Here is a 57671-nt window from a genome sequence, read left to right on the forward strand (position 1 = left end):
CAACTGTCAGAACAAGAGCAAAAGCAACAACAAATAATTTCCAACTTAGAAGTTACCATCGCTGACAAATTATCCTATATAAATGAAAAAAAGTAGAAGTTGAGAATCTACAAGCAGAAGTATCCCAAACGGAAGCAGACAAACAAAAAACTACAGAAGAAATTTCAATACAAAAAGAATTGATTGCAGCAAGAAGAGAACAATTAGAAGCTAGATTGGTTGCTCTACAAGTATCTCCATCAACTACTAATCGTGTTATGATGCTTTTTGACTCAGAAAACTTTACAGATTTTGTAGGACGTTTTGTAGCCCTTGCACAAATCCAGTCTGCTGATAAAGAACAAATTGTCTCAGCAATGGAAGAAGAAGAAAAATTAAAAGAATTAGAAGAAACGTTAGCAGAACAAGTGGTAACGATCAAAGAAAAAACAACTATAGTCGAAACAGAACTTGCAGAATTTGACAAAGAATTAGAAAGTCTACAAATTCTAATGGCAGATAATCAAGAAGGTTTAAATCAAATCTTAACTAAAAAAGAGAATGAGAAAGTTCGTTTGGAAGAAGTAGCCGCAGCCGAAAAAGTAGCAGCCGCTGAGCAAGCTGCTAAAGCAGAAACTGCAACAAAAGCATCTGAAACTACTCAGTCCACTCAAACCACTCAATCAAGTTCAGTATCAACACCGGTTGTTGAAAAACAAGAACAGCCTGCTGTTGAAGCACCTGCATCAACAAACGGAAGAACTCTTTCAGTGTCAGCAACTGCGTATTCTCGTCACGAAGCAGGGTTGTCCAATTTTACTGCAACAGGAATTGATTTACGTCGAAATTCAATGGTTATTGCCGTTGATCCAAATGTTATTCCTCTAGGTAGCCTGTTGGATGTACCTGGTTATGGAATTGCAATTGCTGGAGATACAGGTGGAGCTATTAAAGGAAACAAAATTGATTTACATATGGAAGATGTTGGTCGAATGAATGCTTTCGGAAGACAACAAATGACCATTACTATTTTAAATTAAAATAAACACTTCTTGAGGAGCGAACAATCGCTCACAAGAAGTGTTTTTTTGTATTGTATTTTGAAAAAATTATAGTACTTTATTCAAGAAATCTTTTGTTCTAGGATGTTGTGTATGTTGGAATACCTCTTCAGGAGTTCCTTCTTCTACGATATAGCCACCATCCATAAAAATAACACGATCGCCTACTTCACGAGCAAATCCCATTTCATGAGTTACGACAACCATTGTCATCCCATCTTTTGCAAGTCGTTTCATAACTTCAAGTACTTCTCCTACCATCTCTGGATCTAATGCAGAGGTGGGCTCGTCAAACAACATAATGTCAGGATTCATTGCTAAAGCACGTGCAATTGCTACTCGTTGCTTTTGACCACCTGATAATGAATTTGGATAAACAAGCTCTTTTTCAGATAAACCGACTACATCTAAGAGTTCCACTGCTTTTTTCTTTGCTTCTTCTTTAGCAAGTCGTTTTAACTCTGTGGGTGCTAGTGTAATATTTTGAGAAACAGTTAGATGAGGGAAAAGATTGAAATGTTGAAAAACCATCCCAATTTCTGCTCTAACTTTATTAATATCTGTTTTAGGGTTTGTAATGTCAACGTTATCGATAAGGACGTTTCCACCCGAAATTTCTTCCAGACCATTCAAGCAGCGAAGGAATGTACTTTTCCCGGATCCAGAAGGGCCAATAATACAAACTACTTCTCCTTCAGTAACTTCTAAGTCAATCCCTTTTAAAACCTCATTGCTTCCAAAACTCTTTTTGAGGTTCGATACTTTTACTTTAGCTTCTGCCATTTTATTTCTCCTCTCAACTACTTGTTGTGCACAACAAGAGTATGATTATTTTATCAAATTATATCCTTTTAAAAAAGAAAAAGATGAATCGGGACAGCAGGGTTCATAAAAAAACCAAGCTATCCCGAGTGAGTTAACCTTTATGGATGAGGGAATGAGTATTGCTAAGCTTCTCAATAGCACTTACTAAAGCATCCACTTTCTTTTCCATGCGATTTAGCAAGTATAAAGAAATAACGATGGGGAAGCCAGTGTTACTAATCGCCTCAATATAGGAAAAAACATTCGGATCCATTTGGAACTCCTCCTTTCTCTTGTTCTAATTAGAAAGGACGATTCATCTTGAAAAAGTGTTACCTTTTTCTGTTAAAGCTCTTCATTTATACAACGCAAAATTGCTTCAGCCACTCCGTGATCTGTATTTAGAGAAGTAAGATATGTAGCATGTTTTTTTACTCCTGGTTCTGCATTTTCCATTGCAAAACTGACTCCTGCTTTTTGAAGCATAGACACATCATTAAAATTATCACCAATAGCCATGATTCGATCTAAGGGGATATTTTTTGATTTGGCATAACGCTCTAAAGCAATTCCCTTTTGAGCTTGGTAATGGTTGATTTCTATATTATTATAGAAAGAAGAAGTTACAACAAGTTGATCATCTTTTTCTACTTCGTTTCTGAGTGGATTTAATTTAGGTTGACCACCATTACTAAACACTAGTACTTTTAATACTTGCGTTTGCTCATCAGCTAATAACTCTTGAAAATCTTCTACGTAATCTATATCCAATAATTCCATTCTGGCGAGAGCAAGTACTAAAGCCATCTTGAAAGTTGTATGAGCATTTGTTTTATGTAAAAGACTAGTCATCATTTCTACTCTTTGGATTTTATCTTCAGAAAAAACACCATGTGTCATAACAACTTCGGCGTATAAGCCTTGTTCTTTTACAAGATCTAGAATCTCTCTGGTTCTTTGCTTATCAATTCCTAGGTTCTGGTCTAGTTCACCATTTTCATCAAATATTTGCCCACCATTTACTGAAATAACAGGACAACTAATGCCAGCTTCTGTCAGTGCTGGAACTGCTTCTGTATATCCTCTTCCAGTTGCGACCATAAAATCAATTCCAGCTTTTTTTGCGGTATGAATTGCTTCACGGTTTACATCTGAAATAGCCAACTTATCATTCAGTAACGTACCATCCATATCTGATACAATTAATTGAATCACTTAAAATAACCCCCTGTTAGAATAAAACAATTTTCAATGAATAGTTTACCATGATTTCACCTAAAATGGGTAAGAACTCCTACGATTGCTAGGCTTGATTAATAGGCAGAATTATTTTTTTTGATACACTAGCGTGTAGACAGCTATTAGGAAAGGAAGGTTATATGAAAAAAATCATTCATAATGATTGGCAGGAAATCCTTGAAGATGAATTTAGCTCTCCTTCCTATCAACAACTAAGAGAATTCTTAAAAAAAGAATATCAAAGTGAAACGGTTTATCCCCCTATGAATCAAATTTGGGATGCATTCGAACTGACTCCTTATCATAAAGTAAAAGTAATAATTCTAGGGCAAGATCCTTATCATGGTCCCAATCAAGCTAATGGGTTGAGTTTTTCTGTTGCGCCAGGCATAAAGATTCCTCCCTCCCTACGAAATATCTATAAGGAAATGGAATCTGACTTAGGGGCGCCACCCGCAAAACATGGAGATCTGACGAATTGGGCTAAGCAAGGTGTATTTTTACTAAACAGTGTTTTAACGGTTCGTGGTGGACAAGCTTATTCTCATCGTGGAAAAGGGTGGGAATTATTAACAGATGCGGTGATTCGTGCCTTGAATGAACGAGAAGAACCCGTAATCTTCTTACTTTGGGGAAATGCATCTATTGCTAAAAAAGCATTCATCACTAACAAAAAACATGTTGTATTTACTGCGCCACATCCAAGTCCACTTTCAGCATATCGAGGTTTTTTTGATTCCAAACCCTTTTCAAAAGTGAATGAAGTATTGAAAGATTTAGGTGAAGAACTTATAGAGTGGCGTTTACCTGAACATCCAGAGAGAGGTAAAGAATAATGGAAGAACAGTACTTGCAAACAGATAAAGGCAATATTTTTTATCGAAAAGGTGGACAAGGGGAGGCTGTCCTGTTGTTACATGGAAATGGTGAAGATTCTACTATTTTTGAAAATCAATATTCTTTTTTACTAGATTCCTTTACCGTTTTTGCAATGGATACAAGAGGACATGGTCAATCAGACTTATTTGTTGAAATTCTTACCTTTCAAAGAATTGCAGAAGATATTGTAAGTTTATTGGAAAAACACAATCTTCATCAAGTGCATATCATTGGGTATAGTGATGGTGGAAATATTGGATTGTATATAGCGGCTCATTATCCAGAAAAGGTACGCTCCTTAATAACACTAGGTGCAAATTTTGAAGTAGATGGATTAATTGAAAGTGCTCTTCAAGAAATCATGTTAGAAAAGGAAACCATTCTTCAAATCTCAAATAAAAATGAAAAAATCAGAAGACTCTGTATTATAAATTTAATGGTAGATGAATTATCTTTAACATCAAAAGACTTAAGAGCAATAAAAGCACCCGTACTAGTACTAGCTGGTGAAAATGATTTGATTAAAAAAAGTCAAACTAAAAAGATAGCCGATCACATTTCAAAAGCAGTGTATAAATTTATTCCAGGCGGCGGACATGATTTTTTTATAACGGATCCAACTAGTTTTGAAGAAGCATCGAAAGAATTTTACAAGGAAATGGGAGAGTTAAAATGAAGATAAGTATTTTGGATCAAGTTCCAGTAATGAGTGGATCAACAGCACGTGAAGCATTAAATGATGCCGTAACTTTGGCACAACATGCAGAAAAATGGGGATATGAACGGATTTGGTTTTCTGAACATCACGGCGGAGAATCTTTAGCAAGTTCTGCTCCTGAAATCATTGTGGCCCAAGTTGCGGCTAAAACAGAAAAAATTCGTGTGGGAACGGGTGGAATCATGATGATGCATTATTCCCCATTGAAGATTTCTGAAACTTTTAAAACGTTAGAAGCTTTCCATCCGGGACGGATTGATTTAGGGTTAGGAAGAGCTCCTGGTGGCGATCGGAATGCCATTATGGCTTTATCACAAGGGAAGCTCCCACTATTGAACAATATGTACGAAAAGGCTGGTACCATTCAAAATCTTCTGCTGGATGAGACTCCTAAAGAGGATCTTTATTCAACAACCAAATCCATTCCTACTATAGAAGAGGTGCCGTCGATGTGGCTCTTAGGTTCGAGTGGAGATAGTGCACGTAATGCAGCACAAATGGGCATGGGATATTCGTATGCCCAATTCTTCAGTGGCAAAATGAATAGAGAAGCTTTTGATCAGTACAATGAAAACTTCGTGTCATCTTCATTTATGCAAAAGAAAAATATCAGTGTTGCATTTTATGCTTTAGCTTGTCCAACGGAAGCAGAAGCGCAGTATTATGCATTACCGTATATGATTTTCCAAATGAAACTAGCAAGAGGTCAGCGTCTTGGTAAATTTCTTACTCCACAAGAAGCAGCCGAATACCCATTGACAGAAATGGAAAAAATGATGATTGAAAAAATAAGTCAGGGTCATTTAATTGGTACACCCCAACAAATTCATGATCGTTTGAAAACGTTCCAAGATGAATTTCAATTTGATGAAGCCATGTTAGTAACGATTACCCATCCACAAGAAATACGGTTACGTTCTTATCAGTTACTAGCAAAAGAAATTTTATCAGTTTCCAATGAAAAATAAAAAAATAGTATTTTTCTTGAAAATTTGCTATAGTAGTATGTAATAATGACGTTGTCTCCCTTTTGGGAAGCAATGTCTTTCTTATTGGTTTTAATTAAGAAAATAAGAGTTAAATAGTATAGAGGTGAAATAAACAGTTGGAAAAAATAAAAGAAAATAAAATGGGAACGATGCCGATTAATCGTCTAATTTTGACAATGTCTCTCCCCATGATGGCATCTATGTTGATTCAGTCTCTTTATAATATCGTAGATAGTGTCTTCGTTGCTCAAATTAATGAGGACGCATTAACAGCTGTTTCACTAGCATTTCCAGTTCAAAACTTAATGATTGCGGTTATGATTGGTGCAGGAGTCGGTATGAATGCTTTATTGTCTAGACAACTAGGTGAAGGGAAAGAAAAAGAGTCAAGTGTTACCGCTGCAAATGGTGTGTTTTTGGGATTTGCTCATTACCTTGTTTTCTTAATATTAGGATTAACGATGGTAAACTTCTTTTTCAAAAGTCAAACATCAAATGTACAAATTTTAGGATATGGAAATGAATATTTAACGATTATTATGTGTTTATCGATTGGGCAATTTATTCAGATTACGTATGAACGTCTGTTGCAATCAACCGGACAAACCTTGTATACGATGTATACACAAGGTCTTGGTGCTATTATCAATATCATCTTGGACCCAATTATGATTTTTGGTTGGTTTGGTTTTCCTGCAATGGGAGTAGCTGGAGCAGCGTATGCAACGGTAATTGGTCAAGTTGTTGCTGCTGTATTAGCAATTTATTATCAAGAAAAGAAAAACAAAGAATTAATGATTGATTACAAAGGATTAAAACCATCTTGGAGTGTAATTAAAGAGATATATCGAGTAGGAGTACCATCGATGGTGATGACTTCAATTACTTCGGTTACAACATTTGCATTGAATATGATTCTTGCTGGTTTTTCATCTACAGCGATTGCTGTGTATGGAATATACTTTAAGCTACAAACGTTTGTATTTATGCCAGTATTCGGCTTATGTAATGGGATGATTCCTATTTTATCTTATAACTTTGGAGCACGTAAACGTGATCGAATGGTTAAAATAATTAAGTATACTATTTTATATGCAGTCGGAATCATGATGTTTGGATTGTTTTTATTCCAAACCTTCCCTTATCAACTTCTTGGAATGTTTAATGCTTCGGAAGAAATGATTGAAATTGGTATTCCTGCTTTGCGAATTATCAGTTTAAGTTTCATTTTTGCTGGATTTGGCATTATCAATGGAACAGTATTCCAAGCTTTTGGAAGAGGAATGATGAGTTTGTCTGTTTCAGTTTTGAGACAGTTGGTTGTTCTAATGCCAGTTGCTTACTTCTTATCGCTAACCGGTAAATTGAATATTATTTGGTGGGCGTTTCCAGTTTCAGAACTCTTCTCTGCGTTACTATGTGCAGTGTTTCTCCGTTATATATTTAAAAAATATATTAATATTCTTCCAATGGAAGAAGAATACAATTAAACAAAAAGGAGTAGAAACAGCAGTTTCTACTCCTTTTTTGCTTGCTAATTTAATGGGGAAGTCTAGGAATGTGGTTGTTCTATTCCTCATTCCGCCGTATACTTAAGTTATTCATTTCATAGTTTACTAATAAATATAGAATGAGGGGATTAATCATTGATAAGGAAGAAAGATAGTATGAACTTGAAAAAAATTCATGGCGGAAGTTTTGTAATGGGGAATTCAAAATCAAAAGGATTTTCTATTGATCATGAAGGACCGACCATTTTGATAAACGTTCTGCCATTTTATATAAGTGAAACGACCGTTACAAATAAACAATTTTCTATATTTGTAAATGAAACCGGTTTTAAGACGGAGGCAGAAAGGTTAGGGAAATCTTTTGTTTTTCAGGGGTTACTTCCTAAAAATACAGAAATAAAAGAACCTATAGAAGAACATGAAAAAGAGAATGACTGCTGTAAAACAGAGTTAGATTGGTGGGGAGATGTAGAAGGGGCTAATTGGAAGCACCCAGAAGGACCCCATTCTAGCATTGAAAATCGAATGGATCACCCAGTTGTTCATATCACATGGAATGATGCTCGAGCTTACTGTGAGTGGGTAGGAGGGCGATTACCAACGGAATCAGAATGGGAATATGCAGCCCGTGGAGGTCTTAAGGAAAAGGAATATGCTTGGGGTGATGAATTAACTCCAGAGGGTAAACATTACTGTAATATTTGGCAAGGAGAATTCCCAAATATAAATACAGAAGAAGACGGTTATTATGGAACCGCACCAGTAAAAACATATGAGCCAAATGGATATGGTCTATATCAAGTTGCAGGAAATGTTTGGGAATGGTGTTTGAATCCAGCACGAATTCCTTTAGAATTTTTCAAAAGGTATCCATTAAGTGTCTTTCTAGATGTTACACAAGGGTACCATGAAGAATATATGGCACAGAGAGGTGGAAGTTTTTTATGTCATCATAGCTATTGTAATCGCTATCGAGTGGCAGCTCGGAATGGAAATACCGGTAACTCGGCCTCTAGTAATTGTGGCTTTCGTTATGTAATAGATAACGAATAGAATTAAATGACTTATTGTGAAAGAAGGGAAAAAATGAAACATCTCTCTGTTTTAATTAAACCTGCTTCTTCATTATGTAATCTAAAATGTAAATATTGTTTTTATGCGAACATCAGTTCATTAAGAGAAGTTCGTTCTTATGGCAGAATGAAAGTCGATGTAATGGAACGAATGATTGATAATATTTATATAGATTTAGATGATGGAGATCAGATGACATTTGCTTTTCAAGGAGGCGAGCCAACTTTAGCAGGTTTATCCTACTTTGAGCGGTTCGCAGAATATGTAAATAAACAAACAAAGAAAGTTCAAGTTCATTATGCTATTCAAACGAATGGAACGCTATTGAATGAAAATTGGGCTATCTTTTTTAAGGAAAACAAGTTTTTAGTTGGTCTATCTATTGATGGAACCTCCCATTATCACAATTTAAATCGAGTGAATACAAGAAATAAAGGAACCTTTGATGTAGTTATTGAAGCAAAAAAATTATTGGATCAATACGAGATTGAATATAATATCTTATGTGTGCTAACAAATGACTTGGCATTAGAGCCAGATTCTGTATTTGATTTTATTAAAGAAAACCAAATTGATTATATTCAATTTATCCCTTGTATGGATGATTTGGATGCAGAAGAAACATCTGAATTTGCTTTAATTCCTGAACGATTTGCTTCCTTTTACAAAAGAATCTATGATTTATGGGAAACCGAATTTAGAAATGATCGCTACTATAGCATTAATTTGATTGATTCAATTATCCATTTAGTGAGTGGTCATGGTGCTTTTAATTGTGGAATGTTAGGAAATTGTAAGGTTCAATATGTGATTGAGGCAGATAGCAGTGTCTATCCTTGTGACTTCTATGTATTAGATGAAAATCGAATGGGATACTTAACTGAAAATACTTTATTTGAACTATTAGAGAGTAGTCAATTGAATCGTTTCTTATGTGAAAAAACAGAACCCTATGAATATTGTAAAACTTGTCCGTTTGTAAAGATGTGTCAAGGGGGTTGCAAACGAATGAAGCATGCAATGTATTTAAATAAAGAAGAAACCTATTGTGGCTATCAAGATTTTTTATCACATAAATTAGGACGTATGCAACATGTTTCTAAAATGCTTTATCAGTAAACTAAATAAAACCAAAAAGGATTCCTGCTTAGGGAATCTTTTTTTATTTTTTTATGAAAGCGCTTGACGACATAAAAAAAGATGGTATACTGACTACATTGAACAAAAAAGAACAAAGAAAAACAAATTAGAACAAATTAAGACAAAAAACCAAAAAATGGAGGGGTAAAATGATTAATATTATTTTAATCAGTCATGGATACTATGCTAGGGAAGCATTAGCAAGTGCAGAAATGATTGTAGGTAAACAAGAAGATTGTTATTCAATCTCTGTAACGGATGATAAAGGTTTAGATAGAGTGGAACAAGATCTTTTAAATATTTACAGTCAATTAGAAGACAAGAGAAAAGTTTTGATTCTTTGTGATATTTTTGGAGGAACACCTTCAAATACTGCAGTTCGTTTTTTAATGAATCATCCAGAAATCCAAGTGATTTCCGGTTTTAACTTACCTATGCTTTTAGATATTTTTCTGAGCAGAGATTCTTCCTTAAAAGATATCGCAAGTAGAATGAATACGGTTTATACAGATACAATGGTTGATATCAATAAATTATTAAGCAAACAAGAGGAAGAGGAATTAGTGATAGAAGAAAGTATAGAATTATAGGAGGAGAAAAAATGTCGATTAAGTTAGTAAGAATAGATGATCGTTTGATACATGGACAAGTTGCTACAACATGGATAAAAAATTACGGAGTGGAACAAGTCCTTATTATTGATGACAAAGCAAAAGCAGATCCAATGCAACAATCAGTAGCAAATTTCGCAGCTCCACAAGGTGTTAAAGTTATTATTTTTGGTGTAGAACAATTTATTAATATAATAAAGAAAAATGAAATTAAAAAAGCTACTTTATTACTATTTACAAATTCTATTGATGTTTTGAAAGTTGTTGATGCAGGTTTAGATATTCCAGAAGTGAATGCAGGTGGAATGAGATTTAATGAAACTAGAAAAAGAGTTACTAAAGCTATTTCTGTAACAGCAGAAGAGCACCAAGCTTTTCTTGATTTAATTAGTAAAGGGATTCATATTAATGTTCAAATGATTCCAAATGATCAAAAAGAAGATTATAAAACATTATCATATAATGTATAGAAGGGAAGGATTATATTGTTATTAAACGCTATTTTAATCGCTATTTGGTCAGGTTTTTGTGCTTTAGACCAATTTGGGCCTCATCTAGGATTTAGAAAACCTTTGTTAGCCGGAGTTATTGTAGGATTTATTTTAGGCGATCCTCTTCAAGGATTAATTATTGCAGGAACACTTGAATTGATGTGGCTAGGAACAAATAATATTGGTGCCTATCAGCCACCAGATGTTATTTCAGGATCAATTGTAGGTGTAGCCATTGGTATTTTATCCGGTGGAGGAGGAGAAGCCGGAGTTTCGGCAGGAGTTGCTGTTGCTATCCCTGTAGCTCTTCTTGTTCAACAATTAAGCATGGTTGTAATGACAATGAATGTTTCTTTAGTTCACAAAGCAGATTCTGTAGTAGAAAGTGGAAAATTCTATGAAATAGACAAATTACAGTATTTAGGTGGATTATCCTTTTTCATGAGTAGAGCGATTCCAGTATTTATTGCCGTATATTTAGGTGCACCTGCAGTTGAAGCTGTGTTAGATTTTATTCCAGCTTTTATTATGACAGGTTTAGCAATAGCATCAAAAATTATTCCTGCAGTTGGTTTAGCTATGCTTTTATCAATGATGATGAAAAAAGATATGTGGATTTTCCTAACATTAGGATTTACTTTAGCAACTTTTTTACAATTACCAACTATCGCAATCGCATCAATCGCAATTTGTTTTGCTGCTTTATACGATATGATTGTTAATCGTAATATTCAAGTAAATACTGATACAAATAGTGACTCGAGTCATGTAACAGTCAGTGATGATGAAGGGAGTTATGATTTATAATGGATAATAATAAATTAGAAAACAATAAACATTCAGCGATGGACGTTACAGGAGGAACAGGAGTTATTGCTGTTTCGACAGAAAAAATACAAAAATCTGATTTGAATAAGATGTTTTGGAGATCACAGATGATTCAATTTTCTCATAATTATGAGAGAATGCAGAGTTTAAGTACATTATATGCACTTACTCCTGTTTTAAATAGACTGTATGCAGATCAACCTATTGACTTACGAATTAATGCTCAGAAGAGACATTTAGAATTTTTCAATAGTCATCCTGTTTTGATTCCATTCATTTTGGGAATCACTGCTGCATTAGAAGAAAGTACAGATGAAGATGAAAAAGAATCTGTTATTGCTGTAAAAACAAGTCTCATGGGGCCTTTAGCAGGAATGGGAGATAGCTTACTAAACTTTACATGGTTTCCAATTGCTGGATCCATAGGTGGAGCAATGGCAATTGAAGGGAATTTTTTAGGACCAATCGTTATGTTTCTAATGATTAATGCCCTTTATATTCCGTTGAAATATTATGGGATTCATATGGGATTTAGTAAAGGCCGTGAATTATTAACCTCAGGAGCTGGAAAAAAAGTTTTAGATCGAATTAGTACAATGGCAAATGTATTAGGTGTCATGGTAGCTGGAGGATTAATTGCAACAGTAGTGAATGTAAAACTGGGATTGCAATTCGGTGAAGGAGAATCACCTATTGTTATTCAAGATATGCTCGATCGTGTAATGCCAAACTTATTACCATTACTCATTACTTTACTCTGTTTTTACTTAGTGAAAAAATGGAACGGTAAACATATTGTAGCTATTATCTTTAGTATAATTGCTATTTCTATTGTATTAGCTGCATTGGGTATTCTTATTTAAAAGTAATGAAAGGAGTTTATTATGAGAGCTATTTTAGTTTTAATGGATACGTTGAGAAAAGATGTCTTAACTTCATATAATGAAAAAAGTGAGATTATTACACCTAACTTGGATGCATTTTGTGATGATTCGTTAATCTTTGATAATCATTATATTGGATCGACACCATGTATGCCTGCCAGACGAGATCTTTTGACGGGACGATTAGGATTTTTAGAAAGATCCTGGGGGCCGATAGAACCATTCGATATTACATTTCCTAAACTACTTCAAGAACATGGTGTTTTTTCTCATATAACTACCGACCATTGTCATTATTTTCGTTTAGGCGGGGAAGGGTACATTAATCAATATAATACCTGGGATTATCATCGAGGTCAGGAAGGCGATCCTTGGATATCTAAGATAAAAGATCCAGAATGGATGCCTGAAGAGTACCACGGTAAGTTGAGAAAACAGTACCAGGCAAATCGTGAAAAGTGGTATGAAAACCCCGATGAATATCCTACACCTAAAACTTTTATGTCTGCATGTGAATGGCTAGAAGATAATAAAGGAGAAGAAGACTTTTTCTTACAAGTAGAAGTTTTTGATCCACATGAACCTTTTGATGTTCCTTCAAAATATATGGAACTTTATAATGATGAGTATGAAGGACCTTATTTTGAGACACCTGTCTATGGTGAAGTAGATGTACCTACCGAAGCAGTAGATTATATTCGAAACCGGTATTCAGCACTTTGTACGATGACGGATGAGTATTTCGGAAAATTAATTGACAAATTAAAAGAGTTAGGTATGTATGAGGATACATTAATTATTGCAACTTCTGATCATGGATATTTTTTAGGAGAAAGAAATCTTTTTGGTAAAAACTATATGCATGATTACAATGAATTAGCAGCTATCCCTTTAGTGGTCAAAGATCCAAAAGGTCGTAGAAAAGGTGAGCGAGAAGAAAAAATTACACAGAACATTGATGTAATGCCAACTGTCCTTGATTATTTTGATGTGGCTACTCCAGAGGAAGTACAAGGGAAATCTTGGTTTCCATTAATGAATCATAAAGATAATAATAAAAAATATGCCTTGTATGGAGCTCATGGAATAACGATCAACTATGCTGATGGGGAATATACATATTTTCGTGCACCAAATGAAAAAAATAGTCCTTTGTTCGAATATACTGCAATTCCAACAACAATTCGACACTATTTAGGAGAAAAAAATAAATCTGAAATCCAAATGGGACGATTTTTAAAGCGCACAGAGTATCCTGTATATAAATTCCCTATTTATTATCCTTCTATTTTAGATGGAATGGATAATATGTTGAAATACACACAAGAAAGTCTTTTGTTTAATATAAAAAAAGATCCAAAGCAAAAGTATCCTATTAAAAATGAACAAAAAGAAATGGAATTCAAGAATAAACTGAAAGAAGCTCTAATAGAAAATGAATGTCCGGAAGAACAATTTCAAAGATTGGATTTAGAGTAAAATAAATATACAAGAGAGTGGACTAAAAAATACTTTGGTTAGAACGGTAGATAACTGCCAAATCTAGGCGGAATCCTACCGTTTTTTCTAGGATAGCAAAAAAGTTATGAAGGAGAGGGCACAATTGCTTAAAGAAGAACGTTTAGAAACAATACAAGATATGATGACTGGACAGGGGATTGTGCGAGTTTCTGAATTAACTGATAAACTGCAGGTCACGGAAATGACTATACGTCGAGACTTAAAAGAACTCGAAGAAGCAGGAATGATTGAAAGGATACATGGTGGAGCTAAAGCAGTTGAGAAGCTTGTAGAGAGTGAACGATCTCACTATGAAAAACAAGAAATTAATATAGAAGAAAAAATAGAAATTGCAAAAAAGATTGCATCCATGCTCCATAAAAATGATACGGTTTTCCTGGGTACAGGAACTACATTAGAGTTAGTGTTTGATTACCTGGAAGTATTACCTTTACGTATTATTACGAACTCTTATCATACATTTGAAAAATTCAAGAAGAACAGTGCTTATGATTTAATATTAGTAGGTGGAAGTTATCGAGTAAGGACAGGTGCTTTTGTAGGCTCGATTGCTAACCAGACATTGTCTAAATTTAAAGTAAAAAAAGCATTTATAGGTGTAAATGCAATTAATGATAATGAAGTCTATACTTCAAATGAAGAAGAGGGAGTAACACAAGGGATCGTCTTGGATAATGCTAAAGAAAAATATATTGTAGCAGATTACAGTAAAATAGATAAAGAAGATTTTTATAGCTTTTATAATCTTGATGAAGTTACTGGAGTAGTTACTGATTCAAAAGTAACCTCAGATATGAAAATTAATATTGAGAAATATACAGCAGTTTTGAATGGAGAAGGAGGATTATCATGAAAGTATTTTTGGGATCAGATCAAACCGGATTAGAATTAAAAGATTACATAAAAGATTATTTATTAAAAGAAAAAAAGATATTGAAGTTGTAGATGTAACACCTGAGGGTGCGGAAGATTTTATAGACTCCAGTGTAGCAGTTGCTAATAAAGTGAAAGAAACTGAAAAAGCTGTAGGAATACTTTTTGATGAAACAGGAGCTGGTTCTTTTATGGCAGCAACAAAACTTCATGGAATAATTGTTGCTGAAGTATCAGATGAACATTCTGCTAAAATGACTAGGGACCATAATAATGCAATGATTATTTCTATGGGATCAAAAATAGTCGGTGAACTACTTGCAAAAAATATTGTAGATGCTTTTTTAAGTACCAGTTATTCAGGAGGAAGACATCAAATTCGAGTAGATATGTTGAATGCAATTTGTTAATTCAAATTAATTTAAAAAAAGAGTTTATTTACGAAAGGGGAATAACATAAATGATTATTGCGTTAGGAAATGATCATATCGTTACAGACACTAAAATTGCAGTTTCTGATTATTTAAAATCTAAAGGGCATACGATTATTGATAAAGGAACTTATGATTTTACTCGAACTCATTATCCTATTTATGGTAAACGTGTAGGAGAAGCAGTTGCAAATGGGGAAGTAGATTTAGGGATTGTTATTTGTGGTACAGGAGTAGGTATTTCTAATGGGGCTAATAAGGTTAAGGGAGTTCGTGCTGCTTTAGTAAGAGACACAGCAACTGCTTTGTATGCTAAACAAAAACTGAATGCCAATGTTATAGGTTTTGGTGGAAAAATCACGGGTGAACATCTTATTTTCTCTTGTATTGATCAATTTATTGAAGCTGAGTACGAAAAAAATAAAGAGAATGAAGTAATTGTTCAGAAGCTAATGTCATTAGAAAAGAATTATGACAAGGAAAATATTGAGGATAAATTTGATGGGTTTTTAAAGCAATGGGAAGTTGGTGCTTATCAGGATTAATGAATTTAATGAAACTAATAAAAGAACCTATCTTTTCACATTATAATTGTGAAAAGATAGGTTCTTTTGTGATACAGTTTATTTGGTTGTTATAATATTTTTTCGATATCTAATCTAATATTTTCAGGAGAAGTAGTTGGTGCAAAACGATCGACTACGTTTCCTTCACGATCGACAAGAAATTTCGTGTAATTCCATTTAATAAACTTATTACCAGTTTCTGAAACCAAATATTTATACAAATCACTGGCATCGGAACCGTTTACTTTTATTTTATCAAATAGTGGAAATGTAACCCCATAGTTTAAGCTACACTCATTCTTAATTTCCATTCCATCTAACGGTTCTTGTCCCATAAACTGATTACTAGGGAAACCGAGTACGTTGAACCCCTTATCTTTAAACTCTTCCTGTAGTTTTTCTAGTCCTTTTAGTTGACCAACCAGACCGCATTTTGTTGCTGTATTAACAATTAAAAGTACATCCCCACGGTATTGATCTAAGCTTTGAGAATTATTTTCTAAGTCTTGTACTGTAAAATCGAAGACACTCATTTGTAGTTCCTCCCTTCACTATAGTTCTAATTTTACCTTACTTTAAAGTAAAGGTATAATGGTTTGCCTATAAGTAAAAAACAAGATTTACTATTATTGTGAATGAAAACTCAATAATACAGTTTATTTAGCTGTTTTATACTGACAAGTATACTAATTTGAGTTATGATAGAGGAGAAGTAAATACCTTAGGGAGTGAACTGTAGTGGATATGTTTGAAAATTTAACAGAAAAGATCAAAGGGAAAGAAATTAAAATTGTTTTCCCAGAAGGAACAGAACCTCGTATTCAAGGTGCAGCTGTTCGTTTGAAGTCAGAAGGACTCGTAGAACCTCTTTTAATTGGAAATGTTGAGGAAGTTACTACAGCAGCAAAAGAACGTGGATTTAACATTAGTGATATTCAAATTTTCGACCCAGAAAATTATGACAAAATAGACGAGATGGTTGCATCATTCGTAGAACGTCGAAAAGGAAAAGCTACTGAAAGCCAAGCAAAAGAATCTTTAAAAGATGAAAACTACTTTGGTACGATGCTAGTTCATATGGGATTAGCCGATGGATTAGTAAGTGGAGCGGTTCATTCAACAGGAGATACCGTGCGTCCAGCATTACAAATTATCAAAACAAAACCAGGTGTGAGCCGTACAAGTGGAGCTTTCATCATGATCCGCGGCCGTGAACAAGAAAAGTATCTATTTGCAGACTGTGCAATCAACATTAATCCGAATGCACAAGAATTAGCAGAGATTGCAGTAGAAAGTGCGAAAACAGCAGAAATGTTTGGGATTGAACCAAATGTAGCTCTATTGAGCTTTTCTACTAAAGGTTCCGCTTCTTCTCCTGAACAAGAAAAAGTTGCAGAAGCAGCAAAGATTGCTCAAGAACTAGCACCTGAATACAACATCGACGGAGAATTACAATTTGACGCTGCATTCGTTCAAACGGTTGCAAACCAAAAAGCACCTGATTCTAATGTAGCTGGAAAAGCAACTGTATTTGTTTTCCCAGAAATCCAATCTGGAAATATCGGCTACAAAATTGCTCAACGTTTTGGAGCATTTGAAGCAGTTGGACCAATTTTACAAGGTCTAAATAAACCAATTTCTGACTTGTCACGTGGTTGTGTAGAAGAAGACGTCTATAAAACTGCAATCATTACTGCAAACCAAACGTTAGTATAATTACTCAAATAAATACTTCCTTTCCCTCCAATCGAGAAGATTTGAGAGGAAGGGAAGTTTTTTTGTTGCTCAAGGTGCACAATTAAGTTTTTATGCTTTATAATGAAACAAACAAAGGTGAAGGAGGTTTAAAATGACATTCACCATCGAAACAAATCAAGAAACAGAAACAATTGCATTAGCAGAAATAGTTGGAAGATTAGTAGAACAAAAAGATCTTATTTTATTAGAAGGCGAATTAGGTGCTGGAAAGACAACTTTTACAAAGGGCCTTGCGAAAGGACTGAATATTGAACATGTGATTAAAAGTCCTACCTATACATTGATTCGTGAATATACAAAAGGAAGAATGCCTTTATATCACATGGATGTTTACCGCTTGGAAGAAGGTGGTGGTGATGGATTGGGGTTAGAGGAATATTTCTATGGAAATGGCCTTACTGTAATAGAATGGGCTACTTTTATTGAAGAAGAATTACCTGATGAGTTTTTGAAAATCATACTTGTTCCCAATCATCATTCACTTGGAAAACGTACGATTACATTTATTCCGCAAGGTCAACGTTATAAAGAACTATTGAAAACTATTGAAAAAGAATGGCTAGCTGAATAAAAAGGAGAAAAAAATTGAAAAAAGAAAAGATAGAAATCATGATTCGAGAAGCAATACCATCCGATGCCAAAGAGATTTTAGAGTTTAGTGCACAATCAGGTTCGGAAACTCCATTTTTAATATACGGAGAAGAGGGATTAGATCTATCAGAGTCTTTTGAAACCATGTATTTAGAAGGGTTACTCGAAAAAGATAATGAAGTAATGCTTATTGCCACGATTAATAACAAAGAATTGATTGGTATTGCATCGGTAGGATCCAGTCATAAAGAGAAAATTCGTCATGTAGGTGAAGTAGGGATTACGGTTTCGGAGGAATTTTGGGGATTTGGAATCGGTACAGTTTTAATGGAAGAAATAGAAATATGGGCAAAAGAAAGTAAAGTCATTCGCCGTTTAGAGTTAACTGTACACGCAGATAATGAACGTGCAATTCATTTATATGAAAAAATGGGATATAAAAAAGAAGGTACGTTAGCTAGAGCAATGCAAATTGATAGTGTGTTTTATGATGGAGTAATCATGAGTTTGTTGATCGATTAATTTTAAAAATAAAAAAAGATGTGTATTCTTAATACTAATGGAGAATACACATCTTTTTTTATTAAATAGAAATAGTAAGCGAAACTGGGCAATGATCGCTTCCTAAAAAATCATCGTGAATATCTGCAGAAAGTAGTTGGTCTTTCAATGCTTTAGAAACAAGAAAATAATCAATTCTCCAACCAGCATTATTTTTTCTAGCATTAAATCGATAACTCCACCAAGAATACTTCCCTGTTACCGCTGGGTAATAGTATCGGAATGTATCAACGAATCCGTATTCCAAGAGAGATGAAAATTTCTCTCTTTCCTGGTCTGAAAAGCCAGGATTTTTGTGATTATTCTGAGGGTTTTTTAAATCAATCTCTGTGTGAGCGACATTTAAATCTCCACAAACAATTACTGGTTTATCTTCTTCTAGTGTTTTTAAATAATCTCGGAAGGCATCTTCCCAGTTCATTCGATAATCTACTCTGGCTAATTTTGGTTGAGAATTTGGTGTATACACATTAACTAACCAAAAGTTTTCATACTCTAAAGTTAAAACTCTACCTTCTTGATCATGTTCTTCTATTCCCATCCCTTTTCGAACGGACAAAGGAGTATGTTTTGTAAAAATAGCAGTTCCTGAGTATCCTTTTTTTACTGCATAATTCCAATAAGAGGTATAGCCAGGAAATTCTAAATCAATCTGACCTTCTTGAAGTTTAGTTTCTTGTAAACAAAAGAAATCAGCATCAAATGTTACAAAATCTTCCAAAAAATTCTTCTTAACAATGGCACGTAATCCATTTACATTCCAAGAAACAAATTTTAGACTCACTAAAAAAACTCCTTTTCTATAATAGAATTTGAATAGTATAAAAGGCAAACAAGATAAATATGACGATATTTAAAGAAGTCAAACCCCATTTAAAACGTGGATCGATTACATTTAAACTGAATATAATTGCAACAATCGGGAAAAAAAGTGCCAAAAATAATGAAACATTTGTAATGGATCCTGGCTGACGAGTTGCAAATAAATATGCAGGATATAATAAACTGAGTACTGTAAAAACCACTGCATCTTTTAGTTTTTTATCTCTCAAACGATATTCCTCCTTCATTATTTGTCTCTTTATTCTTTATTATTTTAGCATAATATTAAAAAAAGAACGTTCACATGGCTTTTTGGTAAGAAAAATTCAAAGAAGAGGACGGCATCCTTTAAAATAACGTATGATACGTGTATAATATGCTACAATAACATTCATCCAAGTTAAATGACTTTTAAAGTTAAATTACATTAGTTTATTCATAAAAAAGTTGAAAAACTCCTTTTTTTATGAATAGAATTGGGTGATCACATTAAAACAACTACTAATAAGATGAAAAATTATTGCGAGGGGAAAATATTGCTAGGAAAAAATTTACTTGTAGAGCAGTTGTATGAAACGTTTCCGCATATGATTATTAAAGGAGACGAGAAATTAGACGCTTATACATACACAAAAACGGGTGGTCCGGCTGATGCTTTAGTATTTCCTGTTGCAAAAGATGAAGTACAGGAAATAGTAAAATGGACATACGATCATAATGTGCCTCTAACCATCTTAGGGAATTCGAGTAATGTTATTATTCGAGATGGTGGAATTCGTGGAATTGTAATGATTTTAACGGAAATGAACGGAATGAAACTAGAAAAAAATCGCTTAATTGTACAAAGTGGCGCTAAATTAATTGATGCATCCAAACGAGCTCTTTATGAAGAACTAACAGGATTAGAATTTGCATGTGGAATCCCCGGTAGTGTTGGGGGAGCTGTTTATATGAATGCAGGTGCGTATGGTGGAGAGGTTAATGCTGTGATTGAAACAGTCGAGGTAGTCACACAACAAGGTGAACGAAAAATTTATCAAAATGAAGATTTAGAGTTTAGTTATCGACATAGTAAGATCCAAAATACAGGAGATATTGTCTTAGAAACGGTATTTATTTTGGAAAAAGGAAAGAAAGAAAAAATTTCTGCTAAAATGGAAGAACTGACTGAATTACGTACTGCTAAGCAACCACTAGAATATCCATCTTGTGGAAGTGTTTTCAAGCGTCCAGCAGGATATTTTACTGGCAAGTTAATCCAAGAAGCAGGTCTTCAAGGGAAAATGCTAGGCGGGGCACAAATTTCTATGAAACATGCTGGCTTTATTGTGAATGTGAACCGAGCTACTGCTACGGATTACATTAATTTGATTGCACATATCCAAGAAATTATATTTGATGTATATGAAGTAAAATTAGAAACTGAAGTCAGAATTATTGGTGAAGATTTATTATTTGATACAGAAAAAGCATTCATTGAAAGTATTTCATCATGAATAGAAGATACTCTTATAGAAGAACATGGCAGAGGGGGAGATCACTTGAAGAAACCACTAATTACTTTTCAAAATTTTAGTTTTACCTATTCAGATCAGCTAGATCCTGTTTTAAATGAACTGAATATTACTCTTTATAAAGGCGAAAAAATTCTAATTGTGGGTCCCAGTGGATCAGGAAAATCTACCTTTGCTAGATGTTTGTCTGGAGCTCTTCCGAATAGTGACAACCACGATTACTCCGGTTCAATCATTTATGGAGATGGGGAGTCAGAAAAATCGATTACAAATTTTTTACCCAATGAATTAGCGATTAGCATGGAAGAAAGTGCTGAGATGGTAAAGAAAAAAGATCAACAATTTGGACAAAAGCCAACCGTTCAACCATTCCAATCGTACTTGGAGCAAAAGAAACGGGCAGGAATGAAATGGTTTTTAAATAAATATCCAAGTCTATCTCAAGGTTTTGAACTGTTAAGTGACATTCAGTTTGATAAAATATCCGCTGCAGGTCTTTATTTAAATGAAACTCCCATGTTAATTTTTGATGAACCGTTAGCAAATCTAGATCCTAAATCGGGTGATTTAGTGATGAATTTTGTTGATGAGTTACATAAAAAGACGGACACTACTGTTATTTTGATTGAACATCGTTTGGAAGATGCATTAGTTTCTCCAATCGATCGTCTTTTGTTGTTTTCAGATGGGCGGATTATCGCTGATGGAAAACCATCTGATATTTTAAAAACGGATATTCTTAGTGATATTGGAATTCGCGAACCTCTCTATATTACAGCTATGCGCTATGCAGGTATCAATCTAGACGAGATTGAACATTTGGATGATGTACATAAAGTAAACGGTCCAAATCTAAAAATAGAGATGGAAAAATGGTTGTCTTATTTACCACATTTTCTTTATCCAGAAAATGAAGGGGAGCTACTGGAGCTTCAAAATGTTCAATTCAAGTATCCGTGGAACGAGGAAGACGTGATTCACGATGTGAGCCTTAAAATTAGAGAAGGCGAAATGTTGAGTATCATTGGTCCAAATCAATCAGGAAAGACGACACTAGCAAAAATTATTGCAGGGTTAGAGACTACCAAACGAGGAAAAATTTTGTGGAAAGGCCAAGATATTACCGAATTTGATCAAGAGCAAATGGAAAGCTTAGTTGGATATGTTCCTCAAGATCCAATGGAATACATTACTCAAGAATCTATCTATGAAGAAATATCTTATCGCTTAAAGAAACGAAATTTCCCTTTAGAAGAAATAAATAAAAGAGTAGAAGAAGCAATTCGTGTGTGTAGTTTACAGTATATTCGCGAGTTATCAATTTCAACATTGAGTTTTGGGCAGTTGAGAAGAGTGATGATTGCTTCAATACTGGCCTTAAGTCCTGAAATGATTATCGTGGATGAACCGGTAGCCGGTCAAGATTTCACGCGATATACAGAAATAATGAGCTTTTTACAAACCATTCATTTGCAAGGAGTTACGGTTCTATTAGTTACAAATGATATTCATTTGATGATGGAGTATACGAAACGAGCTGTTGTAATGACAAATGGCGAAATTATTGCCGACGCTAGTCCTGTTTATATTCTAGTGAGTCCTGACATTATCAAAAAAGCTTCCTTAAAAGAAACAAGCTTATACACATTTGCAAATCAAATCGGAATGAATGATCCTTTTGCATTCACAGAGAAATTTGTTCATTATGACCGAGTAGCACGATTATTTTAAAATACTTTTGTATAAAAAGCAGGAAATCCTATTGAATGGATTTTCTGCTTTTTTGATAGAAATAGACTTGTTTTTTTGTCAATATTGATTATAATAAGACGTGCATTTAAACTTAAAGATTAGTCTTACTAAACTTACGAAGAAAAAGGAGTTCATTTCCTTGGAAATTGGAAAAAAATTAAAAGATTTACGATTACAAAAAAAATTAACGCAAGAAGAATTGGGAGAGCGAACAGATTTGACCAAAGGGTATATCTCTCAATTGGAAAATAATTTAAGTTCTCCTTCTATGGAAACTTTTTTTGATATTTTAGAAGTATTAGGAACGACCCCAAAAGATTTCTTTGATAATGATCGAGTATCTCAACCAATTGTATACACGAAACAAGATGGTACTGTTTTTGAAGATCGTGAAAAAGGATATAGTATGACCTGGATGATTCCTGATTCAAATAACAAAGACTTAGAACCGATTATGTTATCATTGAATGCAAATGGCGAGTATAAACAATTTGCTCCCTCCTTATCAGAAACGTTTGGATATATATTAAATGGTACGATTGAGCTTCAGTTAGGGGAGCGAATGTACAGTATAAAAAAGGGGGAGTCCTTTTATTTTGAAGCAACTGAGTCACATCAAATACGAAATACCTCAGTGAGACCAGCAAAATTACTGCTAGTAGTGACAGATTCTTATCTATAATTTATAAAGAGAAGGTGTATGAATATGACGAATAAAAATATTATTACGATGGAAAATGTCTATAAAAAGTACGATGAACAGACCGTTTTACATGATATTAATTTTGAAATAGAAAAAGGAAAATTTTATACCTTATTAGGTCCATCAGGTTGCGGGAAAACAACGATTCTTCGTCTCATAGCAGGATTTACCGATGCTAGTTCTGGAGTAATAAAAATGAATCAACAAGTTGTTAATGGTATGCCAGCTAATAAACGAAAAGTAAATACGGTTTTCCAAGACTATGCTTTATTTCCCCATATGAATGTATACGAAAATATTGCGTTTGGATTAACTTTGAAAAAAATGGCAAAAGAAGAGATCAAAAAAAGGTAAACGATGCATTAAAAATGGTACAACTTTCTGGCTATGGTGAGCGTGAAATTAGTGAAATGTCAGGTGGACAGCAACAACGAGTAGCAATTGCTCGGGCTATTGTGAATGAACCGGATATCTTATTACTAGATGAACCATTATCAGCATTGGATTTAAAATTACGAACGAATATGCAATATGAATTAAGAGAATTGCAACAACGGTTGGGAATTACTTTTATTTTTGTTACTCATGATCAAGAAGAGGCATTAGCGATGAGTGATTGGATTTTTGTAATGAATAAAGGAGATATTGTTCAAAGTGGGTCTCCCGTTGATATTTATGATGAGCCTATTAATCGTTTTGTTGCAGATTTTATCGGAGAAAGTAATATTGTTTCCGGAACAATGATTGAAGACTACAAAGTTCGTTTTGTCGGAAAAGATTTTGAATGTGCCGATGCCGGGATTACTCCTAGAGAACGAGTAGAAGTAGTTCTTCGTCCGGAAGACTTAGAATTGACAAGTGTAGACAAAGGGAAATTGGTCATAAAAGTAGATACGCAATTATTTCGTGGAGTTCATTATGAAATTATCGGATACGATAAAGACGGGAATGAATGGATGATTCATTCAACCAAAAAAGCAACTATTGGAGAAGAAGTTGGACTATATTTCGAGCCATACGCGATCCATGTCATGCGTTTGGGAGAAACGGAAGAAGAATTTGATGCACGTTTGGAAAGCTATGAAGATGAATAAGGAGGGACGTTCATGACAAAACAATCTAGATATTGGTTTTCAGCACCATATGTATTATGGTTGGGCTTGTTTGTGATTGCACCGATTCTCTTAATTCTTTATCAATCATTTTTTGATATTGCAGGGAATTTTACACTCGACAACTATGTAGCATACTTTACTTCATTCAACTATTTATCCATGACTCTGAATTCTTTTCTATATGCCTTTTTAATTACCTTAACAACTTTTTTAATTAGTTATCCTACGGCATTATTTTTAAGTAGAACAAAAAATAAACAATTATGGCTATCTCTTATTATTTTACCAACTTGGATTAATCTATTATTAAAGGCATATGCTTTTATTGGGTTATTTAGTCAAAGTGGTACTGTTAATCATTTCTTAGGCTTTCTAGGAATCGCTCCCCAACAAATCTTGTTTACTGATTTTAGTTTTATTTTTGTAGCAGCTTATATTGAGCTTCCCTTTATGATTTTGCCTATTTTTAATTCCATTGAGGAAATTAATCCTTCCTTAACGATGGCTAGTTATGATTTAGGAGCAACTCAATGGGAAACGATTAAAAAAGTAATTTTCCCTTTAAGTATGAGTGGAGTTCGTAGTGGCTTTCAAGCTGTATTTATTCCTTCTTTATCTTTGTTTATGTTAACTAGACTGATCGGGGGAAATCGTGTAATTACATTAGGTACTGCGGTTGAACAACATTTTCTTGTTACCCAAAATTGGGGAATGGGTTCTACCATTGGAGTCATTTTGATTATTGCCATGCTACTCATTATGAAGCTAACCGGTGAAAAGAAAGCGAGGAAAAAAGTATGAAAATAAATAAAAATTCCAAATGGAATAATCTATTTTTGACAATCGTTTTCCTTGTTTTGTATATCCCTATTTTTTACTTAATTTTTTATTCATTCAATGCAGGTGGAACGATGAATGAATTTACTGGTTTTACTTGGGAACACTATCAAGCTGTATTTGAAGATACACGTTTGATTGGGATTGTTTTGAATACCCTATTAGTAGCTTTATTATCTGCCTTAATTGCTACGATAATTGGAACGTTTGGAGCTATTTATATTTATTATTCCAAAAAACATAGAACCAGACAAACCCTTTTAAGCTTGAATAATATTTTAATGGTTTCTCCGGATGTTATTATTGGTGCTAGCTTACTTATTCTTTTTACAATAGTAGGCTTCAGCCTAGGCTTTGCGTCTGTATTATTAAGTCATATTGCCTTTTCGATTCCGATTGTTGTATTAATGGTTTTACCAAAACTTCATGAAATGAAAGACTCTATGATTAATGCAGCTCAAGATTTAGGAGCAAATTCTTGGCAAGTGATTTCACGAATACTTTTACCAAGCATTACTCCGGGTATATTAAGTGGCTTTTTTATGGCTTTTACGTATTCATTAGATGATTTTGCAGTTACTTTTTTTGTAACGGGAAATGGATTCAGCACACTAGCAGTCGAAATTTATTCACGTGCTCGTCGAGGTGTTAGTCTTGAAATTAATGCATTGAGCGCGTTGATGTTTCTGTTCACATTGTTATTAGTTTTGGGTAACTATTTTATTCAAACCTATAATCAAAAGAGACGGGATCAAAAAATAAAAGCAATAGGCTATGAGCAAGGTGAGGTGTTGAATGGATGAAACGACTTACGATTGTAATGACTTCTATATTGGTCGTGTGTGTAGGCTTAGTTTTTGGTATTCAATACTTAAATAGAACGCAAGGATTTACAGGTGACAATACGTTAACCATTTATAATTGGGGAGATTATATTGCACCAGAATTATTAGAAAAATTCGAAGATGAAACAAATTATAAAATATCTTATGAAACCTTTGACTCCAATGAAGCCATGTACACAAAAATCAATCAAGGTGGTACAGCTTATGATTTAACAATTCCTTCTGAATATATGATTGAACGGATGAGAGATGAAGGAATGTTACAGGAGCTTGATCTTTCCAGAGTGAATGGATTGGAACACATCGACTCTCGATTTTTGGACCAAGCGTTTGATAAAGGAAATCGTTACTCCATTCCTTATTTCTGGGGAACTTTAGGAATTGTTTATAATGATAAATTTATTGAAAAAGAACCTTCAACTTGGAATGATTTATGGAATCCTGATTATAAAAATAGTTTGATGTTAATTGACGGAGCTAGGGAAATCATGGGGATTGGCCTTCAAAGTGAGGGCTATTCTTTAAATGAGGAAAATCCTGAAATCCTTACTAGGATTACAGAGAAACTGAAGCAGATGACTCCGAACGTAAAAGCGATTGTTGCTGATGAAATAAAAATGTATATGATTCAAGAAGAAGCTGCAATGGCGGTTACTTTTTCTGGAGAAGCTAGCGAAATGTTAGACGAAAATGAACATCTACACTATGTGATTCCTGATGAAGGAACGAATATATGGTTTGATAATGTAGTTATTCCAAAAACAGCTCGCAATATAGATGGAGCTTATGCTTTTATAAATTTCCTATTGGACCCTGAAAATGCAGCAATTAATGCTGAATATGTTGGTTACTCCACACCAAATGCAGATGCTATTGAACGATTAGATTCTGAGATTACAGAAGATGAACAGTTCTATCCATCTGACGAAGAGATTGCTAATATGGAAGTATATGAAAATTTAGGACCAGAATTATTAGGGATTTATAATGATTTATTCTTAGAAGTTAAAATGTTTCGTAAATAATATTTGATTACAGAAAGGAGTGTGGAAGATGTACGAATTAAAGACAAAAGAAACGGATGAGAATGTTATGGATTTCATCGAAAAAGTCGAAAGTGTGAAGAAACGAGAAGATGCGTATCAATTAATAGATATCTTCACTGAAGTGACGGGATTAGAAGCAAAAATGTGGGGACCAAGCATTATTGGATTTGGAAAATATCATTATAAGTATAAATCGAGACATGAAGGTGATGCACCTTTAGTTGGTTTTTCGCCACGGAAAGCGAAGATCAGTTTGTATTTAGCTGTAGGCGACGAAAGTAGAGAAGATATACTTAAAGATTTTGGTAAACATACTACTGGAAAAGCTTGTGTATACGTCAATAAGTTAGCGGACATTGATATTTTGGTTCTAAAAAAATTAATTCGAGAGTCTGTAAAATTTACACAGAAAAACTATCCAGAATAAATAAAAAATAGTGCGAAAACTTCCGTAGAGTTTTCGCACTATTTTTATTTATTCATTGATTGAAAATCCATCTTCGTTTACATTTAATTCTGTACCGAAAATTTTCATTTTTAACCGAACGCCTTCTCGAGTAGCAGCTAAGCCACCCAAACCTGTTTCTCGCAAAGAGGGAGGTAAACTTTTTCCAATGCGATAAAGGGCATCGATCACATCATCCGCAGGAATCTTATTGGTAAGTCCTGCTAAAGCCATATCTGCAGAAATTAAGCCATTCACAGCTCCAATCGCATTGCGCTTCACACATGGAATTTCAACTAATCCAGCAACCGGATCACAAACTAATCCTAGTAGATTACTTATGGCCATCGCCATTGCTTCTGCACATTGGTCAGGAGTACCTCCTGCAATCTCTACAGCAGCCGCTGCTGCCATTCCAGAAGCACTTCCGACTTCTGCTTGGCAACCTCCTGCAGCACCAGAGATCATTGCATTATTAGCAATGACCATGCCAAATCCACTAGCACAAAAAAGCATTTGAATCATTTGGTCTTCTGTTAAGGCTAATTTATCTTTAATACCAAACATTACGCCGGGAAGGGTTCCCGATGACCCAGCAGTAGGGGTTGCACAAATAATTCCTAAAGATGCGTTTACTTCATTAGTTGCAATCGCGCTTTCAACAGCAATTAAGAGGTCATCACCGGAGAGTGAAGTTCCTTTTTTACGATAGTTTCGTAATTTTACTGCTTCACCACCGGTAAGTCCCGTTGGTGAAAACACTCCCTCATCGGTTAATCCTTTTTCAACTGCTTCTTTCATTACACGATAATTTTTGCGCATCTGCTCCCAGATATCTTCCCGACTTCGATGTGTTTTTTCCATTTCTTGACGGACCATCAATTCGGAAATAGGAACCTGCTTTTGTTCAGCATCTAACACGAGTTCTTTTACAAGTTGATACATAATGATATGTTCTCCTATCTAATCAAGATTGCTTGTTCGACGAATAATAATTGGTTAATCTCTTCCATCATTTCTTGTGAAGGAGAAGTCTCCAAGTAAAGGACAATCCACTCGGAACTTTGCTCACGGAATATTCGTATATCAGAAAGATGATAGTTTTTCTGACTGAAAAACAAATTCCAGTCATCCATAGAATATAAATTTTGATGAAAAATGTTTTGCTTAATAAAGAAAAGAGGCAAATTTCCATTAATAGTCATTTTGAAATCCTCTAATTCAACCTCATTCAGCTGAATAGAACCTCCTCCAATAGAGCAACCTGTAACTACGATTTGAAGGTCATCTCTTTCTAAAATCATTTTTGCGGTATTTGGATGACCAATGGGAGATTCACCTTTTTCTTCAATAAAGGAAACTTCAATATTTTGAGATCGTGCCATTTCAATAGATTTTGGAAGTAAAGGATCATCGGCAGCTAACCCTAAAATCCCACCTAATATCGCAAAATCTGTTCCATGTCCTAAATGCGTATCTGCAAAAGATTCATAGTAATGGATGATTATTTTTTTGGGTATATGCGTAAATAATTGAGCAGCAGCTTTTCCTAAAGATAATGCCCCTGCAGTGTGGGAACTGGAAGGACCAACCATAATCGGTCCAATGATATCAAACACACTGTGATACGTATTAGCCATCCAAACCTCACCTTACTTTCCTATTCTAACTGTTTATTTTACTTTCCATCCGCTATTATAACTCAAAAGTATTAGGCATAGATGAAAAGAAGGGGAGGAAATGATTTTCTCATAAAGATTTCATTTACAGTCTCTCTAAAAAACCAACGCTTATGATATAATGAACATATCGAAAATGAGTAAAAGGATTAGGTGAAATGATGAATTTAAAAAAAATGGTAGGGATAAAAGCAGCAGAATATATCAAAAATGATATGATTGTTGGGTTGGGAACCGGATCAACTGCTTATTTTTTTGTAGAAGAATTAGGTCGTCTGATCAATGAAGAAGGATTAAGAATTATAGGAGTGACTACTTCAGATCGTACGCAAGAACAAGCTCTTGCTTTGGGGATTCCATTAAAAAGTGTAGATGAAGTAGCACAAATTGACCTTACTGTAGATGGGGCAGATGAAATTAGCAACGATTTCCAAGGAATAAAAGGTGGTGGTGCTGCACATCTTTATGAAAAAATAGTCGCAAATCATTCCAAAAAAGTTGTTTGGATTGTAGATCAATCAAAAATGGTGGAGCAATTGGGGGCATTTCCTTTACCTCTTGAGGTCATTAAATATGGTTCCCAACAAGTATTCCGTATATTAGAAGAAAAAGGGTACAAACCAACCTTCCGTAAACAAGCAGACGGAACGAATTATTTAACCGATGAGAATAACTATATTATTGATTTACATTTGGGAGTTATTGAAAATCCTCATGCACTAGCTGAAGAACTAGATCGAATGACGGGTATTGTGGAGCATGGACTTTTCTTGAATCGTGTTCAAACCGTCTTAATTGGTTCAGAAAAAGGAGTAGAAGTAAGAGAATCTACATTTTAAAAACATTTACTTTATTTTAAAATCAGAAAGGGATGATTGATCAATGAGAATGGTAGAACTAATTAAGAAAAAACAAGAAAAGAAAGAACTTACGAAAAATGAGATTCAATATATTATGGAAGGGTACACGAACGATGAGATTCCAGATTATCAAGTCAGTGCTTGGGCAATGGCTGTTTATTTTAATGATATGACGGATCATGAACGTATGGCGCTAACAGTAGCGATTGCTGAATCGGGTGATCAAATTGATCTTTCAAAAATAGAAGGAATCAAGGTAGATAAACATTCTACTGGCGGAGTGGGAGATACGACTACTCTTATCTTAGCTCCATTAGTTGCAAGTGTGGGTGTTCCAGTTGCAAAAATGAGTGGTAGAGGCTTAGGTCATACAGGTGGAACGATTGATAAATTAGAAGCGATCCCTGGTTTTCACATTGAAATGGATCAAGAAGAGTTTATTGATTTAGTAAATCGTCATAAGATTGCTGTTATTGGACAATCGGGAAATCTTTGTCCTGCTGATAAAAAATTGTATGCATTACGTGATGTGACGAGTACAGTCGATTCATTACCGTTGATTGCTAGTTCTATTATGAGTAAAAAAATTGCTTCTGGTGCAGATGCAATTGTCTTGGATGTGAAGGTAGGCGCAGGTGCCTTTATGAAAACAACTGAAAAAGCAGAAGAACTAGCTCATGCAATGGTGACCATTGGAAAACTAGCAGGTAGAAATACAATGGCTATTATTTCTGATATGAATCAACCATTGGGAATTGCAGTAGGAAATGCTTTGGAAGTTGAAGAAGCTATCGAAACATTGAAGGGAAGAGGACCTTCTGACTTAGAGGAATTATGCTTGGAGTTAGGTGCACAAATGGTTTATCTTGGCGGAAAAGCAGAAAGTATTTCTCAAGCAAAAACAATGTTGAAAGAAAAGTTACATAGCGGAGAAGCTTTGGAAAAGTTCAAAGAATTCATTGAAAATCAAGGTGGAGACTCACGAGTGATTGATGACTACCAGCGATTACCACAAGCAAAATTCCAAAAGAATATACAAGCTGAGGAAGATGGCTTTGTAACAGAAATTATTGCTGATTTAATTGGAAGAGCTGCAATGGAGCTAGGGGCCGGACGTGCAACTAAAGAATCGAAGATTGATTTGGCTGCAGGCTTAAAAGTATTGAAAAAAGTTGGAGATCCTGTTAGTAAAGGAGATGTATTAGTTACGTTGTATGCTAACACAGAAAAATTTGAACAATCTGAAAAGATGGTTCGAGAAGCATATTCAATTGGTAAAGAACAAATACATCTAACACTCATTCATGAAACAATAACTGATTAAAATAAGCTACTTGCCATTCGTAAGAAAAACGAATGGTAAGTAGCTTTTTTAATGGAAGATTATTCTCTAAATGAAATTTTTATAATAGATTCACTAACGGCTAAAAATTCATCAATTAAATCATTGCGATTAAAAGAAGGAGGAATAAAAACATCATAGGTTACATGATACGTATAACCATCAGCTGTGCGTTCCATTTTAAAATCCTCACCACTCGTTTTTAAATAATTTTCCTTAAAAAGCTTATTGAAAGATTGGATGGCGTCTCTATTTTGAAGAACGATATCCAGTTTGAATATTTCATGAGTACGAACGATTTTCTTTAAAGCATAAAGTACAAGAAGCATAATCAAACAAGCCAAAACAGAAAGAAAGTAATATCCATATCCTACAGCAATACCTAGACCAGCAACCGCCCAAATAGTGGCAGCAGTTGTTAATCCCATTACCATATCGGATTTGGTAATGAGAATCGCTCCAGCACCAAGAAAACCAACTCCACTAACGATTTGAGCAGGAATTCTAGCAAAATCAGTTGTTAAAATGGGTTGTAAATCAGGATTATCTAAACTAAGACGCATGATAAAAAAGGAAACTTCCATTTGGATGATGGTTAAAATACAAGAAGCAAGACAAACTAACATATTTGTTCGTAAACCAGCTGCTTGATGTGTACTTTCACGTTCGAAACCAATGGCACTTCCAATAAGGGCAGCAATTAATAAGCGAAAAGTAATTTCTAAATAATCTAAATCATACATCCTTTTCTCCTCCAATGCTTTGTTGCTTTCATTTTAGCTAATAACCAGTCAAAAGTACAAGAATAGCATATACAAATTGTAAATCTATGCTAGAATATTGATTACGATTTAAAAATGATAGGAGGCAATTACATAATGAAAAAAGAAGAATGGCTGGAAGGTGTGAAAACAACTCTACCGATTTGTATCAGCTATTTTCCAATCGGAATTGCCTGTGGAATTGTTATGCAACAATCCGGTTTTGGTGCTTTCGCTGTACTCTTGACGAGTATTTTACTTTATGGGGGAGCGTCTCAATTCATGATAGCTGGAATGATGTTGAGTGGAGCTGGACTTCTCGAAATTTTATTTATGGTATTTTTTATTAATTTAAGACATCTACTAATGAGTTCTAGCTTAGCAAGTAGAGTGAAAGATGAATCATCTTTGTTTCATTTTGTATTTGCACAAACGATTACCGATGAATCATTTGGTATCAACACCATACATTTTAGAAACCATTCGGATTGGACCCCCAATAAAGCCTTGGCGGCTGGAACACTACCTTATCTAACGTGGGTTATTAGTACATTCATTGGTGCAATAGCAGGAAATACGTTAGAAGTATCTACTCTGGTAATGAACTATATGTTAACAGCCATGTTCATTTATTTATTAGTAACCCAAATAGAGAATCGAATTATTTTATGGACAGCTATTTCTGCTATTATTTTTGCCATTATTTTCATGCTTCTCCTACAAAATACGATTTCTATTTTGATTGCTTCTGTTCTCGCTTCTCTGTTTGGTTTGTATTTAGAAACATTAAAAGAAAAGAAAAGAGGACGTATCTATGAAAACTAGTTTATTACTATTTATTGTAGCAGCTGGCACTTTAACCTATCTGCCACGTTTACTTCCTCTTCTTGTTTTAAAGAATGCACGGATGCCAGTATGGTTTGGAAAACTAATGTTTTATTTACCAATTTCTATTTTTGCATCTTTAATCGCAACGGATATTTTTTTCTGGAATGGAAATTTCGAACTGAATATTATAGAAAATATAAAGCTGATTCCTTCTGTTTTAACGATGATTGTTGCCTACAAAAATAAAAATATGATTTTTTCGATTCTAATGGGAATGGTATCCATTAGTTTACTAGTATGGTTATTATAAACCAATAAAAAAAGAGGTAAGGGAAAAAATCCCTTACCTCTTTTTTCTATAAATAATGATTGGAACGAATAGCGAAGGTACGGTAATCAATTCCACGCATCTCGCACCAATCGATGATATCTCTTTGGAATATCAAATCCGTTTCTTTTAATTCGAGGACACTTTTTTTACCTAAAAGAGTCATAATCGAAATCATTTTTTCTTTCCAAGCTTGAATCGTTTCGATTGTTTTCTCTGGTCCATCTTCTACAACCATATGCAAAAATTGTCCCGATAAACCAACTGCTTCGGCTCCTAAACTGAGTGCTTTAATAATATCAAAAGGAGTTTTTATACCACCAGATGCAAGGACGTGAACTTGGTTAGATAGTTCAGTAGCTTCTAGTAAAGAAACAACCGTAGATTGTCCCCAATTTTCTAAATCGTCATAAGAGAAAGTAGTACGGCGAGCATTTTCGATAGCCGCAAAATTAGTTCCACCTTTTCCAGATACATCAACAGATGTAACCCCGACTTGAATAAGTTGTTCGATCGTTTCTCGACTCATTCCAAAGCCAACTTCTTTGACTAGAACAGGAACACCCACATTTTGAACCATTTTTTCAATTTGAGAAAGCCACATTGAAAAGTCACGATCTCCTTCAGGCATAACTAATTCTTGTGGTGCATTAATATGAATTTGAAGCCCATTTGCATCCAAGATATCCACCGCACGTTTCGCGTTTTCCCAAGAATGATGAGCTCCAATGTTAGCCATAACAAAACCATCTGGATTAACATTGCGAATAACTTTAAAACTATCTTCTAAATCCGGATTTTTGATGGCCGCACTTAAGGACCCCGAAGCCATTGCCAATCCACATTCTTTTGCAACGATAGCTAATTTTTCATTAATTATTTTTGTTTTTTTACTTCCACCGGTCATTCCATTTATGTAAAAAGGAAGTTCCATCTTATGACCCAAAAGGGTAGTCTGTAAAGAAACATCTTGCGTACTTATTTGTGGGAATGAATGATGAATGAAGCGAACTTTTTGAAAATCAGATTCACTGCTCTGGTTATACTGTGCTTGAGCAAGTTCTACATGCTGATCTTTTCGATTAGAATCAATATTCATGAAAGACTTCCTTTCCTCTTTTTTATTGAGATTCTTGATATACTTTTAATGAGAGTGGCTGAATACCTGCTTGTTCCCATTGGGATAAGAGCGATGAAATATTCTTGTTTGATTCAATTAATACAATTCCACAATCTCCGCCACCTGCACCCGAACTTTTTGCGGCTCCACCATGTTGTTCAGCAATTTCAATTAAACTAGTTAATAATTCAGTTTCAATTTGTACCTGTGTACGTTGAGACAACTCTCTTAGTAGAGTACGATTATGAACAATTCCATTTTTTATGCCAGAAAAATCTTTGTCTTTAAATGAATGAATGATTTCACCGACAACATCTTTACTTTTCTTTAAAAATTGTGGATAAAAATCTTTTAAGCTTCCACGCCTATTATTTACTTTATCTACTAATAAAGTAGTTGAAGCTGGCGAACCGGTCCATCCTACAAGGAATTCAATGTCATTTGGTAAGGTAAGTGGCTCAATCATTAAGTCAGGCCAAGGGATGCTTACTAATTCCTGAATTGTTTTTTTACTTTTTTGGTCTAAAACCCATTCACGATCGAAGCAAGAATAGGCAATCCAACCGGTATATGAACTAGCTGCGATATCACCTAAAGATCCATTACTATTTACGGATAAATGGGCAAGAGCAGCTAATTTATAAATAAGTTCTGGAGTATAGTCTAACTCATAAAATTGAAGAAGGGCTTTAATGGTTGCCACGGTTACTGCACCACTAGAACCTAAGCCATATTTCTTTCCTTTAGAGTCATCCAACTCACTTTTGACGGTAAGGTGAAAATAAAGTAACTCTTTGCCATTTTCTTGTATATATTGATCCGTGATTTTTACAGCTTGTGTAATGTAAATAAAAGGATTTTCTCGTTCATCGATATACAATGTTCCATCCTGCCTAGTCCATGGGATAGGCAAACCTCCGTTTAATGAAGAATGAATGGATCCTTGTTCTTCAGCTTCTTCTAGTGAAACCGTAATAAACTGATTCACGGCTACTAAGATAGCAGGATGATTATTTGTAACCACAGCATATTCTCCAGCTACAAATAATTTACCTGGTGCGCTCGCTTGTATCAATTTGCTCTTCCTTTCTTTTTGACTACCAGCTGTAAACAGATTTTTCATCTGCTGTTAATTCACGAATTCCTTTTCCGGGTCCCGTAATCAATAGTTGATCGTCTGAAAATTTTTCTAGTAAAGCCTCTTTAATTTTGTCTGCTTCTGAAAGTCTGCAGAGTACTTTTACATTTGGTCCGGCATCCATTGTAACATAACAGAGAACGCCTTGTTCTCTCAAATGCTTCACAATTTGGATGGCTTGAATGCTGGCAGGTTCCCAATAAGAAAGCGGTGGGGTTGCGCCTAACATCGTACCATGCATCTTCATACCGTTTCGTTCTGTTATTTCACCTAACGTTTGAAAATCTTGGTTAGAAATTGCTTGTTTAATCTCCACTAAATCTGCTTCTGCTGTTTCTTCCCAGACAGAATAGAAGGGAGAGGTCTCAACCGTTCGTTTCATTCCTTCACGGCTAGAAACTTTCTTTTCAGAAGTATTTACGGCAACGATAACCATTCCGATATCCCAGTTGGCATCATCAATTTGAATAGCCATAGAATCATCTGAATTTGTTCCTTTGTTCCATTCCACAAATCCACCGAACAAACTCCGAGTCGAACTCCCACTTCCACGTCTTGCATAAGTGGAGAGGGCTTGTGGCTCTAATTGTAAACCACTAGCGATATTGGCAGCACCAGCTAAAGCAGCAAAGGCAGAAGCAGAAGAGGCTAATCCAGCAGCAGTAGGGACATGGTTTATACTTTCTACACGTACAAAATCTTTTACATCGGTTTGATCTCTAAACAAATTAATAAAACGACTAATTTTTTGAGTTTCCATTTGATTTTGTTTTGTACCATTTAAATAAAATAAATCTTCTGTTAAAGACGGATCAAAACATACAAGTGTGTCGGTAAAAAGTTTGTCTAGAGTAAGAGATAAACTACTATTAACGGGAAGAAAAAGATGTTCGTCTCTTTTTCCCCAGTACTTAATTAAAGCAATATTTGTATGGGCACGAACTGCGGCTTGCTTCATTCGTCAGCCTCCTGTTTAAGTGATATGTTCCATGTTTGTATAGCACCAGCATCTTCCAATGCTTCTTGAATTTTTTTGCACCTGCTGCTGATTTTGAAAGAGCAATCATACAGCCACCCCGACCGCCACCGGTTAGCTTAGCACCTAGAGCACCGGCTCTTTTGGCAGTAAGGACTAGATGGTTTAACTCATCATTGGAGACTCCTAATTGAGAAAGGAGTAGGTGAGCGTGATTCATTGCTTCTCCTAAAGCCACAGGATTGTCTTTTTGTAAAGCCTTCTTGGCATCCTCAGCGAGAACACCTAATTCATGAATTCGTTTCTGAGTTGTTTCTTTTTCTGTAGTAGCTAACTTGTCAGCAATACTTTGAACTGCTTCTTTTGTTTGGCCCGTCACACCCGTATCTCCAACCACTAAATATCCATTCATATTTAATTGGAAAGGTATAAAAGGCTGACCCTTGCGATAGTATAAAGGAGTGTTTCCGCTTGTCATGGCAGCATCCAAACCACTCGGATTTCCATGTGCTATTTTTTCAGAAATATGGACTAAATCTAGTAGGGTAGACATTTCCAAATCATGATTAAAATATCGGTAAATGGCTCGTGTGACTGCGACCGCAACTGCAGCACTTGAACCCATACCTCTTTCTGGAGGGATGGAGCTTTCAATTTCAATGGCTATATGTGCATAAGGTTTATCAAGGGAGGTTAAGGCAGATTGAATCGCAATCCGTAAACTTTCTAATACTTCAGGCATTTCATCTGCAATTCCATGATAAAAAGAACAGTCTACTCGTAGCGGTCCGTCTATATTTTTAACAGATACTTGTACTTCAACTGCAGGGAATGGTAAGGCAATGGACGGCTCTCCATAAACGACAGCATGCTCTCCCATTAAAATAATTTTTCCGTGTGCTCTTCCAAGAGCGGATATTTCGTCCATAATCATCTTCCTTTTTATAAAATTTATGATCCTTGCATAAACCAAGATACGATAAACGGTGCCGCATAGAGTGTCATAAACTGAATCCCATAGTTGATCCCTAAATTATTGAGAGATCCACAAATGAAACCAATTAAAATCACTCCAAATACATTTAATAATCCTGCATCCATATACGCTAATAAAATAACTAAGCCAATAAAGAGCGCAAGTACTGCTTCATGAGGGATTTTCGTTAAGACCACCGCTGTAATCGAAGTTGCATAGCGAATCGCTAAAAAATAAACGATACTGATGGTAATTACGGTTCCCACAAGGATTGCTAGAGTTAACTCACCGGTAGATAAGATGTGATGAATGTTATTTTCCAAAGTAAAAACAGGAGGAGCAGTAAACAAGGCGCCACCCGGACCAATTGCAGCAGGTGAAAGAGGGAGTCCAAGTGCGACGACACTAATAATAATTCCTGATAAATAGGTTGATTGAGCTAAGGCACTCATCGTGACAATAGATGTACTCGCGCGTTTCAATGGATCCTTTTCTCTTTTTCCAACTAATTCTCCAAATAGAATCGTAATTCCAACCGGGCTCAAGACAAAAAGAAAAGTCGAGAAAAAAGAAGCAACTACTGCACTACTACTTTCTTTTCGATTTACAATTTTAAATGGATTAATAGAGTCGCGTTTATTTTCAATAGATGGAATGATCGTTTCTTTAAGTTGATCGGTTTCAACTGATTCTCGAGTAGACTTGATTAGAAATGAAAGTAAGCTTACTAATAGAGGACCTACCGTAATACCAAGGAAGAAGGAAGTTGTAATGTTTTTTTCAAAAGGAACAATCCCTAAATCCCAATACAAAGTTCGTAAACTTTGGAAAAGGAGAGCAAGAGGAATAATCATAATTAAGGAAAGTGTTTTTGATTTCCCCATTAAAGATAGAAAAATAGCACCTATGACGAAAAGCCAACTCGCATATCCTTTAATAGATTCAGCGTAAGGGGCGATCAGACTTGCGATTAGTAAACTGATTGGTACGGAAACCAATACTCCGATAAGAGAACCAACCGCAGCTTTTTTAATATTTTCATGTGTCAGACCTGCTTTTTTCATCGTAAGCGAGTGGCCAATCATCGGCGTGGAAAGAACTCCGCCGGGTAAACCAACAACAAGAGTTGGCATAGCATTCATTAAGTTTAAAGCAATAATAGCTGAAATGAAAAAAGTTAACACGACGATGGGTGAAACTCCGGAAAGAACGACAGCTAAAGTAATCGGCATTAAGACAGACGTTTCATCAGTTCCTGGAATAAATCCAATCAGGGTATATAATACGGTTGCCCCCAAAGCCGCTAAAATCATTTGAAACAAAATTACGTAGTCCATTATATACTCCTCTTCGTTATAAAATTTTTGAGTACTCCTCTATTGATGAGTTTGTTTTTTAATGAAACGTTTTGGTTTGATGAATACAGTATTAAGGATCAAAGCTAAAACGGCACCAGCCAATCCATAAAATAACTGTCTCGTTGTATTACCGCTTGGTGCAAGGAAAAACCCTGACATTGTACACAAACTTGAAATGAAAATAGCAAGGACCATATCCTTTAGTCCAACTAAGTCTCCCCATAATTCCAGATACTTTTCTTGTTTTTTCATGTGTGGTTGCTCCCCTCAATATTGTTATGTACATTTATTTTAGCGAAGCCTTGTAGGAATGTAAACAAAACAGGCTGGATTTTAATAAAACTTAAAGGTAAGGAAAGAACTATACCCATATTGAAATTACTTTTTCCATCCTTTCTATCCTAAAATTATAAAGTTTAGGAAGTGAAATGTTAGAGAAGTATGTTACAATAAACGAAAAAGTGCTTGTTGATGGAAGGATAAAGAATGATTGAGAATCGTAATTACTATCAGATTGATAGAAATGAATGGAAAACGTTTCATGAAGACTCCATTCCGCTCTTATCAGAAGAGAAATTAAAAAGCTTACTTTCACTGAATGATAAACTTTCATTAGATGATGTGAAAGATATTTATGTTCCATTAGTAGAAATGATTGACCTGTATCAAAAAAACTATCGGAATTTAAGAAGATCAAAAAGTAAGTTTTTAACTCGTCCATACGAACCCGCTCCTTTAATTATTGGAGTTACAGGAAGTGTTGCGGTCGGGAAAAGTACAACTGCTCGAGTACTTCAGAATCTATTACAAAAATTTTATACGGATAAAAAGATTGAGATGATTACTACAGATGGATTTTTATATCCGAATGCCGTTTTAAAAGATCGTGGAATAATGAATCGCAAAGGGTTTCCAGAGAGTTATGACATGGAAAAATTAATTCAATTTTTGCTGGATATCAAAACGGGTAAGACAGATGTAAAATTACCGATTTATTCTCACCATATTTATGATATTGTACCTGATGAGTATGAGTATATGAATCTGCCAGATATTTTGATTGTAGAAGGGATTAATGTTTTGCAATTACCTTCACGGCAACAAATTTATGTAAGTGATTTTTTTGATTTTTCTATTTATGTAGATGCGGAACAAGAAAATATTGAGAAGTGGTATTTGGAACGATTTGAAATGTTGATGGACCTAGCGAAAAATCGAGAAGATAACTACTACTATAATTATGCAGTGGGAAATCGTAGCGATGCGATTGCGATGGCAAAAGACGTTTGGAAAAAAGTGAATTTAAAAAACTTAGAAGAGTACATTCGACCAACCATGTCGCGTGCGGATTTAATTATCCATAAATCAGATAATCATTATATTGACTATTTACACATCAAAAAATATTAGTACTGATTTTAGAGTGTCAAACGATTATAATGAAACTATGAAATGATGGAGGGACAAACATGACAAAAGATTTAGCATCAATGGAAAAAATTATTGTATTAGATTTTGGAAGTCAATTTAACCAATTAATTACTCGCAGAATTCGCGAATTTGGCGTGTTCTCCGAATTACTTTCACATCGAACAACTGCGGAAGAGATTAAGCAGATGGACAACGTAAAAGGAATTATTTTTTCAGGAGGCCCGAATAGTGTTTATGAGGAGGGTGCCTTTACCGTTGATGAAGCAATCTATGATTTAGGATTACCAATCTTAGGAGTATGCTACGGTATGCAATTAATGACCGTAGCTTTCGGTGGAACAGTAAAGAAATCTGAAAATCGTGAATTTGGTCAGGCTACCATTGAAATCATGCAAAGACAGAATCCTTTGTTTAAAGATTTGGATGAGCAAGAAACTGTTTTGATGAGTCATGGTGATTTAGTTGTCGATATTCCTGTTGGCTTTGAAGTAGTCGCAACCAATGCTCATTGTCCAGTAGCAGCATTTTCAAATGTGGAACGTGACTTTTACGGTGTACAGTTCCACCCAGAAGTCCGTCATTCCGTTCATGGGAATGAAATGTTACGCAATTTTGTTTTTGATATTTGTGGTTCTAAAGGTGATTGGTCTATTGAAGACTTTATTGATATTGAAATTAATAAAATCCGTGAAACAGTAGGCGACAAAAAAGTACTGTTAGCCTTATCTGGTGGAGTGGATTCCTCTGTTGTGGGAGTCTTATTACAAAAAGCAATTGGTGATCAATTGACTTGTATTTTTGTGGATCACGGCTTGTTGCGCAAAAATGAAGGCAAGCAGGTAATGGAAAGTTTATCCGGTAAGTTTGGGTTAAACATTATTAAAGTGGATGCACAAAAACGTTTCTTAGATAAGCTTGCAGGTGTAAGTGACCCAGAACAAAAACGTAAAATTATTGGAAATGAATTCATTTATGTCTTTGACGATGAAGCAACCAAACTAGAAGGAATTGATTTCCTTGCACAAGGAACCCTATATACAGATGTAATTGAAAGTGGAACAGAAACTGCACAAACCATTAAGTCTCATCATAATGTGGGTGGGTTACCAAAAGATATGCAATTCAAACTAATTGAACCGTTAAATACTTTATTTAAAGATGAAGTTCGTGAACTAGGAACAAAATTAGGCATGCCAGACAGCATTGTATGGCGCCAACCGTTCCCAGGACCTGGTCTAGGAATTCGAGTATTAGGTGAAATCACAGAAGAAAAGTTGGAAATTGTTCGTGAATCAGATGCAATTCTTCATGAAGAAATCGCAAATGCTGGACTGGAAAGAGATGTATGGCAATACTTTACGGTCTTACCAGGAATCCGTAGTGTAGGAGTAATGGGAGACGGACGTACGTATGATTACACAGTAGGAATCCGTGCCGTAACGTCTATCGATGGAATGACTTCTGATTGGGCACGAATCCCCTATGAAGTATTAAATAAAATCTCACAACGCATCGTAAACGAAGTCGATCATGTTAATCGAATCGTGTATGACATTACGAGCAAGCCACCAGCTACTATTGAGTGGGAGTAATCTTTATTAAATAGGTATAGGTACACTCCTTGAAAGTGTTGTTATAGCAGTGGTTTAGAAGTATGGAATATACGAAAATGCTGATTATATATGCTACTATTAATAGTGTTTTTACTAGTAGATAACTAAAGTAGAACAGACATATTAACATCCTTTTTTAACTTGTAAATTACAGGTTAGAAAGGGGTGTTTTTTTGTGCTTATAAGTGAGGCAATTGCTGATTTTTAGCTTAATCAGCTAGTTATGTGTAGAGCAAAAAAGTATATCAATCTCTGTACATACTAAACCGTTTTGAACAGTATATGGAGAAAGAATATAACGTAATTCAGATAGAATAATAGAAAATTCATGTTTACCAAATTAACCTTCTAATTATAAATTTAATCGCTTGATGAAGTAATTTTATCAGCGAATGTTTTATTGACAGAAAAGCATTACAATGCTATTATTTATTTAGTTCGGAAACGTTTCCACTTTATTTTGATATAAGTGTATATTAACTATAAGTAAAGCTTCATTACATGAATCATTTTATTTGAATTCGAAACAGTAATAGGAAAGTATTCAAATAATTTGTCGGAGTAAATCTATTGATAAAGGAATCATTTTTATAAACAAAAAATTGTTTGATAGATTATTTTAATAAATTTAAGTAAACAGATTAAAGATAGGAGAAATTATGAAAAATATAATTAAGATATCACTTATTATTTTAGTCATTACTACGGTTATATATTTTGGAGGTGGAAAAAAGCTTTTATCAAAAAATGTTACTACGAATCCTAATCCGAGGTCACACGATTCATGGGTAGGGGATGTTATGCCTTTTTATGATGGGAAACAATGGCAAATATTTTATTTAGAAGATCATAGAGATGGAGAAATAGGATTTCATCCCTTCTCATTATTTACTACAAAAGATTTTATCAATTATACTGATAAAGGCCTAGTAATTCCATATGTCAACGAGGAAGATTCTCAAGAAAGAGCTTTAGGAACTGGCTCAATCATAGAGGGACATGATAAACAATATCATGCCTTTTATACCGCCCACAATGGTGACCTTAATCCAAAGGAAGCTATTATGCATGCAACATCCAAGAATCTAAAAGACTGGGATAAACAAGAAAATGACACCTTTTATGGGTCCGAACAATATGAAAGAGATGATTTTAGAGATCCTTTTGTTTTTTATAACGATGTGGAAGAAAAATATTGGATGTTGATAACGACAAGAAAAAATAATAAAGGTGTGATTGCCAAGTATGAATCTGAAGATTTAAAAGAATGGACAGATGGTGGAGTGTTTTTTGAAAATGATATGGATTCCGATGGAAACTTAGAATGTCCATCTTTAGTGTATTATAATGAAAAATGGTATCTTTCTTTTTCGGATCAATGGCCAGATCGAGTGACTCATTATCGTATAGCAGATTCATTGGAAGATACCTTTGAAAAACCGACCAATATCGATCATTGGGATTCTAATGCTTTTTATGCCGGTCAAATTCAGCAAGATGATAACGGAAACTTATTTGTTTTTGCATGGATTCCGACAAAAGAACAGCATGATGATAATAAAGGATATAATTGGGGTGGTAATCTTGCCGTCCATCAATTAAGTCAAGATGAACAAGGAAATTTAACAGCTTCACTACCAGTAGAGATTGAAAAATTTCTAGACGATAAAAAGGATATTGAAATAGTTGGAAAAACCGAAAATCAAACTCGTTTCACATCAAAAGGAGATTTCGGTATATTGAAAGCTAAAATAACCTATGATGATGATGCCAAATTTGGTTTTGCTTTTGATGTTGATAATGAGGGACAATCCTCATTGAATATTTTATTTGAAGATAATGAAATTTCTTTTTATAATACTTCTTTAAAGTATATTGAAAAATCAGATCCTTTATCAACTATGAAAATAATAAAAGATGAAGAGTACATTGACTTAAAGATAGTATTAAATAATGATATAATTATTTTTTACTTAAATGGAGAACAAACATTTTCAACAAGAATGATTAGAGCAGCAAACAATGATTTTTCATTTTTTGTAGAAAAAGGACAGGCAGATTTAATTCTGATTCCAGATAATTAACTAATTTTTCATTTTTAGGTTTAATTACTACAGCGTAAACAAAATGAATTCATGAGAATTTTAAAATAATAAATAGTTTTTTTCACTTACCGTAATTTCAATGATAATATACCTAGTCTTTGAGTATTTCACATAATTTATTTTTTTCACCTTTTTTAGAGTACTGACTTGTATTCAATTAGCGTTTAATTTCCTTAAAATTAAATTATTGGCGAAAAATGAAGTTACCCGTGATATTATTTGTTAGTAGATTAATATAGTTTTCATAAAAAATTCTGATAAGGATTTAGTGGCTATGATTCATTGGAAAAAAATCCAAGTGGAAATCTTAAATAGGTACTGACCCCAAAAGTTAGAGTAAAATCTAATTTTGGGGGCTTTTTTATATTTTAAAATTCAACTTATCTTTGTTTCTCAATGATAATGTTATACTAAAACTGGGTGATAACAATGAAAATATTAAACTATGGAATCATTTCTTCCGCAAGTATCGTACCAAGGTTTGTGGCAGCACTAAAAGAAAGCAATCATTCACAAGCTGTTGCCATCGGCGCTTCAAATTTATCAAAGGCTCAAAAAATGGCAAATGAACTTGGAATAAAAAAAGCTTACGGTAGTTATAAAGAAGTATATGAAGACCCACAAGTAGATGTTGTTTATATTGCTACTATAAATGATCAGCATTTTCTGCAAATAATGGAAGCTTTATCTCATCAAAAGCATGTCGTTTGTGAAAAGCCAATGGTGCTTCAAGCAGCGCATGCCACGGAGGCTTTTGCTTATGCTAAAAAACAAGGGCTATTTCTAATGGAAGCCCAAAAAGCAGTGTTTTTACCAAGCATAAATTATGTGAAAGAAAAGATTAAAGACGAAGAGTTTGGACGATTACGACAAGCAACCTTAAATGCTTCTTGGTTAGTCAATCATCCTAAAAGCCATTGGATGTATGACCGACATCAAGCGGGAGTTCTCTTTAGTTCGGCTTCTTATATTATAGAACCCTTACTTTACTTATTGGATATGCCAAAATTTGAATACAAGGCTTTATATCACTTGGGTAGCAAAAAGGAAATTGATGACGCGACGATCTCTTTTAGTTTTAATAATGATTTATTAGTGTCAAGCCAACTGTCCATGATTGTACAAACAAATAATGAAGCAAATTTCTACTTTGATGATGCTAAAATTACCATTAAAAAATTCTGGAGTTCCAATCAAGTAACGATTGATCATCACAAAACTGGAGAAAGTAAAACAGTAACCTATGATGAAGTCCCAGAAATGGTTTACGAAATCAATCACGTATCTGATTGTATCCATAAAGGTCTCATTCAATCTCCAATTATGAGTGAAAAAATGACGGAGACCTGTGTTCGTTTAGTTGAGGAAATATATCAAAAATCATTGGAATCATAATTAAAAAAAATTGGAGCTCTTAGTTAAACTTTTTAAACATCAATTCAATAATACAATAGGAGGATGATTATGAATTACAACGCAAAACAAAATAGATATGAGAATATGAAATATAACCGATGTGGATCCAGTGGTTTAATGCTTCCAGCGATGTCTCTTGGTTTATGGCACAATTTTGGTGACGTAGATTCTTATGAGAACAGTAAGGAAATGGTAACGACAGCTTTTGACTTAGGAATCACTCACTTTGATTTAGCAAATAATTATGGACCACCAGCTGGTTCTGCGGAAAAGACTTTCGGAAGAATTTTAAAAAAAGAGTTAGCATCCTATAGAGATGAAATGATAATATCTTCTAAAGCAGGTTACGAGATGTGGCTAGGGCCTTATGGTAATTTTGGCTCCCGCAAATCTATGATGGCAAGTCTTGATCAAAGCCTAGAAAGAACGGGACTTGATTATTTTGATATCTTTTATTCTCATAGACCAGATCCAGATACTCCAATTGAAGAAACGATGGGAGCTTTGGCGGATATTGTTAAAAGAGGTAAAGCATTGTATGTAGGGATCTCTAACTATAATGCAGAAGAGACAAAAGAAGCAGTTAAAGTTTTAAAAGATTTAGGAGTAAATCCTTTAATTCATCAACCTTCCTATTCGATGTTTGATAGATGGATAGAAGATGGGCTTCAAGATGTACTAAAAGATGAAGGACTAGGATCAATTGCATATTCACCTCTTGCCCAAGGAATGCTAACTAGTAAATATTTAAAAGGAATCCCAAAAGATTCAAGAGCAGATAAAGAAAATACTTTTCTTGAAAAAAGTGATATTACCAAAGAAAAGCTTAGTCAAATTCAAAATTTACAAGATCTTGCAGTATCTAGAAATCAAAGTCTCGCTCAAATGGCCCTTGCATGGGTTCTTAGAAAAGATAAAGTAACATCTGTAATCATTGGAGCAAGTAAAAAAGAGCAAATAATAGAAAATGTAAAAGCTCTTGAAAACCTTGAATTTAGTGAAAAAGAATTAGAGGATATTAATCAAATCCTAAAAAGGTAATCATTAAGCTTGGTTCCAAATGAGGATAATGTAGAAAAAAACTAGATTTGAAGGACAAAAAAACACTCCCTAAACAGAGTGTTTTTTTGGTTATGGGCTTACCATCTATCAATATAATTTAATACGGTTTGGATGAACCCATATATTTCGTATCCATGATTCAAATAGTACTCAATACCCGATAAAACTTGATTATTCGCTTTAGTTTTGTGTGGTTATGTTATAATTAATGCACAAGCTTCACAATCTTTCGAAACATTATAAAAACAATATTATTTTTAGTGGTATCAGATGGTTTCGTTGGATAGACTATTGAGACATTATTGTATAATAGTGTTTTTTTATTATATATACTTTGAATGACAACCTAGGTAGAAAAAAACACTCTCAAATGAAACCGCTTTAAATCTATAGGGAATAATAGATCTTAAACCTACTAAAATAACTGTGACGTCCTTGTAAAGAGAAATCATACAGACGTTCAAATCGTACATAATGTATGTACCACTTATTTTACTAGTTAGGGTAAGTATTTGAAGAATATAACAGATTATGCAAAAAAATTAAGTTGACAAAGAGATTATTTAATAACTATTTGATTAAATAAGGAGAATGCCTATGAATAAACTTAATAAAGGTTTTATTAGCTCGATAAGAGGGAGTGTTGTTCAGGCTGTTTTTAATGATGAAATTCCACTCATTAATAATAAATTAACTACTGGAGATCATAACGAGATCATTTTGGAAGTATCTTCTTATGTAGATGTTAAAACTATAAGAGCTATTGCCCTGACTTATACGGGAGGTATTTCTAGAGGAGATGCAATAATAGATACAGGTGCTCCGATAAATGTACCAGTAGGCACAAAAACATTGGGAAAAATGTTTGATGTTTTTGGTAATGTACTAAGTGGTGATGATGACATGGGGGATGTAGTAAGAAAATCCATCCATCAAAAGCCGTTGCCTTTTTCTAAAAGAAGTACTTCAGATGAAATGTTTGAAACAGGAATAAAAGCTATAGATGTACTAACACCTCTTGCACGGGGTGAGAAAGCTGGGTTATTTGGAGGAGCTGGTGTAGGGAAAACCGTTCTTATAACCGAACTTATAAATAATACAGCTCAAAAAACGAAAGGATATAGTATTTTTTGTGGCATTGGGGAACGATCTAGAGAAGCAGAGGAACTTTATCGTGAAGTTCAAGAAGCCAACGTATTAAAAAATGCAGTCCTTATATTTGCGCAAATGAATGAACCACCTGGAGCAAGATTTAGAGTTGGTCACTCTGCCCTTACAATGGCAGAGCACTTTCGTGATGAAGAGAAAAAAGATGTTCTGCTTTTAATTGATAATATTTTCAGATTTATTCAAGCTGGTTCTGAAGTTTCTGGACTTATGGGTAAAATGCCTTCTAGAGTGGGGTATCAACCTACCTTAGCAAGTGAACTTTCAGAACTACAAGAAAGGATAGCTAGTACTTCTTCAGGAGCGATTACTTCTATACAGGCAGTCTATGTTCCAGCTGATGATTTTACAGATCCTTCTGCCACTCACACATTTTCACATTTATCTGCATCAGTAGTATTATCTAGAAAAAGAGCTAGTGAAGGCTTATTTCCTGCCATAGATCCTTTAAACTCATCTTCTAAAATGTTGAATAAATCTGTAATAGGAGAAAGACACTATCATATAGCCAGGGAAATTAAAAGAACGTTGGCCGTTTATGAAGAATTGAAAGATATCATCGCCATGTTAGGGATAGAAGAGCTTTCAGAAGAAGATAGAAATATAGTGAATAGAGCTAGAAGATTAGAAAGATTTTTAACTCAACCTTTTTTCTCCACAGAAGATATAACGGGAATAGAAGGTCGCTTAGTTAATTTAGACGATGCTCTAGAAGGCTGTGAAAGAATTTTAAATGATGAATTTAAAGATTATGAAGAAACTGATTTATATTTAATTGGTAATATTGACGAAGCTATTAAAAAAAGAAAAGAAAGGGAGAACATAAATGAGACTTAAGATTATGCTCCCTTATAAAACCATACTAGATAAAGATGTATTAAAAATAACTGCACCAGGAGTAGAGGGAGTATTTCAGATCTTACCTAATCATGTTGACGGTACGTGGAGTCTGAAAGCAGGTATATTAGTTATAAATATAGTACCAGATGATGAAATAGATCGGTACTATGCCATCAGCCAAGGAGTTATTGTAAAAGAGGGTGATGTCGTTTATCTCACTTGTTTTCAAGCTATAAAAGGTGACTCTTTAGAAAACGTTGCAGATACCGTTCGCAAAGATTTAGAAGTTATGGATGAGAGAGAAAGAAAAGCTCAAGAAGTTCTCATAAAACTTGAAGTAGATACGGTCAGAAGATTTATGGAATTGGATAAATAAAGGAAGTGATATCTTGTCTAAAAAAAATCACTGGATGAAGAACTTTTAAATGAAATAGAGAAAGATGCTAATAAAAAATTAAAATCTAAGGAAGACGGAAAAGAAATAATGTTTGGCTTAGGTCTTTTTGGAATTGTAGGTTGGTCTATTGCTGTACCGACACTTTTAGGAATAGCTTTGGGTACATACTTAGATAAAAAAGTTGAGACAAGTTTCTCTTGGACGTTAACGCTTATCTTTGTGGGTGTTATTGTTGGAGCTTTTAATACATGGCGTTGGCTGAATGAAAATAATAACAAAGAATAGGAGAGCATATGATTGTTTCATTTTTAATAGGTTTATTAATAGGCATTTTATATTTTGGTGGACTGTACTATACTACACAAAAATTTAATCATGTTAAAAGCCCTGGTCTATTTATGATTCTCTCGTTTATTTTTAGAATGGGGATATTATTAACAGGATTGTATTACTTAGCACAAGCAGGCTTTAAAAATATTTTATTAGGATTTCTAGCAATCATGATCGTTCGAATGATTATGGTGTCTAAAATAAAAAAGGATCCATCCAAGCCAGACACAAAAAGGGAGTGATTTAATGAATATCGATCCAAGTCAGATCGTGTACTTTGAATGGGGATTTGTTAGGATTACAGCTACCTTAGTATTTACATGGCTCACAATGTTGATATTAATTTTAGTATCCTTTTTGATTACTAGAACTATTAAAACCGGGAAAAAGGTTTCTAAAGGCCAAAATATTTTGGAAGCGTTAATAGAAACTATCAATACTCAAATTAAACAAATAAGTCAGGAAGAGCCAGGGAGATATCTTCCTTTTATTGGAACTTTATTTATATTTATATTGGCTTCAAACGTGTTATCGATTATTCCAGGATTTAAACCACCGACAGGTTCCTTAAATACTACGATTGCCTTGTCTCTCTGCGTATTTTTAGCAGTACCGTTTTATGGAATATCCGACAGAGGTGTTATAGGGTATTTAAAAGAGTATATTAAACCGACAATTATTATGCTACCGTTTAATATAATTGGCGAAATTTCACGAACCCTGTCACTTGCTATTCGTTTATATGGAAATGTGATGAGTTCAAGTGTTGTTGTAGCAATATTATTGGGAGTAATCCCGTTATTTTTTCCGATTGTTATACAAGCATTAGGACTTTTAACAGGAATCATTCAAGCTTATATATTCGCGATTTTAGCTATCGTATATATAGCATCGGTTACAAAAAACCAAAAAGAAAAATTGGACTTAGACTTAGACAATGAAGAAAGTAAATAAGGAGGAATATTATGGATAATATAGGACTAATTGGTATGACGTCAATAATTATTGCAGGAATAACTATGGCTCTAGGATCAATAGCACCAGCATTAGGTCAGGGAAAAGCTGTTTCACAAGCATTAAAGTCAATAGCTCAACAGCCAGATGAATCAAATACAATTACTAGAACTCTCTTTGTAGGATTGGCTATGATTGAATCTACGGCTATCTATTGTTTTGTAATTGCCATGATTCTGCTTTTTGCTAATCCGTTTTGGAATTTAGTGGTGGGGTAAATTATGGAGATAAGTTGGTTTGAAATCGCAGCACAAATAGTTAACTTTTTTGTACTTTTGATTATCTTACAATATTTTTTTTACAAGCCAATAACAAAAGCTATGGCGGATAGAAAAGAAAGAATTTTAAAGGCTGAAAAAGCAGCTGACAGTAAGATGAGTGAAGCAGAAGAATTAATTAAAACTTACGATGATAAAATAGAAGATATAGAGAGTGAAAAAAGAGTATTCTAGCAAACTATCGAGAAGAAGCTTTAGAGAAGAAAAACAGTTTATTGGAAGAATATGAAGAAGAAGCCAATAACAAACGCAAAAATTATATAGAAGAAGTAGAAGAAGAAAAAGAATACTTTATTAAAAGATTAAGAATGGAATTAGGAAAAAATGCTGTTCAAATAGCCTCTAAAATCTTAGCGACTATTTCTTCCAAAGAATTAGAAGATGAAGTTTATAAGTCATTTATAAATGATTTAGTACATATAAACGAAAACGTTCCAAATAAAGAGATATTAGATGAAAGCAGAAATATAAATTTATATAGTTCTAAAGAATTGTCTAAGGATGAAAAAAAGATATAGAATTAATACTAAAAGAAAAAATTGCAAATATAGAACAAATCAATTATGAAATAAATGAAAAATTAATCCTTGGATATGAGCTAAATTTAGAAACGTATACGGTTCATAGCAGTATAAAGAAATACTTGGATGAAGTTGAAGAAAATATAATAGATGTATTAGAAAGCCAAAATTTATAGGAGTATGTATATGTTAAACAAACAACTGTCCTATTTAGATAAAGCGATTGATGAATCACTAAAAGAAGATTTGAAAAAAAACAATATAGAAGAAAGTGGAACAGTTATTTCTGTAGATAGTGGTATAGCGGTTGTAAAGGGACTCAGAGTTGTAAAAAATCAAGAATTAATTGAATTCCCGGGCGAGGTTATGGGGATGGCCTTTAACTTGGATCCAAATAGTATTGGAGTTGTTCTCCTTGGAGATTTCTACAATATTAAAGCCGGAGATATAGTCAAAAGAACCTTTTCTGTTGCAGATATACCAGTATCTGATGATTTTTTAGGCAGAGTCATTAGTCCTTTGGGAGTAATTTTAGACAATAAGGGACCTGTAAATATACAGAAACATCTACCTGTTGAAAGAGAATCTCCTTCTATAATGAAAAGGGCTCCTGTAAATATTCCACTACAAACTGGAATAAAAATAATTGATAGTGTTGTTCCAATTGGCCGAGGACAAAGGGAATTGATTTTAGGTGATAGGCAAACGGGGAAAACTACGATTGCTATTGATACGATTATTAATCAAAAAGGTGAAGATGTCATTTGTATCTATTGTGCTATAGGTCAGCAAACAACATCTGTTTCTAAAACTATAGAAACATTAAAAAGAAATGGTGCTATGGACTATACAATCGTAATGATAGCTGGTTCAGAAGATCCCCCAGGAGTAGCGTATATTGCGCCTTATGCAGCGACATCTCTAGGAGAATATTTCATGGAGAAGGGTAAAGATGTCTTAATTGTATATGATGACCTTACAAGACATGCTAGATCATATAGAGAGCTTTCTTTACTTCTTGAAAGACCTCCCGGAAGAGAAGCTTTCCCCGGAGATATATTTTATATTCACTCGAGACTTCTTGAAAGATCGACGCACTTGCGAGAGGAATATGGCGGTGGTAGTATTACATCATTGCCTATTATAGAAACCCAGGCTGAGAATTTGTCAGCTTATATTTCTACTAACTTAATTTCTATTACGGATGGGCAAATTTATCTTTCTCCCAAATTATTTCAAAAGGGCAATTTACCTGCCGTGAATATAGGTACATCTGTATCTAGAATAGGAGCAAAGACACAAATTCCATCTTATAGATCAATTACTAGTGCCTTAAAACTTACCTATTCTCAGTTTGAAGAGTTAGAGTCATTTGCCAGCTTTGGAACAAGACTTGACGAAAAAACTAAAGAAACTCTTGTTAGAGGAAGAAGAATTAGAGCAGTTTTAAATCAAGGTCAACATTCTCCAATAGAAGTTACTGAGCAAATTGGAGTGTTAATGGCCGTAACGAATGGACTATTAGATAAAATTGACTTAGAAGATATATCTGAAGCAGAAGATTTAATAAGAAATGAAGTAAAAAAAGATTATGATTTCCGTACTGCTTTATTACAACCTGAAGCTATCGATGATAGTACCAAAGATGCTTTTCTAAAAAGAATGAAAAAATTATTGGAAATGGAGTTTAAACTATAAATGGAAACTTTGCAAAAATTAAAAAATAACATTAATTCTGCGGAAAGTCTTCAATCTATAGTAGGTACTATGAAAGCTTATGCTTCTAGCAACATAACCTAATTTCAAAATGCTGCGAATGCTTCATGGCAGTATAAGGGTGTGTTAGATAAATCATTATACATTATTTTTTCTGAGCAAGAAGAAATAAGTAGTCAAGAAAAAATAAGTAGTCAAGAAAAAATAAGTAGTCAAGAAGAAAAAGGTAGTAATTTGCATATTATATTTGGCTCTGACCATGGCTTGGCTGGAAGATTTAATGAGAGAATGACAACTTATAGTATAAAAAACATTCCAAATAATGAAGTTAATAAAAGTATCATAATAGGACAACAGGTATTTCAAAGGATTCAAGATGATTTAAATGTTGTTGATCTTTTTAAAGCACCTCAAACGATAGAAGCTATAACTAAAATGGTACATATTATTTTTTTAAGAATAGATGAGTTAAGAGACCAATATTCGATAGAGAAAGTTCTGTTACATTATAATAAGCCTAAAGATAGAACTACTTTCGAAGAAGAGAGCGAAGTTTTATTCCCAATAGATTTACTGGAATTTTCAAAAAAAGAAATAGAGTGGGATTCCAATAGAATACCTACTTATTTTACTAATAGAGAAAAATTAATATCCGATCTTGTCCGACAATATTTTTTCATTACATTGTATAGAGCTTTTTGTTATTCTCTTGCATCTGAAAATGCAAGTAGACTCTCTTCAATGAAAGCTGCTGAAAAAAATATAGAAGAAAGACTCGAGGAATTAAATTTTGATTACAGAAGGCAAAGACAAAATAGTATTACTGAAGAATTAAATGATATTATTTCTGGTTTCAAAGCCATAAGCAAATCTCAAGATTAATCATAAAAATCTGTTAATATAAATAAAATTATAGAGTTCATAAATAAAATATAGTTGAAATAGTGCAGTTATTACTTGAAAAAATACATATACAAAAAGATACCCTGATTCGATCTTAAATCAGGGTATTTTCTATGTATTTAATCTTTTCATGAGCTTATAGCTAGGAGAACTTGAAATAAAGAAAGTTGAAAATTGCAGAAAAAAATCTATAATAAAGATAGATGTACTTTAGTTAAAAATAGTGAAGTAGAAGGATAAGGTACTGGTATTCTTTTGAAATTTATCCACACAATGAAAAATGTGTTGAAATAAGACTTTCATATTTTTATCAATATTGTAGTTATACAGTAAGGAGAAAAACATGGTTAAAAATCGTTGCAAGTGGCCAAATCTTGAAAAAAGCGAAATATATATTGAATATCATGATAACGAATGGGGAATAGCTTCCTATGAGGATTCGTATTTGTTTGAAATGATTTTACTGGAATCATTTCACGGAGGATTATCTTGGCTAATTATATTAAAGAAACGGGAAGCATTTCGGAAAGCATTTGATAACTTTGATCCCTATGCAATAAAAGATTACTCAGAAGAAAAACTGGAAGAACTGATGGGAAACAGTGATATTGTTAGAAATAAAGCTAAAATTCTAGCAAATATTGAAAATGCAAAAGCATTTATCAAGGTACAGAAAGAGTTTGGGACGTTTTCAAAATATATATGGTCTTTTACAAATGATGAAATTCAATATGGAGACTCAGATCAACTTATTAAAACCAATGAATTATCCGATATGGTTTCGAAAGATATGAAAAAAGAGGCTTTAAGTTCATGGGCAGTATTACTACCTACTCTTATTTAGAAGCAATTGGAGTCATGAACAACCATAGTAGTACCTGCTTTAAAAATAATATTTAAAACAATAGCGAGAATAAACTTAAATATACGAGGAAGATACCCTTAAAATTGACCCTGTTCAATTATAAGGGTATTCTTATGTCATTGAACAAGAGGAGAATGAAAATGAAAGATATATTTGAACTAGTTTATTTAATCTATGAAGGAAAGTTAAAAACGCAAAGAGAATTTGCGGATCATATGTTTATATCTCTGGGTAAAGTGAATACCTTGTTAAAAGAAGCGATATCAAAAGAATATATCGTAGATCAAAAAGGATATAAACTTATGGATAAAGGCCAATCGTTACTAAGTAAACACAAAGTTGATAACGCTATCATCATGGCAGCTGGTTTTGGCTCTAGATTTGTACCAATGACATACGAAACACCTAAAGGTCTTCTAGAAGTACATGGAGAAGTCATGATTGAGAGACAAATTAAACAACTTCATGAAGTGGGGATTACTGATATTACGATTGTAGTAGGTTACTTGAAAGAGATGTTCGAATACTTAACAGATTTATATGGGGTAAAGCTCATTTATAATTCTGATTACTCCTTTAAGAATAATATTTCATCTCTATACTATGCAAAAGAAGAAATGAAAAATACGTATATATTAACTTCTGATATTTATATGGTTGATAATATATACAGGAAATTTGAAAACGTTTCATTTTACGCTGCTGAATACTTTGAAGACAATACGGATGAATGGGTTGTTCAAGTTAATAAAGATAATTTGATTACCTCCATCAATCCCTCTGGCGGAGAGAACACTTGGGGAATGTATGGTCCTGCATTTTTTAAAGATGATTTCAGTAAAAAAATGGTAGGATATATCGATGATATTTATGAGGACAAGTCTTGTGCTCAATATTACTGGGAAAATGTTTATTTAAATAATAAGGATACGTTAGATATGTTTATTAGAAAATATCCAAAAGGAACGATTCTGGAATTTGAATCGTTAGAAGAATTACGTGTCTATGATAAGAGTTACTTAAAATTCTCACGGTCAGAAATCTTAGAAGTGATCAAAAAAGTATTTGATGTTGAATTATCGGATATCGTAAGACTCCGAACACTGAAAGAGGGAATGACGAATGACTCCTTCTTATTTGAAGTCAAAGGAAAGAAGTACGTTTTTAGAAATCCTGGTAAAGGAACGGAGCACTTAATTAATAGAAACCAAGAAGCTCATGTATATGAAATGATTAACCCACTTCATATTTCTGATGATGTTATTTATTTGAATCCTGAAAAAGGGTATAAAATCACTTCATTTGTACCAAATTCACGAACGATTGATCCTAATCATGTAGCAGAAGTAGATTTAGCTTTAGAAAAACTAAGAATTTTACATGGTTCAGGTTTACAAACCAAACATTATTTTGATATAGAGGAACGAATCCAATTCTATCATCAATTATGTATAGATAGTCATGCTATTTTGTTTAAGGACTTTGATGAAGTGTATGAGAACATAAAAAAAGTAATAGATGTTTTAAACTCGATACCGAGAGAAAAAGTTCTGTGTCACATTGATGCAGTAGATATGAATTTCCTACTTGCTGACGGTGAAATAACGGTTTTAGATTGGGAGTATTCCGGAATGGCAGATCCTTTGATTGATATTGCGATGTTTATTGCGTATGCCAACAAACATGATCAAGAAATCAATGATTTATTGGATCGCTATCTAGAAAGAGAACATACAAAAGAAGAACTAATGATTGTAGAAGCTTATGTTTCTTTAGCAGGTTTCTTATGGGCTCTTTGGACACAGTATAAACAAGCATGTGGAGAAGATTTTGGAACATATGGGATGGAGCAGCATCAATATGGTCGGAAATATTCAAGAATTGTATTAGATAAGGTGAAGAACGATGCATAAAAAAGGAAGTATGATGGGGCTTACCTCTGGTTTTTTCTGGGGTCTTGATTCTGTAGTTTTGGGATTCGCATTAACCTTTCCAATCATGTTAGGCTTAGGTGTGGGTGCCTCTCTCATCACTACCTTTATCCATGATACATTTTCTTTTTTACTGTTAGCTTTTCTGATTTTAAAAACGAAGAAGACGAAAGAATTTAAACGTGTTCTAAAATCAAAATCAGGCCTTGCGATTATTATGGCTGCTCTACTGGGTGGGCCAATAGGAATGGGAAGCTATATACTAGCGATAAATTATTTAGGATCAACATTGGCGTCTAGTATTTCTGCAATCTATCCTGCAATCGGATTAGTTTTAGCGTTTATATTTTTAAAGGATCGAATGAAAATACATAGCATCATTGGTTTATTTATAGCAATCGGTGCGATTATTCTTATGGGGATTACGCCTAATATTTCTGTTAAAAGCTTAGGATTAGGTCTCATTTTTGTCGCCATCTGTGCGATTGGTTGGGGTAGTGAAGCAGTCATCATTGAAGCAGCACTAAAGGAAGATGTTTCTAGTGAAGTTGCCTTAACAATCCGCCAAATGACGAGTACCCTTACGTATAGTTTTATCATTATTCCTCTTATTGGTTATGAATCAGTAGCGAACATAGCACAGGTACCCATAGTCCTTCTGATTGTGATGGCTAGTGGTCTCATGGGGACCTTGTCATACCTTGCTTACTACAAAGCAATTGATTTGATAGGAGCTACGCAATCGATGGGATTGAACATATCTTATCCCGCATGGGCATTTGTTTTTCAATATTTGATTGATAGACAATTTAGTTTATATTTATTTATTCTAGCGATCTTTATTATGATTGGTTCGATTATGAGTAATGAGAAACCAAAAGAAGTCTTAAACTTATTTAGTCCAAGGTATTTTAAAAATAAATCAAGAATGGGTTAATTTGAAATATAAAAGGATTGATACTAAAAAACTTTTTGTTTGTAAGAAACATGTAGTGTGCTTCTTATGATAAAAGGTTTTTTTATGTCCACAACTAAAGATAGGAACGGATGGTTATAAGGACGAAAAAAGCATTTACATGGTACAGTATTAGTACATAATAAAAAATACACGGTATCTAAAATCTAATA

General features: G+C 34.1%; 59 protein-coding genes and 5 pseudogenes (1 of these 64 running past the window's edge). 49 read left to right on the forward strand and 15 right to left on the reverse strand.

Annotation, left to right across the window (positions count from 1 at the left end):
- Nucleotides 1–96, forward strand: the end of a protein-coding gene (locus LZ578_RS04670) for a hypothetical protein (RefSeq protein WP_235146152.1). 96 nt of this gene lie to the left of the window's left edge; the window shows 96 of its 192 coding nt (coding positions 97–192); its start codon lies beyond the left edge, outside the window; the stop codon is at nt 94–96.
- A gap of 83 nt (nt 97–179) precedes the next feature.
- Complete coding sequence (locus LZ578_RS12600) at nt 180–1019, forward strand: 3D domain-containing protein (protein WP_311198598.1); 840 nt, start codon at nt 180–182, stop codon at nt 1017–1019.
- Nucleotides 1020–1088: 69 nt separating this feature from the next.
- On the opposite strand, the gene LZ578_RS04680 is transcribed toward LZ578_RS12600, so the two are convergent.
- The 3 genes from LZ578_RS04680 to LZ578_RS04690 all read right to left on the reverse strand — a co-directional run bounded on the left by LZ578_RS04680 (nt 1089) and on the right by LZ578_RS04690 (nt 3059).
- Nucleotides 1089–1823: an amino acid ABC transporter ATP-binding protein gene (locus tag LZ578_RS04680; protein WP_235146153.1), complete on the reverse strand. Its 735-nt coding sequence runs from the start codon at nt 1821–1823 to the stop codon at nt 1089–1091.
- Nucleotides 1824–1956: 133 nt separating this feature from the next.
- Entirely contained in the window at nt 1957–2118 is a 162-nt protein-coding gene (locus tag LZ578_RS04685; RefSeq protein WP_235146154.1) for a YvrJ family protein, read from the reverse strand.
- Between the two features lie 71 nt (nt 2119–2189).
- Nucleotides 2190–3059, reverse strand: coding sequence for a Cof-type HAD-IIB family hydrolase (locus LZ578_RS04690; RefSeq protein ID WP_235146155.1), 870 nt, complete (start codon nt 3057–3059; stop codon nt 2190–2192).
- A 164-nt stretch (nt 3060–3223) separates the two neighbouring features.
- On the opposite strand from LZ578_RS04690, the gene LZ578_RS04695 reads away from it, so the two are divergent.
- The 14 genes and pseudogenes from LZ578_RS04695 (at nt 3224) to lacB (ending at nt 15578) form a co-directional block, all read left to right on the forward strand.
- Entirely contained in the window at nt 3224–3919 is a 696-nt protein-coding gene (locus LZ578_RS04695) for a uracil-DNA glycosylase (protein WP_235146156.1), read from the forward strand.
- Nucleotides 3919–4638, forward strand: coding sequence for an alpha/beta fold hydrolase (locus tag LZ578_RS04700; RefSeq protein WP_235146157.1), 720 nt, complete (start codon nt 3919–3921; stop codon nt 4636–4638). The genes LZ578_RS04695 and LZ578_RS04700 overlap by 1 nt, the downstream gene beginning before the upstream one ends.
- Complete coding sequence (locus LZ578_RS04705) at nt 4635–5648, forward strand: LLM class flavin-dependent oxidoreductase (protein WP_235146158.1); 1014 nt, start codon at nt 4635–4637, stop codon at nt 5646–5648. The genes LZ578_RS04700 and LZ578_RS04705 overlap by 4 nt, the downstream gene beginning before the upstream one ends.
- 137 nt (nt 5649–5785) lie before the next feature.
- Nucleotides 5786–7159: an MATE family efflux transporter gene (locus LZ578_RS04710; RefSeq protein ID WP_235146159.1), complete on the forward strand. Its 1374-nt coding sequence runs from the start codon at nt 5786–5788 to the stop codon at nt 7157–7159.
- A gap of 183 nt (nt 7160–7342) precedes the next feature.
- Nucleotides 7343–8233, forward strand: a complete 891-nt coding sequence (locus tag LZ578_RS04715; RefSeq protein ID WP_396326722.1) for a formylglycine-generating enzyme family protein — start codon at nt 7343–7345, stop codon at nt 8231–8233.
- A 33-nt stretch (nt 8234–8266) separates the two neighbouring features.
- Nucleotides 8267–9373, forward strand: a complete 1107-nt coding sequence (locus tag LZ578_RS04720; protein WP_235146161.1) for a radical SAM/SPASM domain-containing protein — start codon at nt 8267–8269, stop codon at nt 9371–9373.
- Nucleotides 9374–9543: 170 nt separating this feature from the next.
- On the forward strand, nt 9544–9984 hold the full coding sequence (locus LZ578_RS04725; protein ID WP_235146162.1) for a PTS sugar transporter subunit IIA: 441 nt from the start codon (nt 9544–9546) through the stop codon (nt 9982–9984).
- A gap of 11 nt (nt 9985–9995) precedes the next feature.
- Nucleotides 9996–10475 (forward strand): PTS sugar transporter subunit IIB, encoded by a 480-nt coding sequence (locus LZ578_RS04730; RefSeq protein ID WP_235146163.1) that lies wholly within the window; start codon nt 9996–9998, stop codon nt 10473–10475.
- Between the two features lie 15 nt (nt 10476–10490).
- Complete coding sequence (locus tag LZ578_RS04735; RefSeq protein WP_235146164.1) at nt 10491–11303, forward strand: PTS sugar transporter subunit IIC; 813 nt, start codon at nt 10491–10493, stop codon at nt 11301–11303.
- Nucleotides 11303–12187, forward strand: a complete 885-nt coding sequence (locus LZ578_RS04740; RefSeq protein ID WP_235146165.1) for a PTS system mannose/fructose/sorbose family transporter subunit IID — start codon at nt 11303–11305, stop codon at nt 12185–12187. The genes LZ578_RS04735 and LZ578_RS04740 overlap by 1 nt, the downstream gene beginning before the upstream one ends.
- A gap of 21 nt (nt 12188–12208) precedes the next feature.
- Nucleotides 12209–13687 (forward strand): sulfatase, encoded by a 1479-nt coding sequence (locus LZ578_RS04745; protein WP_235146166.1) that lies wholly within the window; start codon nt 12209–12211, stop codon nt 13685–13687.
- A 124-nt stretch (nt 13688–13811) separates the two neighbouring features.
- A complete protein-coding gene (locus LZ578_RS04750; protein ID WP_235146167.1) occupies nt 13812–14582 on the forward strand; it encodes a DeoR/GlpR family DNA-binding transcription regulator in 771 nt (256 codons plus the stop codon).
- Nucleotides 14579–15012, forward strand: a pseudogene (gene lacA / locus LZ578_RS04755) (galactose-6-phosphate isomerase subunit LacA). The gene LZ578_RS04750 and the pseudogene lacA overlap by 4 nt, the downstream one beginning before the upstream one ends.
- Nucleotides 15013–15062: 50 nt before the next feature.
- Nucleotides 15063–15578 carry a galactose-6-phosphate isomerase subunit LacB gene (lacB, locus tag LZ578_RS04760; protein ID WP_235146168.1) on the forward strand — a complete coding sequence of 172 codons (516 nt, stop codon included), beginning with the start codon at nt 15063–15065 and terminating at the stop codon, nt 15576–15578.
- Nucleotides 15579–15667: 89 nt separating this feature from the next.
- Here lacB and LZ578_RS04765 read toward each other — a convergent pair whose 3' ends face one another.
- Nucleotides 15668–16132 (reverse strand): glutathione peroxidase, encoded by a 465-nt coding sequence (locus LZ578_RS04765; protein WP_235146169.1) that lies wholly within the window; start codon nt 16130–16132, stop codon nt 15668–15670.
- Nucleotides 16133–16337: 205 nt separating this feature from the next.
- Here LZ578_RS04765 and pta point away from each other — a divergent pair, with 205 nt between their 5' ends.
- From pta to LZ578_RS04780, 3 genes are all read left to right on the forward strand, one after another.
- Nucleotides 16338–17315, forward strand: coding sequence for a phosphate acetyltransferase (pta, locus tag LZ578_RS04770; protein WP_235146170.1), 978 nt, complete (start codon nt 16338–16340; stop codon nt 17313–17315).
- 133 nt (nt 17316–17448) lie between these two features.
- A complete protein-coding gene (gene tsaE / locus LZ578_RS04775) occupies nt 17449–17928 on the forward strand; it encodes a tRNA (adenosine(37)-N6)-threonylcarbamoyltransferase complex ATPase subunit type 1 TsaE (protein ID WP_235146171.1) in 480 nt (159 codons plus the stop codon).
- A 14-nt stretch (nt 17929–17942) separates the two neighbouring features.
- The gene (locus LZ578_RS04780; RefSeq protein ID WP_235146172.1) at nt 17943–18470 is read left to right on the forward strand and encodes a GNAT family N-acetyltransferase; all 528 of its coding nucleotides are present in this window, start codon (nt 17943–17945) and stop codon (nt 18468–18470) included.
- Between the two features lie 61 nt (nt 18471–18531).
- Here the strand turns inward: LZ578_RS04780 and LZ578_RS04785 are convergent, their stop codons facing one another.
- Both LZ578_RS04785 and LZ578_RS04790 read right to left on the reverse strand, forming a co-directional pair.
- Complete coding sequence (locus LZ578_RS04785; RefSeq protein WP_235146173.1) at nt 18532–19293, reverse strand: exodeoxyribonuclease III; 762 nt, start codon at nt 19291–19293, stop codon at nt 18532–18534.
- A gap of 16 nt (nt 19294–19309) precedes the next feature.
- Nucleotides 19310–19561 carry a hypothetical protein gene (locus tag LZ578_RS04790; protein WP_235146174.1) on the reverse strand — a complete coding sequence of 84 codons (252 nt, stop codon included), beginning with the start codon at nt 19559–19561 and terminating at the stop codon, nt 19310–19312.
- 357 nt (nt 19562–19918) lie between these two features.
- On the opposite strand from LZ578_RS04790, the gene murB reads away from it, so the two are divergent.
- The 8 genes and pseudogenes from murB to LZ578_RS04835 all read left to right on the forward strand — a co-directional run bounded on the left by murB (nt 19919) and on the right by LZ578_RS04835 (nt 27570).
- Nucleotides 19919–20827 (forward strand): UDP-N-acetylmuramate dehydrogenase, encoded by a 909-nt coding sequence (gene murB, locus LZ578_RS04795; protein WP_235146398.1) that lies wholly within the window; start codon nt 19919–19921, stop codon nt 20825–20827.
- 45 nt (nt 20828–20872) lie between these two features.
- Nucleotides 20873–22576, forward strand: coding sequence for an ABC transporter ATP-binding protein (locus tag LZ578_RS04800; protein ID WP_235146175.1), 1704 nt, complete (start codon nt 20873–20875; stop codon nt 22574–22576).
- 160 nt (nt 22577–22736) lie between these two features.
- Nucleotides 22737–23279, forward strand: a complete 543-nt coding sequence (locus LZ578_RS04805) for a helix-turn-helix domain-containing protein (protein ID WP_235146176.1) — start codon at nt 22737–22739, stop codon at nt 23277–23279.
- 24 nt (nt 23280–23303) lie between these two features.
- Nucleotides 23304–24394, forward strand: a pseudogene (locus LZ578_RS12460) (ABC transporter ATP-binding protein).
- 12 nt (nt 24395–24406) lie between these two features.
- Entirely contained in the window at nt 24407–25216 is an 810-nt protein-coding gene (locus LZ578_RS04820; RefSeq protein WP_235146177.1) for an ABC transporter permease, read from the forward strand.
- Nucleotides 25213–26055 (forward strand): ABC transporter permease, encoded by an 843-nt coding sequence (locus tag LZ578_RS04825; RefSeq protein ID WP_235146178.1) that lies wholly within the window; start codon nt 25213–25215, stop codon nt 26053–26055. Before LZ578_RS04820 ends, LZ578_RS04825 begins: the two co-directional genes overlap by 4 nt.
- The gene (locus LZ578_RS04830; protein ID WP_235146179.1) at nt 26052–27122 is read left to right on the forward strand and encodes a PotD/PotF family extracellular solute-binding protein; all 1071 of its coding nucleotides are present in this window, start codon (nt 26052–26054) and stop codon (nt 27120–27122) included. Before LZ578_RS04825 ends, LZ578_RS04830 begins: the two co-directional genes overlap by 4 nt.
- A 28-nt stretch (nt 27123–27150) precedes the next feature.
- Complete coding sequence (locus LZ578_RS04835; RefSeq protein WP_235146180.1) at nt 27151–27570, forward strand: DUF1801 domain-containing protein; 420 nt, start codon at nt 27151–27153, stop codon at nt 27568–27570.
- 48 nt (nt 27571–27618) lie between these two features.
- Here LZ578_RS04835 and sdaAA read toward each other — a convergent pair whose 3' ends face one another.
- Together sdaAA and LZ578_RS04845 are read right to left on the reverse strand one after the other, a co-directional pair.
- Nucleotides 27619–28533: an L-serine ammonia-lyase, iron-sulfur-dependent, subunit alpha gene (gene sdaAA / locus LZ578_RS04840; protein ID WP_235146181.1), complete on the reverse strand. Its 915-nt coding sequence runs from the start codon at nt 28531–28533 to the stop codon at nt 27619–27621.
- Nucleotides 28534–28547: 14 nt separating this feature from the next.
- Nucleotides 28548–29228: a serine dehydratase beta chain gene (locus LZ578_RS04845; RefSeq protein ID WP_235146182.1), complete on the reverse strand. Its 681-nt coding sequence runs from the start codon at nt 29226–29228 to the stop codon at nt 28548–28550.
- A 200-nt stretch (nt 29229–29428) separates the two neighbouring features.
- Between LZ578_RS04845 and rpiA the strand changes: the two genes are divergently transcribed.
- Both rpiA and LZ578_RS04855 read left to right on the forward strand, forming a co-directional pair.
- Nucleotides 29429–30106 carry a ribose-5-phosphate isomerase RpiA gene (rpiA, locus tag LZ578_RS04850; protein WP_235146400.1) on the forward strand — a complete coding sequence of 226 codons (678 nt, stop codon included), beginning with the start codon at nt 29429–29431 and terminating at the stop codon, nt 30104–30106.
- A 43-nt stretch (nt 30107–30149) separates the two neighbouring features.
- Nucleotides 30150–31451: a pyrimidine-nucleoside phosphorylase gene (locus tag LZ578_RS04855; RefSeq protein WP_235146183.1), complete on the forward strand. Its 1302-nt coding sequence runs from the start codon at nt 30150–30152 to the stop codon at nt 31449–31451.
- A gap of 59 nt (nt 31452–31510) precedes the next feature.
- On the opposite strand, the gene LZ578_RS04860 is transcribed toward LZ578_RS04855, so the two are convergent.
- Entirely contained in the window at nt 31511–32212 is a 702-nt protein-coding gene (locus LZ578_RS04860) for an MgtC/SapB family protein (protein ID WP_235146184.1), read from the reverse strand.
- 135 nt (nt 32213–32347) lie between these two features.
- On the opposite strand from LZ578_RS04860, the gene LZ578_RS04865 reads away from it, so the two are divergent.
- Together LZ578_RS04865 and LZ578_RS04870 are read left to right on the forward strand one after the other, a co-directional pair.
- Nucleotides 32348–33055: an AzlC family ABC transporter permease gene (locus LZ578_RS04865; protein ID WP_235146185.1), complete on the forward strand. Its 708-nt coding sequence runs from the start codon at nt 32348–32350 to the stop codon at nt 33053–33055.
- Nucleotides 33045–33368, forward strand: a complete 324-nt coding sequence (locus tag LZ578_RS04870) for an AzlD domain-containing protein (RefSeq protein ID WP_235146186.1) — start codon at nt 33045–33047, stop codon at nt 33366–33368. Before LZ578_RS04865 ends, LZ578_RS04870 begins: the two co-directional genes overlap by 11 nt.
- A gap of 46 nt (nt 33369–33414) precedes the next feature.
- Here LZ578_RS04870 and fni read toward each other — a convergent pair whose 3' ends face one another.
- The 6 genes and pseudogenes from fni to LZ578_RS04900 all read right to left on the reverse strand — a co-directional run bounded on the left by fni (nt 33415) and on the right by LZ578_RS04900 (nt 39206).
- Nucleotides 33415–34485, reverse strand: coding sequence for a type 2 isopentenyl-diphosphate Delta-isomerase (gene fni, locus LZ578_RS04875; RefSeq protein WP_235146187.1), 1071 nt, complete (start codon nt 34483–34485; stop codon nt 33415–33417).
- Nucleotides 34486–34507: 22 nt separating this feature from the next.
- Complete coding sequence (locus LZ578_RS04880) at nt 34508–35581, reverse strand: phosphomevalonate kinase (RefSeq protein ID WP_235146401.1); 1074 nt, start codon at nt 35579–35581, stop codon at nt 34508–34510.
- A gap of 22 nt (nt 35582–35603) precedes the next feature.
- On the reverse strand, nt 35604–36602 hold the full coding sequence (gene mvaD, locus LZ578_RS04885; protein ID WP_235146188.1) for a diphosphomevalonate decarboxylase: 999 nt from the start codon (nt 36600–36602) through the stop codon (nt 35604–35606).
- A pseudogene (mvk, locus tag LZ578_RS04890) lies at nt 36599–37554 on the reverse strand (mevalonate kinase). Before mvk ends, mvaD begins: the two are co-directional and overlap by 4 nt.
- 17 nt (nt 37555–37571) lie before the next feature.
- Nucleotides 37572–38933: a tripartite tricarboxylate transporter permease gene (locus tag LZ578_RS04895; RefSeq protein ID WP_235146189.1), complete on the reverse strand. Its 1362-nt coding sequence runs from the start codon at nt 38931–38933 to the stop codon at nt 37572–37574.
- Between the two features lie 39 nt (nt 38934–38972).
- A complete protein-coding gene (locus LZ578_RS04900) occupies nt 38973–39206 on the reverse strand; it encodes a hypothetical protein (protein ID WP_235146190.1) in 234 nt (77 codons plus the stop codon).
- A gap of 234 nt (nt 39207–39440) precedes the next feature.
- Between LZ578_RS04900 and coaA the strand changes: the two genes are divergently transcribed.
- The 18 genes and pseudogenes from coaA to LZ578_RS04990 all read left to right on the forward strand — a co-directional run bounded on the left by coaA (nt 39441) and on the right by LZ578_RS04990 (nt 57480).
- The gene (gene coaA, locus LZ578_RS04905) at nt 39441–40364 is read left to right on the forward strand and encodes a type I pantothenate kinase (protein ID WP_235146191.1); all 924 of its coding nucleotides are present in this window, start codon (nt 39441–39443) and stop codon (nt 40362–40364) included.
- Between the two features lie 59 nt (nt 40365–40423).
- Nucleotides 40424–41977: a glutamine-hydrolyzing GMP synthase gene (gene guaA, locus LZ578_RS04910; protein ID WP_311198600.1), complete on the forward strand. Its 1554-nt coding sequence runs from the start codon at nt 40424–40426 to the stop codon at nt 41975–41977.
- 680 nt (nt 41978–42657) lie between these two features.
- Nucleotides 42658–44082, forward strand: a complete 1425-nt coding sequence (locus LZ578_RS04915; RefSeq protein ID WP_235146192.1) for a hypothetical protein — start codon at nt 42658–42660, stop codon at nt 44080–44082.
- Between the two features lie 450 nt (nt 44083–44532).
- Complete coding sequence (locus tag LZ578_RS04920; protein WP_235146193.1) at nt 44533–45498, forward strand: Gfo/Idh/MocA family protein; 966 nt, start codon at nt 44533–44535, stop codon at nt 45496–45498.
- Nucleotides 45499–45567: 69 nt separating this feature from the next.
- Complete coding sequence (mgrA, locus tag LZ578_RS04925; RefSeq protein ID WP_235146194.1) at nt 45568–46560, forward strand: L-glyceraldehyde 3-phosphate reductase; 993 nt, start codon at nt 45568–45570, stop codon at nt 46558–46560.
- A 612-nt stretch (nt 46561–47172) separates the two neighbouring features.
- The gene (atpD, locus tag LZ578_RS04930; protein ID WP_396326690.1) at nt 47173–48585 is read left to right on the forward strand and encodes a F0F1 ATP synthase subunit beta; all 1413 of its coding nucleotides are present in this window, start codon (nt 47173–47175) and stop codon (nt 48583–48585) included.
- Complete coding sequence (locus tag LZ578_RS04935; RefSeq protein ID WP_235146196.1) at nt 48575–48964, forward strand: hypothetical protein; 390 nt, start codon at nt 48575–48577, stop codon at nt 48962–48964. The genes atpD and LZ578_RS04935 overlap by 11 nt, the downstream gene beginning before the upstream one ends.
- Before the next feature lie 30 nt (nt 48965–48994).
- Entirely contained in the window at nt 48995–49270 is a 276-nt protein-coding gene (locus LZ578_RS04940) for an AtpZ/AtpI family protein (RefSeq protein WP_255763974.1), read from the forward strand.
- A gap of 8 nt (nt 49271–49278) precedes the next feature.
- Nucleotides 49279–49557: an ATP synthase subunit I gene (locus tag LZ578_RS04945; protein ID WP_235146197.1), complete on the forward strand. Its 279-nt coding sequence runs from the start codon at nt 49279–49281 to the stop codon at nt 49555–49557.
- Nucleotides 49558–49561: 4 nt separating this feature from the next.
- The gene (locus LZ578_RS04950) at nt 49562–50269 is read left to right on the forward strand and encodes a F0F1 ATP synthase subunit A (RefSeq protein ID WP_235146198.1); all 708 of its coding nucleotides are present in this window, start codon (nt 49562–49564) and stop codon (nt 50267–50269) included.
- An 11-nt stretch (nt 50270–50280) separates the two neighbouring features.
- Nucleotides 50281–50547 carry a F0F1 ATP synthase subunit C gene (locus LZ578_RS04955; RefSeq protein WP_235146199.1) on the forward strand — a complete coding sequence of 89 codons (267 nt, stop codon included), beginning with the start codon at nt 50281–50283 and terminating at the stop codon, nt 50545–50547.
- Between the two features lie 3 nt (nt 50548–50550).
- Nucleotides 50551–50781: a hypothetical protein gene (locus LZ578_RS04960; RefSeq protein WP_235146200.1), complete on the forward strand. Its 231-nt coding sequence runs from the start codon at nt 50551–50553 to the stop codon at nt 50779–50781.
- A 41-nt stretch (nt 50782–50822) separates the two neighbouring features.
- A complete protein-coding gene (locus LZ578_RS04965) occupies nt 50823–51125 on the forward strand; it encodes a hypothetical protein (RefSeq protein ID WP_235146201.1) in 303 nt (100 codons plus the stop codon).
- Nucleotides 51126–51314: 189 nt separating this feature from the next.
- On the forward strand, nt 51315–52826 hold the full coding sequence (locus LZ578_RS04970) for an alternate F1F0 ATPase, F1 subunit alpha (RefSeq protein WP_235146202.1): 1512 nt from the start codon (nt 51315–51317) through the stop codon (nt 52824–52826).
- A 117-nt stretch (nt 52827–52943) separates the two neighbouring features.
- Nucleotides 52944–53726 (forward strand): annotated as a pseudogene (locus LZ578_RS04975) (F0F1 ATP synthase subunit gamma); the annotation flags it as partial.
- A gap of 364 nt (nt 53727–54090) precedes the next feature.
- Nucleotides 54091–54647 (forward strand): annotated as a pseudogene (locus tag LZ578_RS04980) (DNA-3-methyladenine glycosylase I).
- 105 nt (nt 54648–54752) lie between these two features.
- Nucleotides 54753–56525 (forward strand): NTP transferase domain-containing protein, encoded by a 1773-nt coding sequence (locus tag LZ578_RS04985; RefSeq protein ID WP_235146204.1) that lies wholly within the window; start codon nt 54753–54755, stop codon nt 56523–56525.
- A complete protein-coding gene (locus tag LZ578_RS04990) occupies nt 56518–57480 on the forward strand; it encodes a DMT family transporter (protein ID WP_235146205.1) in 963 nt (320 codons plus the stop codon). Before LZ578_RS04985 ends, LZ578_RS04990 begins: the two co-directional genes overlap by 8 nt.
- The last annotated feature ends 191 nt before the right edge of the window (nt 57481–57671 follow it).

Origin of the sequence: Jeotgalibaca sp. MA1X17-3, assembly GCF_021513155.1 — a bacterium.
In the GTDB taxonomy this organism is placed as follows: domain Bacteria; phylum Bacillota; class Bacilli; order Lactobacillales; family Aerococcaceae; genus Jeotgalibaca.

Coding starts and splice junctions, on each gene's coding strand:
- LZ578_RS04985 (WP_235146204.1), top strand. CDS start 54,753: ATGAAAGATATATTTGAACTAGTTTATTTAATCTATGAAGGAAAGTTA.
- LZ578_RS04730 (WP_235146163.1), top strand. CDS start 9,996: ATGTCGATTAAGTTAGTAAGAATAGATGATCGTTTGATACATGGACAA.
- LZ578_RS04745 (WP_235146166.1), top strand. CDS start 12,209: ATGAGAGCTATTTTAGTTTTAATGGATACGTTGAGAAAAGATGTCTTA.
- LZ578_RS04830 (WP_235146179.1), top strand. CDS start 26,052: ATGAAACGACTTACGATTGTAATGACTTCTATATTGGTCGTGTGTGTA.
- murB (WP_235146398.1), top strand. CDS start 19,919: ATGATTATTAAAGGAGACGAGAAATTAGACGCTTATACATACACAAAA.
- LZ578_RS04825 (WP_235146178.1), top strand. CDS start 25,213: ATGAAAATAAATAAAAATTCCAAATGGAATAATCTATTTTTGACAATC.
- lacB (WP_235146168.1), top strand. CDS start 15,063: ATGATTATTGCGTTAGGAAATGATCATATCGTTACAGACACTAAAATT.
- LZ578_RS04895 (WP_235146189.1), bottom strand. CDS start 38,933: ATGGACTACGTAATTTTGTTTCAAATGATTTTAGCGGCTTTGGGGGCA.
- sdaAA (WP_235146181.1), bottom strand. CDS start 28,533: ATGTATCAACTTGTAAAAGAACTCGTGTTAGATGCTGAACAAAAGCAG.
- atpD (WP_396326690.1), top strand. CDS start 47,173: ATGCCTATGAATAAACTTAATAAAGGTTTTATTAGCTCGATAAGAGGG.
- rpiA (WP_235146400.1), top strand. CDS start 29,429: ATGAATTTAAAAAAAATGGTAGGGATAAAAGCAGCAGAATATATCAAA.
- LZ578_RS04835 (WP_235146180.1), top strand. CDS start 27,151: ATGTACGAATTAAAGACAAAAGAAACGGATGAGAATGTTATGGATTTC.
- LZ578_RS04725 (WP_235146162.1), top strand. CDS start 9,544: ATGATTAATATTATTTTAATCAGTCATGGATACTATGCTAGGGAAGCA.
- LZ578_RS04990 (WP_235146205.1), top strand. CDS start 56,518: ATGCATAAAAAAGGAAGTATGATGGGGCTTACCTCTGGTTTTTTCTGG.
- LZ578_RS04950 (WP_235146198.1), top strand. CDS start 49,562: ATGAATATCGATCCAAGTCAGATCGTGTACTTTGAATGGGGATTTGTT.
- LZ578_RS04865 (WP_235146185.1), top strand. CDS start 32,348: ATGAAAAAAGAAGAATGGCTGGAAGGTGTGAAAACAACTCTACCGATT.
- LZ578_RS04855 (WP_235146183.1), top strand. CDS start 30,150: ATGAGAATGGTAGAACTAATTAAGAAAAAACAAGAAAAGAAAGAACTT.
- LZ578_RS04960 (WP_235146200.1), top strand. CDS start 50,551: ATGGAGATAAGTTGGTTTGAAATCGCAGCACAAATAGTTAACTTTTTT.
- fni (WP_235146187.1), bottom strand. CDS start 34,485: ATGAATATTGATTCTAATCGAAAAGATCAGCATGTAGAACTTGCTCAA.
- LZ578_RS04820 (WP_235146177.1), top strand. CDS start 24,407: ATGACAAAACAATCTAGATATTGGTTTTCAGCACCATATGTATTATGG.
- LZ578_RS04915 (WP_235146192.1), top strand. CDS start 42,658: ATGAAAAATATAATTAAGATATCACTTATTATTTTAGTCATTACTACG.
- LZ578_RS04935 (WP_235146196.1), top strand. CDS start 48,575: ATGAGACTTAAGATTATGCTCCCTTATAAAACCATACTAGATAAAGAT.
- LZ578_RS04945 (WP_235146197.1), top strand. CDS start 49,279: ATGATTGTTTCATTTTTAATAGGTTTATTAATAGGCATTTTATATTTT.
- LZ578_RS04955 (WP_235146199.1), top strand. CDS start 50,281: ATGGATAATATAGGACTAATTGGTATGACGTCAATAATTATTGCAGGA.
- LZ578_RS04860 (WP_235146184.1), bottom strand. CDS start 32,212: ATGTATGATTTAGATTATTTAGAAATTACTTTTCGCTTATTAATTGCT.
- guaA (WP_311198600.1), top strand. CDS start 40,424: ATGACAAAAGATTTAGCATCAATGGAAAAAATTATTGTATTAGATTTT.
- mgrA (WP_235146194.1), top strand. CDS start 45,568: ATGAATTACAACGCAAAACAAAATAGATATGAGAATATGAAATATAAC.
- LZ578_RS04845 (WP_235146182.1), bottom strand. CDS start 29,228: ATGGCTAATACGTATCACAGTGTGTTTGATATCATTGGACCGATTATG.
- LZ578_RS04695 (WP_235146156.1), top strand. CDS start 3,224: ATGAAAAAAATCATTCATAATGATTGGCAGGAAATCCTTGAAGATGAA.
- LZ578_RS04970 (WP_235146202.1), top strand. CDS start 51,315: ATGTTAAACAAACAACTGTCCTATTTAGATAAAGCGATTGATGAATCA.
- LZ578_RS04765 (WP_235146169.1), bottom strand. CDS start 16,132: ATGAGTGTCTTCGATTTTACAGTACAAGACTTAGAAAATAATTCTCAA.
- LZ578_RS04700 (WP_235146157.1), top strand. CDS start 3,919: ATGGAAGAACAGTACTTGCAAACAGATAAAGGCAATATTTTTTATCGA.
- LZ578_RS04685 (WP_235146154.1), bottom strand. CDS start 2,118: ATGGATCCGAATGTTTTTTCCTATATTGAGGCGATTAGTAACACTGGC.
- mvaD (WP_235146188.1), bottom strand. CDS start 36,602: ATGAAGCAAGCCGCAGTTCGTGCCCATACAAATATTGCTTTAATTAAG.
- coaA (WP_235146191.1), top strand. CDS start 39,441: ATGATTGAGAATCGTAATTACTATCAGATTGATAGAAATGAATGGAAA.
- LZ578_RS04740 (WP_235146165.1), top strand. CDS start 11,303: ATGGATAATAATAAATTAGAAAACAATAAACATTCAGCGATGGACGTT.
- LZ578_RS04680 (WP_235146153.1), bottom strand. CDS start 1,823: ATGGCAGAAGCTAAAGTAAAAGTATCGAACCTCAAAAAGAGTTTTGGA.
- LZ578_RS04705 (WP_235146158.1), top strand. CDS start 4,635: ATGAAGATAAGTATTTTGGATCAAGTTCCAGTAATGAGTGGATCAACA.
- LZ578_RS04870 (WP_235146186.1), top strand. CDS start 33,045: ATGAAAACTAGTTTATTACTATTTATTGTAGCAGCTGGCACTTTAACC.
- tsaE (WP_235146171.1), top strand. CDS start 17,449: ATGACATTCACCATCGAAACAAATCAAGAAACAGAAACAATTGCATTA.
- LZ578_RS04920 (WP_235146193.1), top strand. CDS start 44,533: ATGAAAATATTAAACTATGGAATCATTTCTTCCGCAAGTATCGTACCA.
- LZ578_RS04720 (WP_235146161.1), top strand. CDS start 8,267: ATGAAACATCTCTCTGTTTTAATTAAACCTGCTTCTTCATTATGTAAT.
- LZ578_RS04900 (WP_235146190.1), bottom strand. CDS start 39,206: ATGAAAAAACAAGAAAAGTATCTGGAATTATGGGGAGACTTAGTTGGA.